This is a genomic window from Paenibacillus caui (genome assembly GCF_019904135.1).
GTDB classification, from domain to species: Bacteria; Bacillota; Bacilli; order Paenibacillales; family Paenibacillaceae; genus Fontibacillus; species Fontibacillus caui.
On the sequence record NZ_JAIOGQ010000023.1, the window covers coordinates 1 to 57,671 of the forward strand.

54 protein-coding genes, 3 tRNA genes and 3 pseudogenes (1 of these 60 running past the window's edge) are annotated in these 57,671 nt (G+C 49.4%); 42 read left to right on the forward strand and 18 right to left on the reverse strand.

Features of this window, described 5'->3' with window-relative positions:
- Positions 1-173: 173 nt before the first annotated feature.
- Entirely contained in the window at positions 174-1,490 is a 1,317-nt protein-coding gene (locus tag K7397_RS14090) for an MFS transporter (RefSeq protein ID WP_223068586.1), read from the forward strand.
- Positions 1,468-2,379: a polysaccharide deacetylase family protein gene (locus K7397_RS14095; protein ID WP_223068587.1), complete on the forward strand. Its 912-nt coding sequence runs from the start codon at positions 1,468-1,470 to the stop codon at positions 2,377-2,379. Before K7397_RS14090 ends, K7397_RS14095 begins: the two co-directional genes overlap by 23 nt.
- Positions 2,380-2,568: 189 nt before the next feature.
- Here the strand turns inward: K7397_RS14095 and ytvI are convergent, their stop codons facing one another.
- Positions 2,569-3,687 (reverse strand): sporulation integral membrane protein YtvI, encoded by a 1,119-nt coding sequence (ytvI, locus tag K7397_RS14100; RefSeq protein ID WP_223068588.1) that lies wholly within the window; start codon positions 3,685-3,687, stop codon positions 2,569-2,571.
- A gap of 351 nt (positions 3,688-4,038) precedes the next feature.
- On the opposite strand from ytvI, the gene K7397_RS14105 reads away from it, so the two are divergent.
- From K7397_RS14105 to K7397_RS14175, 15 genes are all read left to right on the forward strand, one after another.
- The gene (locus K7397_RS14105) at positions 4,039-5,172 is read left to right on the forward strand and encodes a citrate/2-methylcitrate synthase (protein ID WP_223068589.1); all 1,134 of its coding nucleotides are present in this window, start codon (positions 4,039-4,041) and stop codon (positions 5,170-5,172) included.
- Positions 5,173-5,331: 159 nt separating this feature from the next.
- Entirely contained in the window at positions 5,332-6,627 is a 1,296-nt protein-coding gene (gene icd, locus K7397_RS14110) for an NADP-dependent isocitrate dehydrogenase (protein ID WP_223068590.1), read from the forward strand.
- Positions 6,628-6,641: 14 nt separating this feature from the next.
- The gene (mdh, locus tag K7397_RS14115) at positions 6,642-7,583 is read left to right on the forward strand and encodes a malate dehydrogenase (protein ID WP_223068591.1); all 942 of its coding nucleotides are present in this window, start codon (positions 6,642-6,644) and stop codon (positions 7,581-7,583) included.
- Positions 7,584-7,799: 216 nt separating this feature from the next.
- Positions 7,800-8,222 (forward strand): hypothetical protein, encoded by a 423-nt coding sequence (locus tag K7397_RS14120; protein WP_223068592.1) that lies wholly within the window; start codon positions 7,800-7,802, stop codon positions 8,220-8,222.
- A gap of 247 nt (positions 8,223-8,469) precedes the next feature.
- Positions 8,470-9,336, forward strand: a complete 867-nt coding sequence (locus K7397_RS14125; protein ID WP_223068593.1) for an SDR family oxidoreductase — start codon at positions 8,470-8,472, stop codon at positions 9,334-9,336.
- Positions 9,337-9,662: 326 nt separating this feature from the next.
- Positions 9,663-11,213, forward strand: coding sequence for a fumarate hydratase (locus K7397_RS14130; protein WP_223068594.1), 1,551 nt, complete (start codon positions 9,663-9,665; stop codon positions 11,211-11,213).
- Between the two features lie 18 nt (positions 11,214-11,231).
- A complete protein-coding gene (gene pnpS / locus K7397_RS14135) occupies positions 11,232-13,037 on the forward strand; it encodes a two-component system histidine kinase PnpS (protein ID WP_223068595.1) in 1,806 nt (601 codons plus the stop codon).
- A 134-nt stretch (positions 13,038-13,171) separates the two neighbouring features.
- A complete protein-coding gene (locus tag K7397_RS14140) occupies positions 13,172-13,903 on the forward strand; it encodes a response regulator transcription factor (protein WP_223068596.1) in 732 nt (243 codons plus the stop codon).
- Positions 13,904-14,054: 151 nt separating this feature from the next.
- Positions 14,055-15,143 (forward strand): methyl-accepting chemotaxis protein, encoded by a 1,089-nt coding sequence (locus K7397_RS14145; protein WP_223068597.1) that lies wholly within the window; start codon positions 14,055-14,057, stop codon positions 15,141-15,143.
- A gap of 210 nt (positions 15,144-15,353) precedes the next feature.
- A complete protein-coding gene (gene pstB / locus K7397_RS14150; protein ID WP_223068598.1) occupies positions 15,354-16,109 on the forward strand; it encodes a phosphate ABC transporter ATP-binding protein PstB in 756 nt (251 codons plus the stop codon).
- Between the two features lie 19 nt (positions 16,110-16,128).
- A complete protein-coding gene (phoU, locus tag K7397_RS14155) occupies positions 16,129-16,788 on the forward strand; it encodes a phosphate signaling complex protein PhoU (protein WP_223068599.1) in 660 nt (219 codons plus the stop codon).
- Between the two features lie 123 nt (positions 16,789-16,911).
- A complete protein-coding gene (gene polA, locus K7397_RS14160) occupies positions 16,912-19,581 on the forward strand; it encodes a DNA polymerase I (RefSeq protein WP_223068600.1) in 2,670 nt (889 codons plus the stop codon).
- Positions 19,582-19,632: 51 nt separating this feature from the next.
- On the forward strand, positions 19,633-20,460 hold the full coding sequence (mutM, locus tag K7397_RS14165; RefSeq protein WP_223068601.1) for a DNA-formamidopyrimidine glycosylase: 828 nt from the start codon (positions 19,633-19,635) through the stop codon (positions 20,458-20,460).
- A gap of 29 nt (positions 20,461-20,489) precedes the next feature.
- Positions 20,490-21,086, forward strand: a complete 597-nt coding sequence (coaE, locus tag K7397_RS14170) for a dephospho-CoA kinase (protein WP_223068602.1) — start codon at positions 20,490-20,492, stop codon at positions 21,084-21,086.
- On the forward strand, positions 21,083-21,646 hold the full coding sequence (locus tag K7397_RS14175) for a lytic transglycosylase domain-containing protein (protein WP_223068603.1): 564 nt from the start codon (positions 21,083-21,085) through the stop codon (positions 21,644-21,646). Before coaE ends, K7397_RS14175 begins: the two co-directional genes overlap by 4 nt.
- 72 nt (positions 21,647-21,718) lie before the next feature.
- Here the strand turns inward: K7397_RS14175 and K7397_RS14180 are convergent, their stop codons facing one another.
- The gene (locus K7397_RS14180; protein WP_223068604.1) at positions 21,719-21,946 is read right to left on the reverse strand and encodes an alpha/beta-type small acid-soluble spore protein; all 228 of its coding nucleotides are present in this window, start codon (positions 21,944-21,946) and stop codon (positions 21,719-21,721) included.
- Positions 21,947-22,105: 159 nt separating this feature from the next.
- On the opposite strand from K7397_RS14180, the gene nrdR reads away from it, so the two are divergent.
- The 7 genes and pseudogenes from nrdR to K7397_RS14215 all read left to right on the forward strand — a co-directional run bounded on the left by nrdR (position 22,106) and on the right by K7397_RS14215 (position 24,692).
- Complete coding sequence (gene nrdR / locus K7397_RS14185; protein WP_223068605.1) at positions 22,106-22,576, forward strand: transcriptional regulator NrdR; 471 nt, start codon at positions 22,106-22,108, stop codon at positions 22,574-22,576.
- A 150-nt stretch (positions 22,577-22,726) separates the two neighbouring features.
- Positions 22,727-23,047: pseudogene (locus K7397_RS14190) on the forward strand (YnfA family protein).
- A gap of 34 nt (positions 23,048-23,081) precedes the next feature.
- Positions 23,082-23,609 carry a GrpB family protein gene (locus K7397_RS14195; RefSeq protein WP_223068606.1) on the forward strand — a complete coding sequence of 176 codons (528 nt, stop codon included), beginning with the start codon at positions 23,082-23,084 and terminating at the stop codon, positions 23,607-23,609.
- A 59-nt stretch (positions 23,610-23,668) separates the two neighbouring features.
- Positions 23,669-23,899 carry an EamA family transporter gene (locus K7397_RS14200; RefSeq protein WP_223068607.1) on the forward strand — a complete coding sequence of 77 codons (231 nt, stop codon included), beginning with the start codon at positions 23,669-23,671 and terminating at the stop codon, positions 23,897-23,899.
- Positions 23,900-24,218: 319 nt separating this feature from the next.
- A complete protein-coding gene (locus tag K7397_RS14205; RefSeq protein WP_223068608.1) occupies positions 24,219-24,323 on the forward strand; it encodes a YjcZ family sporulation protein in 105 nt (34 codons plus the stop codon).
- A 193-nt stretch (positions 24,324-24,516) separates the two neighbouring features.
- Positions 24,517-24,601 (forward strand) — tRNA-Leu (locus tag K7397_RS14210).
- A 15-nt stretch (positions 24,602-24,616) separates the two neighbouring features.
- A tRNA-Ala gene (locus K7397_RS14215) sits at positions 24,617-24,692 on the forward strand.
- Between the two features lie 65 nt (positions 24,693-24,757).
- Here K7397_RS14215 and K7397_RS14220 read toward each other — a convergent pair.
- From K7397_RS14220 to K7397_RS14230, 3 genes are all read right to left on the reverse strand, one after another.
- The gene (locus tag K7397_RS14220; protein WP_273545628.1) at positions 24,758-25,603 is read right to left on the reverse strand and encodes an SDR family oxidoreductase; all 846 of its coding nucleotides are present in this window, start codon (positions 25,601-25,603) and stop codon (positions 24,758-24,760) included.
- Between the two features lie 17 nt (positions 25,604-25,620).
- Positions 25,621-26,268 carry a TetR/AcrR family transcriptional regulator gene (locus tag K7397_RS14225; protein WP_223068609.1) on the reverse strand — a complete coding sequence of 216 codons (648 nt, stop codon included), beginning with the start codon at positions 26,266-26,268 and terminating at the stop codon, positions 25,621-25,623.
- 175 nt (positions 26,269-26,443) lie between these two features.
- Positions 26,444-27,022, reverse strand: a complete 579-nt coding sequence (locus K7397_RS14230; protein ID WP_223068610.1) for a TetR/AcrR family transcriptional regulator — start codon at positions 27,020-27,022, stop codon at positions 26,444-26,446.
- Between the two features lie 216 nt (positions 27,023-27,238).
- Between K7397_RS14230 and K7397_RS14235 the strand changes: the two genes are divergently transcribed.
- Positions 27,239-28,477, forward strand: a complete 1,239-nt coding sequence (locus tag K7397_RS14235) for an MFS transporter (protein WP_223068611.1) — start codon at positions 27,239-27,241, stop codon at positions 28,475-28,477.
- A 280-nt stretch (positions 28,478-28,757) separates the two neighbouring features.
- On the opposite strand, the gene K7397_RS14240 is transcribed toward K7397_RS14235, so the two are convergent.
- Positions 28,758-29,714 carry a DMT family transporter gene (locus K7397_RS14240; protein WP_223068612.1) on the reverse strand — a complete coding sequence of 319 codons (957 nt, stop codon included), beginning with the start codon at positions 29,712-29,714 and terminating at the stop codon, positions 28,758-28,760.
- A gap of 168 nt (positions 29,715-29,882) precedes the next feature.
- Here K7397_RS14240 and K7397_RS14245 point away from each other — a divergent pair, with 168 nt between their 5' ends.
- From K7397_RS14245 to K7397_RS14275, 7 genes are all read left to right on the forward strand, one after another.
- Positions 29,883-31,232, forward strand: coding sequence for an aminotransferase-like domain-containing protein (locus tag K7397_RS14245; protein WP_223068613.1), 1,350 nt, complete (start codon positions 29,883-29,885; stop codon positions 31,230-31,232).
- A 357-nt stretch (positions 31,233-31,589) separates the two neighbouring features.
- A tRNA-Lys gene (locus K7397_RS14250) sits at positions 31,590-31,662 on the forward strand.
- A 238-nt stretch (positions 31,663-31,900) separates the two neighbouring features.
- Positions 31,901-32,557 (forward strand): TetR/AcrR family transcriptional regulator, encoded by a 657-nt coding sequence (locus tag K7397_RS14255; protein ID WP_273545629.1) that lies wholly within the window; start codon positions 31,901-31,903, stop codon positions 32,555-32,557.
- Positions 32,554-32,886: a hypothetical protein gene (locus tag K7397_RS14260; protein ID WP_223068615.1), complete on the forward strand. Its 333-nt coding sequence runs from the start codon at positions 32,554-32,556 to the stop codon at positions 32,884-32,886. The genes K7397_RS14255 and K7397_RS14260 overlap by 4 nt, the downstream gene beginning before the upstream one ends.
- A gap of 179 nt (positions 32,887-33,065) precedes the next feature.
- Positions 33,066-34,001 carry a Zn-dependent exopeptidase M28 gene (locus K7397_RS14265; RefSeq protein WP_223068616.1) on the forward strand — a complete coding sequence of 312 codons (936 nt, stop codon included), beginning with the start codon at positions 33,066-33,068 and terminating at the stop codon, positions 33,999-34,001.
- A gap of 449 nt (positions 34,002-34,450) precedes the next feature.
- Positions 34,451-34,690 carry a hypothetical protein gene (locus K7397_RS14270; protein ID WP_223068657.1) on the forward strand — a complete coding sequence of 80 codons (240 nt, stop codon included), beginning with the start codon at positions 34,451-34,453 and terminating at the stop codon, positions 34,688-34,690.
- Between the two features lie 27 nt (positions 34,691-34,717).
- A complete protein-coding gene (locus tag K7397_RS14275; protein WP_223068617.1) occupies positions 34,718-34,876 on the forward strand; it encodes a hypothetical protein in 159 nt (52 codons plus the stop codon).
- Positions 34,877-35,029: 153 nt separating this feature from the next.
- Here K7397_RS14275 and K7397_RS14280 read toward each other — a convergent pair whose 3' ends face one another.
- The 4 genes and pseudogenes from K7397_RS14280 to K7397_RS14290 form a co-directional block, all read right to left on the reverse strand.
- Positions 35,030-36,133: a hypothetical protein gene (locus K7397_RS14280; protein ID WP_223068618.1), complete on the reverse strand. Its 1,104-nt coding sequence runs from the start codon at positions 36,131-36,133 to the stop codon at positions 35,030-35,032.
- Between the two features lie 477 nt (positions 36,134-36,610).
- Positions 36,611-37,120 carry an SRPBCC domain-containing protein gene (locus K7397_RS14285; protein ID WP_237690938.1) on the reverse strand — a complete coding sequence of 170 codons (510 nt, stop codon included), beginning with the start codon at positions 37,118-37,120 and terminating at the stop codon, positions 36,611-36,613.
- Between the two features lie 15 nt (positions 37,121-37,135).
- Positions 37,136-37,570: pseudogene (locus K7397_RS21595) on the reverse strand (SRPBCC family protein); the annotation flags it as partial.
- Positions 37,571-37,626: 56 nt separating this feature from the next.
- Entirely contained in the window at positions 37,627-37,965 is a 339-nt protein-coding gene (locus K7397_RS14290) for an ArsR/SmtB family transcription factor (RefSeq protein ID WP_223068652.1), read from the reverse strand.
- Positions 37,966-38,620: 655 nt separating this feature from the next.
- Between K7397_RS14290 and K7397_RS14295 the strand changes: the two genes are divergently transcribed.
- Positions 38,621-39,427, forward strand: a complete 807-nt coding sequence (locus tag K7397_RS14295) for a TetR/AcrR family transcriptional regulator (RefSeq protein ID WP_223068619.1) — start codon at positions 38,621-38,623, stop codon at positions 39,425-39,427.
- A 108-nt stretch (positions 39,428-39,535) separates the two neighbouring features.
- On the opposite strand, the gene K7397_RS14300 is transcribed toward K7397_RS14295, so the two are convergent.
- Together K7397_RS14300 and K7397_RS14305 are read right to left on the reverse strand one after the other, a co-directional pair.
- On the reverse strand, positions 39,536-40,324 hold the full coding sequence (locus tag K7397_RS14300) for an ABC transporter permease (RefSeq protein ID WP_223068620.1): 789 nt from the start codon (positions 40,322-40,324) through the stop codon (positions 39,536-39,538).
- Positions 40,321-41,208 (reverse strand): ATP-binding cassette domain-containing protein, encoded by an 888-nt coding sequence (locus K7397_RS14305; protein WP_223068621.1) that lies wholly within the window; start codon positions 41,206-41,208, stop codon positions 40,321-40,323. Before K7397_RS14305 ends, K7397_RS14300 begins: the two co-directional genes overlap by 4 nt.
- A 177-nt stretch (positions 41,209-41,385) precedes the next feature.
- Here K7397_RS14305 and K7397_RS14310 point away from each other — a divergent pair, with 177 nt between their 5' ends.
- Positions 41,386-42,138 (forward strand): glycerophosphodiester phosphodiesterase, encoded by a 753-nt coding sequence (locus K7397_RS14310; RefSeq protein WP_223068622.1) that lies wholly within the window; start codon positions 41,386-41,388, stop codon positions 42,136-42,138.
- A 5-nt stretch (positions 42,139-42,143) separates the two neighbouring features.
- Complete coding sequence (locus tag K7397_RS14315; protein WP_223068623.1) at positions 42,144-43,352, forward strand: SLC45 family MFS transporter; 1,209 nt, start codon at positions 42,144-42,146, stop codon at positions 43,350-43,352.
- Positions 43,353-43,411: 59 nt separating this feature from the next.
- Here the strand turns inward: K7397_RS14315 and K7397_RS14320 are convergent, their stop codons facing one another.
- Both K7397_RS14320 and K7397_RS14325 read right to left on the reverse strand, forming a co-directional pair.
- Positions 43,412-45,055: a response regulator transcription factor gene (locus K7397_RS14320; RefSeq protein ID WP_223068624.1), complete on the reverse strand. Its 1,644-nt coding sequence runs from the start codon at positions 45,053-45,055 to the stop codon at positions 43,412-43,414.
- A 16-nt stretch (positions 45,056-45,071) separates the two neighbouring features.
- Entirely contained in the window at positions 45,072-46,796 is a 1,725-nt protein-coding gene (locus K7397_RS14325) for a sensor histidine kinase (protein WP_223068625.1), read from the reverse strand.
- Between the two features lie 434 nt (positions 46,797-47,230).
- Here K7397_RS14325 and K7397_RS14330 point away from each other — a divergent pair, with 434 nt between their 5' ends.
- The 3 genes from K7397_RS14330 to K7397_RS14340 are packed head-to-tail and all read left to right on the forward strand — an operon-like array spanning position 47,231 to position 50,682.
- Positions 47,231-48,085, forward strand: coding sequence for an ABC transporter permease (locus K7397_RS14330; protein ID WP_223068653.1), 855 nt, complete (start codon positions 47,231-47,233; stop codon positions 48,083-48,085).
- Between the two features lie 17 nt (positions 48,086-48,102).
- Positions 48,103-49,023 carry a carbohydrate ABC transporter permease gene (locus tag K7397_RS14335; RefSeq protein ID WP_420488786.1) on the forward strand — a complete coding sequence of 307 codons (921 nt, stop codon included), beginning with the start codon at positions 48,103-48,105 and terminating at the stop codon, positions 49,021-49,023.
- A gap of 45 nt (positions 49,024-49,068) precedes the next feature.
- Positions 49,069-50,682, forward strand: a complete 1,614-nt coding sequence (locus K7397_RS14340; protein ID WP_223068626.1) for an extracellular solute-binding protein — start codon at positions 49,069-49,071, stop codon at positions 50,680-50,682.
- Positions 50,683-50,827: 145 nt separating this feature from the next.
- Here K7397_RS14340 and K7397_RS14345 read toward each other — a convergent pair whose 3' ends face one another.
- From K7397_RS14345 to pdxR, 4 genes and pseudogenes are all read right to left on the reverse strand, one after another.
- Positions 50,828-51,298: a ferritin-like domain-containing protein gene (locus K7397_RS14345; RefSeq protein WP_223068655.1), complete on the reverse strand. Its 471-nt coding sequence runs from the start codon at positions 51,296-51,298 to the stop codon at positions 50,828-50,830.
- A gap of 180 nt (positions 51,299-51,478) precedes the next feature.
- Positions 51,479-51,718: pseudogene (locus tag K7397_RS22225) on the reverse strand (LysR substrate-binding domain-containing protein); the annotation flags it as partial.
- Positions 51,690-51,848, reverse strand: coding sequence for a LysR family transcriptional regulator (locus K7397_RS22230; protein WP_237690934.1), 159 nt, complete (start codon positions 51,846-51,848; stop codon positions 51,690-51,692). The pseudogene K7397_RS22225 and the gene K7397_RS22230, both read right to left, overlap by 29 nt.
- 30 nt (positions 51,849-51,878) lie before the next feature.
- Positions 51,879-53,357: a MocR-like pyridoxine biosynthesis transcription factor PdxR gene (pdxR, locus tag K7397_RS14355; protein WP_223068627.1), complete on the reverse strand. Its 1,479-nt coding sequence runs from the start codon at positions 53,355-53,357 to the stop codon at positions 51,879-51,881.
- A 98-nt stretch (positions 53,358-53,455) separates the two neighbouring features.
- Here pdxR and K7397_RS14360 point away from each other — a divergent pair, with 98 nt between their 5' ends.
- From K7397_RS14360 to K7397_RS14375, 4 genes are all read left to right on the forward strand, one after another.
- Positions 53,456-54,670 carry an aminotransferase-like domain-containing protein gene (locus K7397_RS14360; RefSeq protein ID WP_223068628.1) on the forward strand — a complete coding sequence of 405 codons (1,215 nt, stop codon included), beginning with the start codon at positions 53,456-53,458 and terminating at the stop codon, positions 54,668-54,670.
- A gap of 47 nt (positions 54,671-54,717) precedes the next feature.
- Positions 54,718-55,647: a DMT family transporter gene (locus K7397_RS14365; protein WP_223068629.1), complete on the forward strand. Its 930-nt coding sequence runs from the start codon at positions 54,718-54,720 to the stop codon at positions 55,645-55,647.
- 85 nt (positions 55,648-55,732) lie between these two features.
- Positions 55,733-56,395: a TetR/AcrR family transcriptional regulator gene (locus K7397_RS14370; RefSeq protein ID WP_223068630.1), complete on the forward strand. Its 663-nt coding sequence runs from the start codon at positions 55,733-55,735 to the stop codon at positions 56,393-56,395.
- 70 nt (positions 56,396-56,465) lie between these two features.
- Positions 56,466-57,671, forward strand: partial view of a DHA2 family efflux MFS transporter permease subunit gene (locus tag K7397_RS14375; protein WP_223068631.1) — the 5' portion only. Its footprint extends 324 nt past the window's final position; 1,206 of the gene's 1,530 nt are visible here — the first part of the coding sequence; its start codon is at positions 56,466-56,468; its stop codon lies beyond the right edge, outside the window.

The following is a 57,671-nucleotide window of genomic DNA, read 5'->3' on the forward strand; positions in this document are numbered from 1 at the left end:
AACTTGGGCTAAAGACACTCTTGTGATCTGCATGCACATGAATGACGAACATCGGAAAGCCGTATGAGGGAAAACCTCACGTACGGTTTGATGAGGAGGGGCAGAATTTTCTGCCCTTTACTCTAGCAGGAATAGAATGAGGAAAAAATGTCTTCCGTACGGGAGGGATGCGCATGGAGCGCAAATGGATCAATTCGCCGTATACGTACGCGCTCGGCATGTTTGCCATGATGGTTCCGAGTCAGGCCTTCAGTTCGTTCTACAGTTATTTTTATGTGGAAAAGCTTGGCCTCGGGATCGGGCTCGCCACGATTGCACGCACGATTTTTCTAATTTGGGATGCCGTCAACAATCCGCTGTTCGGTTACTGGTCGGACCGTACAAGCTCGCGTTACGGAAGGCGCAGGCCCTGGGTATTTGGTTCAATACCGCTGTTTATGCTCGCGTTCGTGTTCGTCTTTTCCCCTCCCGGCGGATTATTGGATAATGGATTGTTTATATGGTTCCTCACCTCGCTTATTGTCTTCGAAGCGGTCGCGACCGTGATCTGGGTCAACTATGGCGCGCTGTTCCCGGAGCTGTTCCGGGGAGACCGCATTCGCGCGAAGGCGTCCGCTATACAACAGGGTTTTCAGGTGGTGGCGCTGCTCATCGGTACCGCCCTTACTCCTCTCATTTTCGCAGCCGTGGGCTTTTCTAACATGTCCATCATTTACGGCTGTGTGTTCGGGGTCTGCATGGTGCTTTGCATGAAGAGTGTCAGGGAGAAGAAGGAGACTCATCCCGCGGAGCCGCTGAAGTTTGCGGCCTCATTCCGCGAAACGCTCAGGAACAAAAAATTTTGGGTGTTCAACATCGCCAACTCTTTTGCGCAGACTGTAAACGGGCTTGTTAGCTCAATCATCCCTTTTTACGCCAAATATGTGCTCCATATTTCAGAGCGGCAGGTAACGATCCTGCTGGCATCGGTCTTCGTTTCGGTTATTCCGCTCGTGTTCCTATGGTACCTGATGATCCGCAGGATGGACGGAGTCAAGGCTTGGCGTCTGTCCCTGATCCTGTATGGCCTTTCTGTCATTCCACTCTGGTTCGGCTCGGGTCTGATCAGCGGCGTTGCCGCCGGAATCGTGGTAGGCTTTGGACTCGCGGGTTTTCTAGTAACACCTCTGGTTGTAAGCGGCAAAATCATTGATGAGGATGCCCTGCTGACCGGGCAGCGCAGAGAGGGCATCTACACGTCGGTAAGCGGTTTTATTACGCGTTCGAGCGGTCTGATTTCGGCCTTGGCTTTTTATTGTGTCGGCCTTATATTCGGTTATGAGAGCGGGGATCAGCCCGGTGCCGATCCGGAAGCTACGTTCCGCTATCTGATCAGCTTCGTACCGTTCTGTCTGCTGGCCATTTCGGTCGTATTATCCTACACCATAAAATTTCAATTTATTGAAGCCCCCAAAGGAGGGCTGGACCATGGCGAAAAAACTGATTATTAATTGTGACGATTTCGGACAAAGTCCGGCCATGAACCGGGCGATTATGCATTTGCTCGAGGAGGAGCGGGTTTCGTCGGCTACGATCATGACGGTGGCTCCCGGTTTTGAGGAAGCCGCAGCCTGGAGTGCGCGCAGGAATCAGCCGAATATCGGACTGCACCTGACGATGACGAGCGAGTTCGAAGCGCTGCGCTGGAGCAGCCTGACGGGTCTATCGTCGCTGCATGACGCAGAGGGCAGGCAGTACAGGACGGTCAGAGAGTTTGAGCTTGGTGCGCGGACGCAGGAGGTAGTAAAGGAGATGGATGCGCAGTACGAACAGGCTATGAAAGCGGGGGTTCGAGTCAGCCATGTCGATAATCACATGGGCAGCCTCTACGGGATGGAAACGGGCCGCAGTCTCCTGCCGCAGATGCTGTGGAGGATTTCGCGCTGGAAGCTGCCAGCAAGACTGTTTCGATATATCCATCCTGAGGATCCGCTGCTTGGCTCGCTCGGAGACATCGAACGTTCGGTTGCCCGGGCAGCGTTGCTGGCGGACGCGCTTGGCGTGCCGATTCCCGATTATTTGCTGTCCCACCCGTTCGCCGTTCAGGAAGGGGAGACCTATGACAGCTTCAAACAGTCGATCCTGAGCAAGCTCTACAGCCTGCCGGAGGGCGTTAGCGAGACTTATTTCCACCCGGGAGCGGAGGACCCATGGATGCGGGCGCATATCCCGAATTGGAAGAAGCGCGTGTGGGAGTACAATCTTCTTCGGGACGATGATTTCGCCTATGCCATGCGGGATGCCTGTGTCGAACTGATCCGGTACCGGTATGTCCAGGACAACCTCCGGCGCCCGCGGCTGAAGTCGGCCTTTCGGCTGCTGCGCCGCGAGCTGGATTAGGCAAAGAGGAGTACGAGTCCAAGCTGCGAAGCAGCTATGTCGATCTGAGGAAGGCATTCACAAAGTGCGATGGCTCAAGCGATTTCGGTGGAACAGATCGGGGCGGCAGCCTTGTTTCATAGATAGAGTGAAAGTCTGGCGGAAGCGTAAGTGGCGCCAGACCTCTTTTTCTATCAGCAGTGGATCCTACTATCGCAGTCTTCCGTTCATGATGTAGTTTCGCAATTGTCCGAACACGCCGGTCTTATAAATCGCCGAGATGACAACAAATGTAACCGGACCAATGATCAGACCAAGCACGCCAAACAGCTTTAGTCCGACAAACATGCCGATCAGGGTTGACAGCGGGTCAAGGCCGACGCTTGTTGCAAGCACTTTCGGTTCAATCAGATGTCTGGCGACGGTTATAATTCCGTACAAAATGAGAAGACCGATGCCCAGTCTCAAATCGCCGATCATAAATTGATAGATGATCCAGGGAACCATGACGGTGCCGACTCCGAGATAAGGCAGAAGATCGACCAGCCCGATCAAAATCGCAAGCGTGAATGCCGAGTCTACCCTTAGAATCAGCAGCCCGATCAGCACGATAAAAGCGGTTATGGAAACCATGATAAACAAGGAGCGGAGATAGCCGAACAATGCTTTCTTAAGGCTGCTCCAGATTTCCACAGCGGTATTGCGAAGCGGAGCAGGGGCCCAATCGCTTAACCTCTGCATATGCTTCTCCCAGTTTTTGCCGATGAAAAAGGTGGCCAGGATCGTTACGATCAGAATCAGCAAAAAATGAGGCAGCGACGTCAGGACGTTAACGATGGCGTTTAGAAAGTCCGAGACAAAATGAGTGACCACCGCGCTGAGGGTATCCGTCGTTTTGTTAATATTTTTATTGATCGTATCTTCGTATTTGGGATTGTTCTGAATGAACTTGTTGATTTCATGGACAAAATTCTGGATTCCGTCGCTGTTGGCCCAATTGATGAAGATGTCCCTCACCCGATTTACATAAGTGTCGAAGGATTGCGTCAGGTGAATCACTTCCTTGACCATCCGGGTTACCGCGGCCGATAGGACAAGCACGGCGCCTCCGAAATAGACCAGCAAGCCTAACGTGACAGACAGCCATCTGGGAAGCTTCAGCCGGTTCTGCAAAAAGGCGACGAACGGCTTCATCGCATAGGCGATTAACCATGCAATCAGAAACGGATAAAGCAGCGGGAACAGCAAGTAGATCCCAAGTATGACAAGTGCAATAGCGATTAGAACTCCTAAGCCGCGCAGTATGCGTTTTAAAATTATATTTTCCACAGAGTACCCTTCTTTCTATGGCTCCCAATCTATATATTATAGTATGAGGAAAAGCCTAAAAAAAGACAAACTGTGAGGAAAATCATTGACTTGTAACCGATTACAAAAAATTGTTTATGGTTATGATAAAACAATTTGATGCTGTTCTAAGCCCCCAAGTTGTTCCCATGCTTGAAAAAATCCAGTATGATGATAGAAGGTTTCACCGCATGTTAATTTTGTCTGACAATTTCATGAACAAAAGCTGAACAAACAGGCCTGTTTTGCTTATCAAACTCTTGAAATCTTAAAAAATGTAAATGTTTTCATTTTGCTTGGGAACCCATTTCGTTAACAAAGGAGAGATGTATTATGACAGCTACCAAGGGCCTTGAGGGCATTGTAGCGGCTGCTTCTTCTATCAGTTCGATTGACGATGGCGTACTTGCTTATCGCGGAATTAATATCGACGACATGGCGGAACATGCTACTTTTGAAGAAACTGCGTTTCTGCTGTGGTACGGCCACTTGCCGACTGCAGAAGAACTGGCAAAACTGAAGGAACAACTTAACCAGCATACGGCTGTTCCCGAAATCTTGCTTGAACAGCTGAAGCTTTATCCCAAGGATGCGAATACGATGGCGGCTTTGCGAACTGCCGTATCAGCTCTTGCTTTGTACGATGAAACAACGAATGTCAATACCAGAGAAGCCAACCAACTTAAGGCGATCAAGCTTCAGGCCAAGCTGCCCACTTTGATCGCGGCTTTCTCCCGCATCCGTGAAGGCAAAGAGCCTGTGGCTCCGCTTAAAGGCGTTTCCATTGCTCATAATTTCTTGTATATGCTTACCGGAGTGGAACCGGATCCTGCGGCTGCAAAGGCTTTGGATAAAGCACTTGTGCTGCATGCCGACCATGAGCTGAACGCGTCGACTTTTTCGGCACGGGTCACGGTGGCAACGCTCTCGGATATTTATTCGGCGGTAACTTCCGCGATCGGGACTTTAAAGGGGCCTCTTCACGGCGGAGCCAACGAAGCGGTTATGGATATGCTCATGGAAATCGGCACGGTTGAAAACGTGGAGCCTTATATTCAGCAGAAAATGAATAATAAAGACAAAATTATGGGGTTTGGCCACCGGGTATACAAGAACGGCGACCCCCGGGCGAAACATCTTCAGAAGATGTCGCGCCAGCTGAGTCTTCTGAAAGCGGACACGACGTTGTACGACATTTCCGTGAAAGTGGAGAATCTAGTCTCTTCGCAGAAAGGCCTGAAGCCCAATGTCGATTTCTACTCGGCTTCGGTCTATACGCTTCTTGGGATCCCGAAGGACTTGTTCACGCCGATCTTTGCCGTAAGCCGCATGTCGGGGTGGACGGCCCACATTCTGGAGCAGCTTGACAACAATCGTATCATCCGTCCGCGTGCGGAATATACAGGGCCTTACAACCAGACATACATTCCGATTGATTTAAGGGCTAAGGATCAAATAACACAATGATTTATGTTACACTAATTTCAGCAATGGTGAAGAGGCGGCCTATGGCAAAAGCGCTTGCCTTTGGGCGCTTCTTCGCCGAACATTATATAGCTCGGAGCAGAGAGGGAATAAGCGCTTTGTCTTCTAGCAATAACCCATTACGAGGAGGAACTTGCAATCATGCCAAAGCTGGAGAAATTCGACCTGCCTACAGAAGGGGACAAAATTGAAATCAAAGACGGTAAGCTTGTAGTGCCCAACCATCCTATCGTTCCGTTTATCGAAGGGGACGGGACGGGGCGCGATATTTGGAAAGCTTCCAAACGCGTGCTCGATGCAGCTGTTGAGAAAGCCTACGGCGGCGAGAAGAAAATTGCCTGGTACGAAGTATTTGCTGGTGAAAAAGCCTTCAATACATACGGGGAGTGGCTGCCGGGCGATACGCTGACCGCGATTCGTGAGTATATCGTGGCCATCAAGGGGCCGCTTACGACGCCGATCGGCGGAGGGATCCGTTCCCTGAACGTCGCTCTGCGCCAGGAGCTGGACCTTTACGTTTGCCTGCGCCCTGTACGTTATTTCAACGGTGTGCCTTCGCCGGTAAAACGTCCTGAGGATGTCGATATGGTCATTTTCCGCGAGAACACGGAAGATATTTATGCCGGTATTGAGTACAAGGAAGGCTCCGAGGAAGTGAAGAAGGTGCTGGCCTTCCTGCAGAACGAGATGTGCGTGAAGAAGATCCGCTTCCCGGAAACTTCCGGCATCGGGATCAAGCCTGTGTCCGAGGAAGGCTCCAAACGCCTCGTCCGGGCTGCCGTTGAATATGCGATCAAGCATGGCCGCAAGAGTGTAACGCTTGTTCACAAAGGCAACATTATGAAATTTACAGAAGGTGCCTTCAAGAACTGGGGCTATGAAGTCGCGGAGCAGGAGTTCGGCGATAAAGTATTTACCTGGGCCCAGTATGACCGGATCAAGGAAGAGTCCGGCGCGGATGCTGCGGATGCTGCGCAGGAAGCGGCTGAGAAGGAAGGCAAGATCATCATTAAAGATGCGATTGCCGATATTGCCCTTCAGCAGGTGCTGACCCGTCCGAAAGACTTCGACGTTATTGCTACCCTGAACCTGAACGGCGACTATCTGTCCGACGCCCTGGCAGCGCAGGTGGGCGGGATCGGTATTGCACCGGGAGCCAATATCAACTATGTCACCGGTCATGCGATCTTTGAAGCAACGCACGGCACCGCTCCGAAATATGCGGACAAGGATGTCGTGAATCCGGGTTCGGTGATTCTGTCCGGCGTCATGATGCTGGAGCATCTCGGCTGGCAGGAAGCGGCTGATCTCATCTATAGAGGTTTGGAAACTTCCATTAACAACAAGACCGTTACCTATGACTTCGCTCGTCTTATGGAAGGCGCTAGCCAAGTTAAGTGTTCTGAATTCGCTGATGAAGTGATCAAAAACATGTAGGAGGTTTTGATACCGTGGCAATTAAGCGTAGAAAAATTACAGTTGTTGGCGCCGGATTTACCGGCGCAACAACGGCCTATATGCTGGCGCAAAAAGAGCTTGGCGATGTTGTTCTGCTGGATATCCCTAGCCTGGAGAATCCGACCAAAGGGAAAGCGTTGGATATGATTGAAGCAAGTCCGGTTCAGGGCTTCGACAGCAGCATCACGGGAACTTCCAGTTATGAAGATGCTGCGGGATCGGACCTGGTCATCATTACAGCCGGTATTGCGCGGAAGCCCGGCATGAGCCGTGATGATCTGGTAAACACGAATGCCGGTATTGTCCGCTCGGTTTGTGAAAATGTGAAGAAATATTGTCCTGACTCGATTGTCATTATTCTCAGTAATCCGGTTGATGCCATGACCTATGCGGCGTTTCACGCGCTCGGTTTTCCGAAAAATCGTGTCATCGGTCAATCCGGCGTGCTGGACACGGCACGTTACTGCACGTTTATTTCCCAGGAATTGAACGTTTCCGTAGAAGATGTTCGAGGCTTCGTCCTCGGCGGACATGGCGACGATATGGTGCCGCTTGTCCGTTACTCCAGCGTCGGCGGTATTCCGATCGAAACGCTGATTCCCAAGGATCGTATTGACGCAATCGTGCAGCGTACACGGGTTGGGGGCGGGGAGATTGTGAATCTGCTTGGTAATGGAAGCGCTTATTATGCTCCGGCCGCATCTTTGCTGCAAATGGCCGAAGCCATTTTGAAAGACAAGAAGCGCATCCTTCCGGTTATCGCCTTCCTAGAGGGTGAGTATGGTTACAATGACCTGTTTATGGGTGTCCCTGTAATTCTCGGCGGAGACGGTATTGAGAAAGTATTCGAGCTTGAACTGACCGCCGAGGAGAAAGCGGCTCTGGACAGATCGGCCGATTCCGTAAGAAATATTACCGCAGTTATTCAGGCTTGACCTTAGGAACTTTTATTTGAAAAGTAGAGGGAAAGACTTATGCTATCAGCATCTGTGTCTTTCCCTTTTTTCACGGATGATCCCGCTGTAATCGTATCGTATAAGCTACAGTGCAACCGTTGCCTGCTGTTGTTTGCGCCTCGGCAGCTTGGCAGGAGGACAAGGTTATCGTTATAATGAATGGGAATGATTGATTTGAAAGGGAGAAGGTAAATCATGTACAAATTTATTCTGTTTCTGCATATTCTGGGCGCATTGTCGCTTGGCTTCTATCTGGTTCTGCCTTTTGTAGCCGGCGGTATTGCCCGTCTGTCTGCGGCTGCCCGCGAAGGAATGCTGTCTGCGGTTGGTTCGCTTAACCGGTATGCTCAATACGGTCTTGTTTTGCAGCTGCTGACAGGAATATATCTGGTTATAAAAGGGGAATATACGGTTCTCTGGACGATTGTCGTAACCGTCCTTTTCCTGCTGGCTGGCGCACTTAGCGGCATGCTTGGCAAACCGCTCCGTCTGGCGAAAGAGGCAAGCGGGAAATCCGATTCGGGTGCTCCTTTAAGCAAAATCCGCAGCTACAGCTCATTGCTTGCCCTTACAGTACTTGTACTGACGTTCTTTATGATTTACCGTCACATCATTTAACAGGCCAGCTCCCACACCAATCGTATGCTGCGGGCCAGTTACAGCTTAAGCGGCAAAATATCAAAATCTCCGCTAGGCCAGCGCTCTCCCCCGAGTCTGCGACGCGGAGATTTTTTGCGTCTGCGGGGCATGTGGCAAGTGATATAGGGGCTTTCAATCAGGGGGAAATTAGCATAAGTGGCGTGGTTTAGGTCATCCTAAGCGTGATAAACATTCCATCTTTGATTGAAAGGAAGGAGTTTGCCTTATGCAGCAAAACCAACAACCCAAACAAACATTGCCACCGCAGCATCAGAATACCCAGCCTGGTATCGAAAGCCAAATGAACCCGCTGCCGAAATATGAAGGATCCTATAAGGCGGCGGGTAAGCTGAAAGGCAAAGTGGCGCTGATCACAGGAGGAGACAGCGGAATTGGACGGGCAGTTGCGGTTGCTTATGCCAAAGAAGGCGCTAACGTCGCAATCGTATATTTAAATGAACACAAGGATGCGGAAAAAACGAAGCAGGAAGTTGAACAGGAAGGCGTCAAAGCCCTGCTTATTCCAGGGGATGTTGGCGATGAAACGTTCGCCAAAAATGCCGTCAAGCAAACGGTCGATACTTTTGGCGGGCTGGATATCCTCGTTAACAATGCCGCTGAGCAGCATCCGCAGCCGGGCATTGAATATATTACCGCACAGCAGCTTGAGAAGACGTTCCGTACGAACATTTTCGGCATGTTCTATTTCGCCAAGGCGGCCATGCCGCATCTCAAGAAGGGCAGCGCAATTATAAACACGGCCTCGATAACGGCTTACGAAGGGAACCCCCAACTGATCGACTATTCCTCAACCAAAGGGGCGATTGTGACCTTTACCCGGGCATTGTCCAACAATGTGGTGGGCAAGGGAATCCGGGTCAATGCCGTAGCGCCGGGGCCGATCTGGACGCCGCTTATTCCGTCCACTTTCGATGAGCAAAAAGTCAAGCAATTCGGCGCGGATACGCCGATGAAACGCCCCGGTCAGCCTGAAGAACTGGCGCCGGCCTTTGTATTCCTCGGCTGCGACGATTCTTCCTACATGAGCGGACAAACTCTCCATATCAACGGCGGCACTGTCGTTAATGGATAAGCGACGCTTCTAATCGAGAGCTCCCCGGGGGACAAGAGCGAACTGATCTTGCTCCCTTTGGGGAGCTTTTTTAACTAATCAAGGATATGAAGACATCCATTCCCTCCCCCCACGCACAAACGTATCACATTAGCACAGAAAAGGACCGTCCGGAAAATTTCCTGACGGTTTTTCTTATTGTTGTATGCGCTTTATTCATTTTGCTGAAACGGGAGAAATCGCGGCCGCAGCTGTGTTATGATAAATGTAACAGACCGCTTCATCAGATTTCGGCACATTTCATAGAATCAAAGAATCATGCTGAAGAGAGAGGGGAAACTTGCGTTATGGAATCTTTTGAACAAAGCGTATATGAACTGATTATGGAAACTTCAACTAATCTGCCGGGGGACGTCCGCCGTGCGGTAAACCGCGGCAAAGCGGCGGAAAATCAGGCAACCCGCGCCGGACTTGCTCTATCCACGATTGCATGCAACATCGAGATGGCTGAAGAGCAGGTTTCCCCTATATGCCAGGATACGGGCATGCCGACGTTTATCGTCCATACGCCGGTAGGTGCCAATCAGATTGAAATGAAGAAAGCGATCCGCTCGGCGATGGTGAGGGCGACGAAGGAAGGCAAGCTGCGTCCCAATTCGGTCGATTCATTAACTGGAGAGAACAGCGGGAACAATCTGGGACCAGGAACGCCGGTCATTCATTTTGAACAGTGGGAGAAGGACGAAATCGATCTGAGATTGATCCTGAAAGGCGGAGGCTGCGAGAATAAAAATATCCAGTACAGTCTGCCTGCCGAGCTGGAGGGACTGGGCAAGGCCGGAAGAGATTTGGACGGCATCCGGAAATGTATCCTGCACGCCGTCTATCAAGCGCAGGGACAGGGCTGCAGCGCCGGATTTATCGGTGTAGGCATCGGCGGAGACCGAACGACGGGTTATGAGCTTGCCAAGCATCAATTGTTCCGTCATCTGGATGATGTCAATGATCAGCCGGAACTCGCGGAGCTTGAAGCCTACATTATGGATAATGCCAACAAGCTCGGGATCGGGACGATGGGCTTTGGCGGCGAGGTGACGCTGCTCGGCTGTAAAATAGGAGCGATGAACCGCCTGCCGGCAAGCTTTTACGTTTCGGTCGCATACAACTGCTGGGCATTCCGCCGCCAGGGTGTACTGATCGACCCTGCCACAGGACGAATCGACAGCTGGATTTATGAGAACGGTTCAAATGTAGCGATGTCGATGTCTGAACAGGCCAAGCAGCAGGAGCTTCAGGAGCAGTCAGCCGCGTCCTCAGCCAGGGAGGTCGTGCTGCATACGCCGATCACGGAAGAGCAGATCCGAAATCTTCATGTGGGCGATGTTGTTGTCATCAAGGGCGAAATGCATACCGGACGGGATGCCCTTCACAAATATTTAATGGATCATGATGCGCCGGTAGACCTAAGCGGAGCCGTGATTTATCACTGCGGTCCTGTTATGCTTAAGGATGAGGAAGGCTGGCATGTGAAAGCGGCCGGACCGACTACAAGCATCCGCGAAGAGCCTTATCAAGGCGATATTCTCAAGAAGTTCGGCATCAGAGCCGTTATCGGCAAAGGCGGCATGGGCGCGGGGACACTTGCGGCTCTGCGGGAACACGGCGGGGTTTATTTGAACGCGATCGGAGGAGCAGCCCAATATTATGCCGAATGTATCAAGAAGGTGAACGGCGTAGACTTTATGGAATTCGGCATTCCGGAAGCAATGTGGCATCTTGAAGTCGACGGCTTTGCGGCCATTGTGACCATGGATTCGCATGGCAACAGTCTTCATGCGGATGTAGAGAAGGATTCGCTTGCCAAGCTGGCTGCTTTTAAAGAGCCTGTTTTTAAATAACACCAATAGGAGTAGCTTATGAAATCGTTCCGAATAAGATTGACCTGGGTTCTGATGGGGCTGGTGGGCATATCCATGTTTGCCGCCGGCCTTACCATGGCCAACGTATTTAAAGATTCGCATATTTCCGCTCTGAGAGAAAATATGGCCCGGGAAATAAACCTGCTCTCCAGAACCTTTGCTTTTCAACCCGTAGAAGGAAATCCGGATGCGATGGCTTATTATTCTTCCAAAGCGGCGGAGCTTGAGAAGTTGACCGATTCGAGGGTAACGTTTATCGACCTTAACGGAAAAGTGATTGGCGATTCCGAGAGCAATGCCGCCGAAATGGACAATCATTTAAGCCGTGAAGAGATCAGGACGGCCGGACAAGCCGAAACGGGAAAACCGGGCACCTCGATCCGGTTCAGTGATACAATCAAGGAAAATATGCTTTATGTTGCGGAGCGGGTTACATCCGATCAAGGATTTGACGGGTACATCCGCTTGTCCATGAGTCTTCATACCGTCCGTGAGGGATTGTGGAAGGCCTGGACACTGATGATCATAGGACTGCTGATCCTGTTCATAGCGGCGGGCCTGGTCAGTTACCGTCTGGCTCATGGAATTACCAAACCGCTGGATCAAATTACGCAGGTTGCCAACCGGATCTCCAGGCTGGATTATGATGCCAGAGTTCATATGCGGAAGCGTTCAGATGAAATCGGACAGCTTGGAAATGCCATTAACGGCATGGCAGACAGCCTTCAGCAGCAGCTTAAAGTGATCCGGGACAATGAGGATCTGCTGCAGAGCGTGCTGGCCAATATGAACGGCGGCATCATGATCGTGGATATGGAGGGACGAATTGCTTTGGTCAATAAAGCGGCTTGCCAGATTTTGCGGGTTAAGGAGCAGGAGGTGCTGGGCCGCCCTTACCAGGAAATCAAGCGAAGCTATGAGCTGATGAAATTTATTGAAGAGGGCGTGACGGCCAAGCAGTATATGTCCGAAGAGCGGACAGTCTACGATCCGGAGGAAAAAATACTGCATTTTGACGTTGTACCGATGAATGAGAAGGATAACGCTTACCGCGGAATGCTGTTCCATATCCAGGATGTTACGGAAATCCGCAAGCTGGAGGTCATGCGAAGCGAATTTGTCGCCAATGTGTCCCATGAACTGAAAACGCCGATTGCTGCCGTAAAGGGCTTTGCCGAAACGCTGCTGACTGGAGAAGTAAAGGATGAGGAAACGGCTCGCTCCTTCCTGAAAATCATCTATGATGAAGGGGATCGCCTGAACCGGCTGATTGGCGATATTCTGGAGCTGTCCAAAATCGAATCACGGCGTGTGCCTTTAGCGTTCGTACCGATCGAACTGCGGCCATGGTTTGAAAGTCTCTTTGAGGTGCTGAAGGCATCTGCCGACAAGAAGTCCATTTCCTTGAAGCTGGACGTACCGGAAGGCTTGTTTATGGAAGGGGATGAAGATCGCCTGCGGCAAATTTTTATGAATTTGCTCTCCAATGCGATCAACTATACGTTGGAAGGAGGCAGGGTGAAGGTAAACGCAAGTATTTTGGGCGACGGGGAAGAGGAGCGAATACGTTTTGTAGTCTCGGATACCGGTATCGGCATCCCGAAGAAAGACCTGCCGCGCATCTTTGAACGTTTTTACAGAGTGGATAAAGCGAGATCCAGAAGCTCCGGAGGAACCGGCCTGGGCTTGTCCATTGTCAAACACCTTGTAGACCTGAACCATGGAACGATCAAGGTGGAGAGCCGGGTTGGCGAAGGTTCTTCCTTTATACTGGATATGCCGATCGTACAGCATGTCGACTGACGGAGCCGCTTTGGGATGAACGGAAGAAAAGCGTGATTTTACACCCGGTTAACATTGTTGTGTTATGCTGATAATAAATGATCCCTATAAAGGCATAACAGGGGATAACTCAGAACAGGAAAATGGGGGTTCCTATGGCTAAGCGATTGCTGGTTATCGAGGATGAGCCGACATTGTCGCGATTGTTGTCTTATAATTTGAAAAGCGAAGGCTATGAAGTCACGGTAGAAGAGCACGGACAGAGCGGTTACGAGACTGCTCTCCGTTCAGGTTTTGATCTTATTTTGCTCGATCTGATGCTTCCCGGGCTAAATGGCTTTGAAATTATGTCCAAGCTAAGGAGCGAAGGCGTTGGGACGCCTATCATCATTTTGACAGCGAAAAATGCGGAAGAAGAAGTGGTGCAAGGTCTTAAATCCGGAGCGGACGACTATATTACGAAACCGTTCGGGGTAGCCGAATTGCTTGCGCGGGTCGCCGCTGTAATCAGAAGATCTTCGGGCGAAGAAGAAGTGATCAAGCCTGTGGTGGGGGACGAGTCTCAAATCGTACTCGGCGAGCTTGTTATTTATCCCGAAAAATACGAGGTCACCCTGGGAGGAGAGTCGATCACGCTTCGGCCCAAGGAATTCGAAGTGCTGCTGTATCTGGCCCGCAAGCCGGGAATCGTCATGACCCGGGACGATTTGATGAATGCGGTTTGGGGATTTGATTACATCGGAGGACAACGCACGGTCGATGTGCACGTCAGCTCGCTTCGCAAAAAGCTTGAGCTGGATCCCGATTCCGTCCATATTGATTCGATCCGCGGCGTAGGGTACAAGCTTGTGGTCAATAAGAAAAAAGGGCTATCCCAGAAGGTCTGAACGACCCGGGATAGCCCTTTCGGTTTTCTGCTTCGGCCTGATCGGATCAATCGTTAGGCAGGTCAATTTTACATTCCCAAAACACAGCATTAATCTTTCTGGTTTATGATTGCTCTATATACAGAGGTTATGTCAAACCGGGGGTAGAATTATGAGTCATGCGTCAGCTTTGCTTGAACGAAAGGAGTCCCTTTCGGACGAGTGGAAAATACAGGTTCCGATCATCGCACATGATGAAACGTGCAAAAACGTGCTGGAACGGTTTCTTAAGGAAGATCACCCGCCCTGCATCGTTGTTTGCGATCATGAAGGTATCGTAATAGGACTTGTGATGCGGGAACAATTTTACCCTCATTTGACAGGACGATTTGCGGCAGAGCTGTTCTATGACCGTGCCGTATGGGGCTTTGCGGACCGGCAGCCGCTGATCGTTGATGCAAGCCGGCAACCCGTTGAAGTGATTGACGCTGCGCTGGCGCGTGAGCAGGAACGTTTCTACGACTGTGTGATCCTGACCCGTGACGGCCGGTTTGATGGCGTGCTGACCGTTCAGCATTTGATGATGATGTCCAGACAGCTCCAGCAGGATGCGGACGACTCCCGTCACCAGGTACTTGCTTCCAGCCGGGAGCAAATTCATGAGATCGGCGGCTCGGCGGGGGAGGTAGCCTCGGCGGCGGAGCGAAGCCTGAAGCTGACCGGCCATATGATGGAGCTCACCGAAGACGGACGAATGGAGATGCACAAGATCAGGCAGTCTTTCGAACGTGTACTGTCCATCGCTGCATTGCAGACGGAGCAAATGAACAATATGCTGCATATGGCAAATGACATTTTACGCATCGCAGGCGCGATTCGGGGGCTGGCCGACCGCAGCGGCATGCTGGCGATGAACGCAGCGATCGAAGCATCCCATGCCGGGGAGCACGGGCGGGGCTTCAGTGTTGTAGCCCGTGAGGTCAAAAGTCTGGCTGCGCAAACCAAAAGCTTTTCCGATGAAATCGGCGTGACGCTTGAACAAGTAAGCGAGCTTGTAAGTCATGCCGCAAGCTTGTCATCGGACTCGGCAGCCGAAATGCAGCAAAGCCAGGCGTGCGTCAAGTCGGCAGATGATACGTTCCAGGCCTTGATCGAAGCGGTTCGGGCAGTGGACGGGGCGGAGCAGGAAATGTCCGGAATGGCCGCCAAAGCCCGCAGTCAGGCAGCAAGTATTTTCGAGGAATTAAGAAGTTTGATTTAAGCATAGTCAAGCATAGTTAGATATACTAGCAGTTAGATCTATTATTTGAATGGGGCAAACGAAAAGCAGGCTCCGAACTTGACCCCGAAGACGGAAGCTGAAGTGCAGATTTTACACTGCGTTAACAATTCAGTCCATTCCGTTTTACATTAAAATTGTAAAATCAACATGTTTACATTTTATCTATAGGGGTCTATGAAGGAGATATCTATGAAACCCATTGTTCGCATCAATCAATTGAACTTGTACTACGGCTCATTTCACGCGCTGAAGAACGTGTCCATGGATATTCCGGAGAAAGAGATTACCGCGTTTATTGGACCGTCGGGCTGCGGAAAGTCAACGCTGCTGCGTACGCTGAACCGTATGAACGATATGATTCCCGGCACACGCATTGAAGGCTCGGTTGAAATTGACGGTCAAGATATATATGGCGATCATGTAGAGGTTGAAGCGCTTAGGCGCAAAGTCGGCATGGTCTTTCAGCAGCCGAATCCGTTTCCGAAAAGCATTTACGACAATATTGCTTACGGTCCGAGGCTTCATGGGATTCACAGCCGCTCCAAGCTTGATGGTATTGTCGAGAAAAGTTTGCGGCAAGCCGCGCTGTGGGATGAGGTCAAAGATTATTTGAAGCGTTCGGCGCTCGGCCTGTCCGGCGGACAGCAGCAGCGTCTGTGCATCGCAAGAGCGCTTGCGGTGCAGCCGGATGTATTGCTAATGGACGAAGCGACGTCGGCGCTCGACCCTATTTCCACGCTCAAGATCGAAGAGCTTGTTCAGGAACTCAAAAGCAGTTACACCATCATCATGGTCACGCATAATATGCATCAGGCCGCGCGGATTTCCGGCAATACCGTATTTTTTCTGAACGGAGAGGTTATTGAAGCAGAAAATACGCAAAAGCTGTTCTCCAACCCAAGGGATTCCCGGACCGAAGATTATATCTCGGGACGTTTTGGATAAATGAAAGGAGCATGACCCGATGATTCAAAGAAAAGAATTCGATTTGCATTTGGAAGGCCTGCGTCATTTGCTCCGGGAGATGGGCGAGCATGTGCAGGAAGCGTTAAAAACCGCGGTACAATCGCTCCAGAATATGGACCTTGAGAAAGCCCAGCTTGTTGTTGAGAAGGATGCGGAGCTGAACCGGATGGAAGAGCAGATCATGGATACCGGCTCCAGATTGATCGTCACCCAGCAGCCGGTTGCCAAAGATTTGCGCAAAATTATTGTAGCCTTCAAAATTTCAAGCGATCTGGAACGGATGGGCGATTTGGCGCTGGATGTGGCCAAAGTGACGCTTCGCCTCGAAAGCCAGCAGCTGATCAAGCCGCTCGTGGACATTCCGAGAATGGCCGAACTTGTTGATAAAATGATCGAAGAGTCGCTGACTTCCTATCTGGACGAAAATACGGATCTCGCTTATAAAATGGCGCAGGATGACGATGAAGTGGATCAGCTGTACAGCCAGATTCTTCAGGATTTGTATGCCATCATCAATCAAAGTCCGGAGAAAGTCCATCAAGCTCTGCTGCTTACGCTTGTTGGCCGCTATATCGAACGGATTGCGGACCATGCCACGAACATCGGGGAAAGTACCGTTTATCTCGTGACGGGCAAACGCCCTGATTTGAATCAGTAATCCTAAGTTTTGACGAAAAGATCTGAGAATGCGAATCTCAGGTCTTTTTCTTGTTTTTGCTGGCGTGCCGCGCTGTGTTATCATAAGGGACAGGAAGCCAAACATGAGGACGAGGTGCCATTGATGGACAAATTGATCTTGATTGACGGAAACAGCATTATATACAGGGCGTTCTTCGCCATGCCGCCGCTGTCCAATTCCAGCGGACAGCACACCAATGCGGTGTATGGGTTTACGAATATGCTGCTGCGGCTGATCCAGGAGCAGCAGCCGAGCCATATTCTGGTTGCCTTCGATGCCGGCAAGCAGACCTTCCGGCATGAAGGCTATAAAGATTACAAGGGCGGGCGGGAGAAGACGCCTCCCGAGCTGTCCGAGCAATTCCCTTTGCTGCGCGAGCTGCTCGACGGATTCGGCATTTCCCATTACGAATCCGAAGGGTTCGAAGCGGACGATATTATCGGCGCGGTCAGCAAAAGGGCTGAAGAAGAAGGACGTCAGGTTCTGGTGGTAACTGGCGACAAGGACATGCTCCAGCTTGTATCGGACCATGTCCGTGTGGTGCTTACCCGCAAGGGCGTTACCGAGTTGGAGCCGTACGGTTATGCGGAAATTATGGAGCGGTACGGCCTGAAGCCGGAGCAGATCATGGACCTGAAAGGGCTGATGGGCGATGCGTCTGACAACATACCGGGGGTGCCCGGCATCGGCGAGAAAACGGCGCTCAAGCTGCTCCATCAGTTTGGCAGCGTGGAAGAGGTACTGGCCAAAACCGATGAATTAAAGGGCAAGATGAAGGAAAATCTGGTGAACCATGCGGAAGATGCGAGAATGAGCAAGCGTCTCGCCACGATTTACAGGGATATGCCGGTAGAGCGGAATTGGGATGACATGACTTTCGGCGGGCTTGCCGAGGAGAAAGCGGCTCCTGTCCTCCGCAAGCTCGAATTCAAGTCGCTGCTTGAACGACTTTCTTTCACCGCCGCGGCAACATCGGGACAAGACTCCGAAGCGCCGGGTGCGCTGCCGGAGGAAGAACTGGACTTCGTGATTTGCAATGAGAACAGTATAGATCGTTTGGCCGAGGCTCTCCCGCAGGTAGAGGTCGTTCATATCGAGACGAACGGGGATAACCCGCACCACGCGAAGGTAGTCGGGCTCGTTCTGTCTGCGGGGGACGAGCATTTTGTTGTTCCGTTCGAATTGCTAAAATCCGAAAGCGGAGCCAAAGTTGTATCCTGGCTTGGCGATGACAGCGTGCCAAAGAACGGATACGATCTGCATCGGGCCGATCTGGCTCTGCATTGGCACGGCATTTCGTTCGCAGGCGCCGCATTTGATGTCAGCCTTGCCGCTTATCTGCTCGACCCGACAGGCGGCGATCAAAGCATCAGCGCGCTGGCGGACAAGTACGGACTGCCGCCCGTCCCTTCGGATGAAGCCGTGTTTGGCAAAGGGGCCAAATATAAAGTTCCCGAGCAAGAGGTGCTGGGCAAAAATTTGGCCCAGAAGGCCGCGGCCTTGTCCCGGCTTGTCCTTCTTCAGCGGAAGGAGCTGGAGGAGAATGATATGGGGCGTTTATTCTTCGATCTGGAAATGCCGCTGTCCCGGATTTTGGCTGATATGGAGAAGCAGGGCATTTCCGTGCACCGGGAAGATTTGCAGGAGCTCGGCAGCGAATTCCAAGAGCAGATTGACAAGCTGGTTTCCCGCATCTATGAAATTGCCGGAACCGAATTCAATCTGAACTCGCCTAAGCAGCTTGGCGAGATTCTGTTCGACAAACTGCAGCTGCCGGTGATCAAAAAGACAAAGACCGGATATTCCACGGATGCGGATGTCCTTGAGAAGCTGGCGCCTTACCACGATATCGTCCAGTATATTCTGGATTACCGCCAGCTCGCGAAGCTCCAATCCACCTATGTGGAAGGTTTGCTGAAGGAAATCCGCCCGGAGACCGGCAAAGTGCATACCTATTTCCGCCAGACTATTGCGGCTACGGGGCGGCTCAGCAGCCAGTTCCCGAATTTGCAGAACATTCCGATCCGGCTTGAGGAAGGCCGGAAAATACGCAAGGTGTTTGTGCCGTCCGAGCCTGGATGGCATATCCTGGCCGCCGACTATTCGCAGATTGAGCTTAGGGTGCTTGCCCATATTTCAGGTGATGAACGTCTGAAGGAAGCCTTTCTGCACGATATGGACATTCATACCAAAACCGCAAGCGATGTCTTCGGCGTGCCGCAGGATCAGGTGGATTCGAACATGCGCCGCTCGGCTAAAGCCGTCAATTTCGGCATCGTGTACGGCATCAGCGATTACGGCTTGTCCCAGAATCTGAATATTACCCGCAAAGAGGCGGCATCCTTTATTGAGCAGTATTTTGCGGTATTCCAGGGCGTCCGGAGGTATATGGACAATATCGTCAAGGAAGCCAAGCGGGATGGCTATGTCACGACTTTGCTGGAACGCCGCAGATATTTGCCGGAGATCAACGCTAGCAATTTTAATCTCCGTTCGTTCGCGGAACGGACAGCGATGAATACGCCGATTCAGGGTACGGCTGCCGACATTATCAAGCTGGCGATGGTCCGGATGGACGAGGCTCTAAAGGAGCATCAGCTGAAGAGCCGCATGCTTCTTCAGGTGCATGACGAGCTTGTATTTGAAGTGCCGGAGCAGGAACTGGAGCTGATGAAGAAGCTTGTTCCCGAAACGATGGAAAAAGCGCTGGACCTTTCGGTTCCTTTGAAGGCCGAAGTGAGCAGCGGCAGCAACTGGTATGAAGCCAAATAAAGGCCCACGCCCTGCCTTTTTCCGGTATAATGAGTTTGAGGTGAAAGAAAAATGCCGGAATTGCCGGAAGTGGAAACTGTACGAAGAACGTTAACGAAGCTGATTACAGGCAAAACGATAGAGAAAGTAACCGTCTCGCTGGCGCGAATCATTCAGCGGCCGGACGATGCCCGGCTTTTCAGTCAGGAATTGTCCGGACATACTATTACTGGAGTTGGCCGCAGAGGAAAGTTCCTGCGGATTGAAATGGACAACCTCGTGCTGGTGTCCCATCTGCGGATGGAAGGACGCTACGGTCTTTACCAAAAGGGGGAGCCGGTCGAAAAGCATACACATGTTATTTTCCATTTTACAGATGGAACCGAGCTTCGCTATCGCGATGTCCGGCAATTTGGAACGATGCATCTGTTCGCTCCAGGGGAGGAGTTTGCAAGCAAGCCGCTGCTGAAGCTTGGACTTGAGCCGCTTGACGAAAGCTTCACGCTTCAGGCGTTCAGAAAGGTTCTCGCCGGACGCAAGACGAAGATCAAGGTTGCGCTGCTCAATCAGGAATATATCGTAGGGCTTGGCAATATTTATGTAGACGAGGCGTTGTTTCGCGCCGGAATTCATCCGGAGCGCAAGGCTGAATCTCTGACAGCGGATGAATTCGGGAAGCTATACGAAAGCATCATTGCCACGCTGTCTGAAGCGGTGGAAGCCGGAGGATCGTCAATCAAATCATATGTAAATGGACAAGGCGAGATGGGCATGTTCCAGCACCGCCTGCAAATCTACGGCCGCAAGAACGAAGCCTGTGTCCGCTGTGGAAGCGTCATAGAGAAATCGGTTGTAGGCGGGCGGGGAACCCATTATTGTCCGAAATGCCAGCCGAAATAAGAAGCTAATGCATTAACGGGGTGACTCTATTGAACATCGGCCTGACGGGCGGAATAGCCACTGGAAAAAGCACCGTGTCCCGAATGCTGACAAGCCGGGGGGCACTGTTGATTGACGCCGATATCCTTGCCCGCGAAGTTATGGAACCCGGGCATCCGGTATTGGCGGCTGTAGTAGAACGTTTTGGAAAGCAAATGCTGTTGCCGGACGGAACGCTGAGCCGCAAAAAGCTCGGTGAGCATGTGTTTGCCCATCCTGGGGAACGGCAGGCGCTTAATGAAATTACGCATCCGGCCATCCGAACGGAAATACGGCGGAGAATGGCCGAATATGAAGAGCGGTACCCGGACCGGCTTGTTGTTGCCGACATTCCGCTTCTCTTTGAATCGGGGCAGCAATCGATGTACGAGCAGATTATGGTCGTGTACGTTCCTAGAGAAATCCAGCTTGCAAGATTAATATCCCGCGACGGCCTTGATGCCGTTCAGGCGGAATCTAGGCTAGCCTCTCAAATGGACATCGAGCGAAAAAAGGAGCTGGCTGATATCGTCATTGACAACAGCCGGGGCATCGCCGAAACGGAGCGTCAAGTTGATGCGTTCTGGACAAGCCGGGGATTATCATGAAGTGGCTGCGCAAAAAAAGAGTGCTACTGCTGCTGTTTTTTGGCTTTACGCTGCTTCTGTTCCTGAACAGCCAGTGGCTTGTCCTGTTCTATCCCATTTATTATAAAGATGAAATCAGGCATCATGCTGAGAAGAACGAGCTTGATCCGTTCATGGTTGCCGCCATTATCCGGGTCGAAACCAATTATAAACCGAGCAAGCAATCGAAAAAGGGAGCGCTCGGACTCATGCAGATCATGCCGGATACGGCGAAGTGGGTGCTTGAAACGGCCAAGCTGCCGAATGTTTCGTTTGATCAAATCAATCAGCAGCCCGAAGCTAATATCGAAATCGGAACCTGGTATTTGAAAAGCCTGTCTGATCAGTTTGACGGGAACATGATTGCCGTGATCGCGGCCTATAATGCAGGACCGACAAGGGTAAAGAACTGGTTGAAGGGCGGTACCTGGGATGGAACCGTAGATACGGCGAAAAATATTCCTTTGGGCGAGACCAGACATTATGTACAGCGGGTAGTTCATTATTACGAGCAGTATACGAGCATCTACAAAGATTTTTAACCTGAAAAAGGAGCATAGAAGAGAACCTTGGAATTCTCTCCCTATGCCCCTTGGTTACCTGATCTTGAATGATTATCGAACTTGGCCGAATTGGCCAGCCAGTTGTTGTTCAGCCAGGGTTACAAGACGTTTAGTGATATAACCACCGATCGAACCATTTTCGTAAGAAGTCAGGTTACCAGCGTATCCATCTTGAGGAAAAGAAATGCCGAGTTCTTGAGCAATTTCATATTTCATTTGCTCGAGGGCTCCGGAAGCTTGTTTAACTACCAGATCGTTTGTGCTGTTGTTTTGAGCCATTGCTTTTTCACCTCCTTGGGTTGGTAACTGTATTATGTGCTGTTCTTCGAAATCTCATTACGAAAGAGAACGATTTTTGACTGGTATTGTTATCCAACCATGCCAAAGCCCAATCTGAAGATTGATCAGGAATAACGACAAGAAAGGAGTTGTGAAGCTTTGAAGTGCCCGTACTGCGACTACCAGGGGACAAAAGTGCTGGATTCCCGCCCTGCGAATGACAACCGCTCCATTCGGAGAAGGCGGGAGTGCGAGAAATGCAGCCGCCGGTTCACCACATTTGAAATGGTGGAGGAGACACCCCTTATTGTCATCAAGAAGGACGGAAGCCGCGAGGAATTCAGCCGGGAGAAGATGCTTCGCGGATTAATCCGCGCCTGCGAGAAGAGGCCTGTTTCCGTGGAGCAGCTGGAGTCTATAGTGACCAAGGTGGAAAGCTCACTTCGGAATACGGCAGTAGCCGAGGTTGAAAGCATGAACATCGGAGAGCTTGTCATGGAGCATCTGTACCCGGTGGATGAGGTGGCTTATGTACGTTTTGCCTCCGTTTACCGTCAGTTCAAAGACATCGATATGTTTATGCGCGAGCTGAAAAGCCTCTTGTCCAAGGATTCCGATGCTGTCGAATAAAAAATGTTTCCCCTGTGACCTGGTTAGCTGCCGGGTCTTTTATTTGTGCAGCATGGCTGATTCAGGACAAAACAAATCTGTACAAACGAATAGGAAATGCAGTACGATGTGGTAGTATGATTCAGGTGTCCAATGAGGGAGGACAATGAGATGAAAGCAGCGTTACTATTCGTACTTGCCGGCCTGGCTGAAATTGGCGGTGGTTATTTAATATGGCTTTGGCTTCGCGACAGCAAAAGCTGGGTGTACGGCGCATTTGGTGCAGTACTGCTGATCTCTTATGGCATGATTGCCACGATGCAGTCCTTCTCATCCTTCGGACGCGTTTATGCGGCTTAAGGCGGCATTTTTAGCGTGCTATCCGTGCTGTGGGGATGGTGGATTGACCGCAAAACTCCGGATGCTTATGATTGGGCCGGAATGGCGATTTGTCTGATCGGCGCTCTTGTCATGCTGGCACCACGAAGATAAGAATTAGGGAAGGAAACAAAAGGGGTGTATGTAAATGCAATTAGGACTAAAACGAGATGAAGTAAGATTAGAAGCACATACCGTTGAATGGCAGAAAGCGTTTCATAGGATGAAACAGGATATTCTAAATTCAACCCCTATTCAGGAAAATCGAATTGAACATATTGGAAGCACAGCTATTAAGGATATGGTTGCCAAACCAATATTGGATTTAGTTGTGGGTCTAGATGATATTGAAAATGTTGATAAGGCTATTTTTCAGGGGCTAAAGGAGGCTGGTTTTTTAAGACTTCGGGTTCAACGTCCTAATGAAATCGTGCTTGCCAAGTTTACAGATGAAACCTTCGAAGAAAAGACCCACTTTATTCATTTAGTTGAGTATAATAAAGAACTCTGGAAAAATTTAATCTTTTTTAGGGATTACTTAAATGCAAACGAAACAGTACGGGACCAATACAGTAATCTGAAAAAGAAATTTATAGAAGAAAATAATGGTGGAATTGATGAATATACTGACTATAAGGAACAATTCGTAAGAGAAATTTATGGGAAAAGAATATAAGTCCATGTCATATGGTCCGAGGCGTTCCCTTGCTCGCTTAGGATGCGGAAGAATGGATCTTGTTCCGGCTGCTTGGATCGCTCGGAGCCACTACCGTTTCGATGGTTATTATCGCTGAGCCGGCTGTCGCTATTATTCTGGCCGCTTTTTTGCTGCATGAGAAGGTCCAGCCGCTTCAAGCCATTGGAGGCATGGTCACACTGGTGGGGATCGGGCTTTTCTTCTGGTTCAAGCAAATGATGATTAAGCGGAGCGCCAAAAAGTTTAAGCTAATTTTCAGGTTATCATAAGGTTGCGTTAAGCTGCCCATTGTATATTGAATATACCCTCTTATCGATAGATTGGCTGACGGGGTTTCGCTGGGTGGGGCCGGCGGGATCCTGATCAGTCGCAAATTTCTTTTGAAACATGTGCAAGGTTGAAAACAGTTCTTCGTCATAGCATATTTGACACGGTCTTCCGCAGCTGAGGGAGGCCTTTTTTGAATATATAAATGAAACTGGACATCATGGGTATCGGTTGAAATCTGAAAGCTCGGGCATCGGCCCACAGCAACAGTTGCCTGTGTGCATATGGTATATTGTATCCCATAAAGAGGAGGTAGAAATCATGGGTGAAGTTGCAGGTGTTGGCTTCGGCGGCTGGACATCGACTGGCGCAATTCTCGTATTGTTTATCCTCTTGGTGATCGTTTCCCGCGCTTGGTTGGTGTAATGTAGCTACCAGAGACCCATTTTCCAAAGAAAGCTTCGCCGTTAAGGCGGAGCTTTCTTTAATCACTAAAAAATAACCGTTGCAACAGGGTGTCTAATGAAAAAATGTGATAAAGCTATTGACATAGTATTCCCTCACATGGTATTATCTATCTTGTCGCTGTTAAGTTATCTAGTAAGCAGCTGCAACATATGCGGTCGTGGCGGAATTGGCAGACGCGCACGGTTCAGGTCCGTGTGGGCTAACCCCCCGTGGAGGTTCGAGTCCTCTCGACCGCATCTTTATAATCATACGGGGCCATAGCTCAGCTGGGAGAGCGCATCGCTGGCAGCGATGAGGTCAGGGGTTCGATCCCCCTTGGCTCCACCATACATAAACGTAAAACTCGCCGCAAGGCGAGTTTTTTTGCTTTTTGCGGCATTTCATCCATTCGATCATGTAGTGCGAAGTCCAACTTCCCGTTCGCTCCACTCCCACAGTTGGGAAGCCAATCTTTTGTCACGAGCCGCTACCGAGGGCTTGGAGATTTTTTGTTTATGAAAGTATTGGCCGGTAACTCTATCCACTTCAGGGCTGGTGGCCAGGTATATCGCCGTTTGTGCGCCTTTAATTGGACTCGAGACAAACGGCTTCATGATGGCGTGAAACAGCTCCCCCCAGAACCTATTGCTCCGGCTGATGCCTATGTTGGTGGATACAGGCCCGGGATCGAGACAGTTTGCTGTAACGTTGGAACCTTTTAAGCGCTCGCTTATCTCCAAGGTAAACAGGATGTTTGCCAGCTTAGACTGTGCGTAACCTTTTACGATCGAATATTTTCGAATGAGATGCGGGTCTTCGAAGTTGATCGACCCCGACTTGTGAGCACTGGAGGAGATGGTTACGATTCGCCCCTGTTGAGCGCTGCGAAGGGGTTCTAACAGCAAATTTGTAAGCAGAAAATGACCTAAATGGTTTACGCCCATCATGCTTTCGAATCCATCCGTCGTGACCATTCGTTTAACGGCAAGTACCCCGGCGTTATTGATCAGTACATCAAGACTATTAAATGAATTACTAAATTGCGTGGCAAAATTACGAATGCTCTCAAGCGAAGCGAGATCAAGTCTTCTTAGTTCAAGGTGAGTGGAACCGCTTTGCTTCCGGGCTTCTTCAAGGGCTTTCTGCCCGCGTTCAGCGTCTCGGCAAGCCATAACGACGTAAAACCCCCTCTTCGCCATTTCAATCGATGTCACCAATCCCATTCCCGAGTTCGCTCCTGTAACCAGAACCGTTTTCAAATTGGAAACCTCCTGATTTATTCGTCCACATTTTTTCGATCCACTAATCGGAGCAAATGCAAGTGAATATTGTCAAGCCCGAGCGTACGCTCGGTCATTTCTTCGACGGCGCTTACGTATTTCCGAAAAGCCTCGGTATCGTCGAGAACCTGAGGCAAGCGGTCTTTTATATACGAGAATACGACCAACAACAGTTCGACAGTTTGTTCCGGAGAAGCAACTCGCATCGATCCTTCGTCAATTCCCTGGTTGACGATGGCTAAAATATGAGGTTTGTAATTTTTCCAAAAAGTGCCTTTCCGGGATAGTTGCTGCGAGTGCGATAATTTCTGCTCCGAGAAATAGGCTAACAGCTTGACTTTCGGTTTTTTGAATTCAACGTGTTTTTGAAAAAAGAGTTCCAGCTTGGTGATCGCGTTCAATCCTTGATTGGCGACTATAGGTTCGACTTCCCGGATCACCTGATCCATCATCAGATCGATCAGACCGAGCAATACATCCTCCTTGGACTGGAAATGGTGGTAAAATCCGCCTTTAGACAAGCCGACCTTACGCAAAATGTCCTCTACGGTAGTCTTCTCGTAACCGTTGCTTAAAAACAGTTGTTCCGCTGCCTGCAAGATTTCCTGTTTCCGCTGTTGCGGATCTTTTACTGTTCTGGGCATTGCATCCCCTCCATGATTTACAGACCGACGTCGGTCTGTATTAATTGTAAATCAGGTATCCACTTTTTGTCAAACCTTTGCCATGGCTCTGTATTTATGGTAGTTAAAACTGTTGGGCTATTCAAAAGCTGGATAAACCGCTTTTGGATAGCCCCATTTTTCATTTTCCGTAAATTCAATCTGAATTGATTCCTGTAAATGAATATGTAACTAAATTTTTAACATAAACATCATCCAAACCTTCACCTATTACTAGCAATCTATAGAAAATCGGCCCGTAAATGAGGTCAATGCATAATTCGATGTCGAGATTTTCCTTCAATTCCCCGCGCTGAACTCCCCGTTCTATAAGATGCTTAGCCTCAAGCCGGCGAGGATGGAAGTATCTGGTCCGGTATGCATCTGCCAGTCCTAAATCAAATTGCCCTTCACCAATCAGTTCCTTAATGATTTTACCCTCCCGACTAGTCAAAAACCGAGCTAAATTAGTGGCATGAATGAGTATATCATTTAATACTGAGCCCGTGTCGGGGACAGGCAGTCTAGTTGCAGCAGCAGACAGGAAGCCGTCCATAACAACAGCAGCCTTATTGGGCCACCATTTATAAATGGTGGCTTTACTAACCCCAGCACGTTCAGCAATTTTCTCTACAGTGACCGCTCCAAAGCCAATTTCCAACAACAAATCATATGAAGCGGAAAGGATAGACTTTTGCGTTTCAACATTACGTGGGCGCCCTCTTTTGGCATTCACACGAATCCTCCCCTTTACAATAAAAACTATACGTTCATTATACTAAGCATTCAACAATAAAGTAAAAATAAAATTAGCTATTTACAAAACCGTACGTTCAGTATATTATTTGATTATGAATTACTAAACTAAACGTTCATTATTTTATTTGTGATGGCAGTACTGAATATTGTTAGCCTGCCGCACACTCAGATAATGAAAATGAGGAGGATTACAATGCAAACGAAACAAGACACCCAGGGTAAACGAATTCCAAGTTGGATTATGTTTCTGTTAGCGTCCGCATGCGGTCTTATCGTTGCCAATCTTTACTATGCTCAAACTCTGGTAGGACCTATCAGTGTAGCTACGGGGCTTTCTTCGGCAGCGGCAGGATTAATTGTCACTTTAACGCAAATCGGTTATGTTGCAGGGCTGCTGTTAATCGTACCGCTAAGTGACATTATTGAAAATCGGCGCCTCGCGGTAGTATCGCTAATTGTTGTGGTATGTGCATTGCTTGCGGCAACATTCGCCTCCAATGCGCCGTTGTTCTTGATTGCGTCCCTGTTTATTGGACTGGGATCTGTGGTAGCCCAAATACTGGTTCCCTATGCTGCCTATTTAGCGTCTGAAGAGCATCGCGGCCGCGCGGTAGGAAACGTGATGAGTGGCCTCTTACTCGGAATTATGTTTGCCCGTCCAGTGGCAAGCTTTATAACCAGCATTTGGGGATGGCAAGCAGTATTTGCTTTGTCGTCGATTGTTATCGCTCTATTGACGGTTCTGTTGTCACGTATTCTCCCTGAACGTAAGCCTTCACCTACGATAAACTATGGGAGATTAATAGTCTCTTTAGGCGCCCTTTTAAAACAAACGCCTGTATTGCGCCGCCGTGCCATTTATCAAGCTTGTTTATTTGGGGTCTTCAGCCTCTTTTGGACTGTGGTTCCTTTACGATTGGCGGATGATTTCGGAATGTCCCAGCAAGGCATCGCATTATTTGCGTTAGCAGGTGTGGGAGGAGCAATAGCAGCGCCGATTTCTGGAAGACTGGCGGATAAGGGCTGGACCGGATTTTTGACCGGACTGGCAATGATTATTGCCTCCTTGTCTTTTTTGCTGACCTATCTTTTTCAAGGGAATTCAACAACGGTTCTTGCACTGCTCGTTCTTTCCGCTATTACGCTGGATATGGCCGTTTCGGGAAATCTTGTGCTGGGACAGCGTGCGATTTATTCATTGGGAAGTGAAGCAAGAGGCCGTCTGAACGGACTTTTCATGTCCATATTCTTCATTGGCGGAGCAATTGGCTCATCTTTAGGCGGTTGGTCTTATGCCCGTGGCGGCTGGAGTTTTACTTCTCTAATTGGAGTTGTAATCCCGATTTTAGCTTTACTTTACTTTCTTACTGAAAAAAGAACCTGGGCAAAGAACATTGAAACCCTTGCAGATGGTTCGGGGCAGTGTAACTAACCAGCGCAGTAGAGCCCATCGCTGGCAACGATGAGTCAGGGGCTTCCGTCCGCGCCGAGGAGCGAATGCTCAGGAGCACGGCGTCTGAATCTACCGCTAAAAAGGCTTCATCGAATAAGCTTCGTCAGTCTGTGATCAGGATTCGGACATTCCCCTTGGCGTAGGCTCGGATCAGAACCCATTTCAGACGATCGTATGTTTCAACGGGAAGCGAACAGATGGACGAGCAGGGTACTCCTTACTAAAATCATGATTCTCGTGGGTGACTCGAGCCCGCCCTTCAGGTATCCGCGCTGTTAGAATGGGGGGCTGAGTCTTCACTTTTTTTTAACCCGAAACGATTGGTTCCCCATACACCTGCGATAATCAACACCGAGCCGATGATATGGTACACCTTGATATCTTCGCCGAAAACCATAGCCCCGGCTGCGATAGAGACAACCGTTGACAGATTGGAGAACGCACTTATTTTAGAGGCTTCTATTTTGGATAAGGCGTAGTTTGCCGTGAGCGTTGTGACTAGCGAGGACATCACGCCAAGGTAGAGAACCGACGCGATGAACTTGCCTTTTGCTAGCGGTGAGAGCAAACGATAGAGCGTTCCGGCGGCTGCATGATCGGATAACGACATGACCAGAAAAGAGAAGAAGCCTATTCCGAGCATCAAATAGCTGATCTCCATCGGTCTATATGTTCTCAGCAGCGATCGGGCCAAGACGCTGTACCCCGCGAAGGCGAGGCACGATATAACCAATAGGAAAATCCCCGTCAGGTTTGATATATCGATACCTTTTCCTTTCATGAAAAAGATGAATATAACGCCAATGACCGATAGACAAATAGATAGCCGCTGCAGAACGGTAGTCGATTCCTTCAAAAATAAGGAGCCCATCAGCATCGTCAAAACTGGTACAAAAGCATATAGAATGCCTCCTTCGGAAGAAGTTGCAAACCTTAGTCCATACGTTTGAAAAATGAAGAAGCCAAGCGGGTACATCGTCGCCAGCAGAAGTGCTTTATACAGCAGTTTGCCGTAATAGTTCAATCGAATACGGCCGAGGATCACGGGAATCGTCAGGGCCGCGAACGAAACGGCAAAACGGTAGGTTAGCGTGTCAATAGGCCCGGCGTATTCAAGCGCTATTTTGACAAACAAAAACGAAAACCCGATAATCGCCGCGTTTACCACCGCACATAAATAAGCAAGCCAAATTCCGTTCTTGTTGATATCAGGCATCCTCCTCAGTGCAAAATCGGGATCGTGTTCGCAAAGCGTATACCCGTCTGCTTGAATGGTACGGTGAAATACGATCTTGAACAATGCCAAATCATTGAAAGTGTATTGATACAGTTGGACCGGTATCATACAATTACTTGTAAGAGGCAACTTGAAGGAGGAGCGGACATGAAGAAATATTTGTCAATCCTTTCAGATTTGGAACAAAAAATAAATGATGGACGTTACCGCTCGGGTCAAAAGCTTCCTTCCGTCCGCGATGCCTCGAAGTCGTACGGCTGCAGTACCGGCACGATCGTGCGGGCTTACGCGGAATTGGAGAAGCGCCATGCGATCTATTCGATTGCCCAAAGCGGTTATTACGTAGTCGAGAAGCCCGATGTGCGGTTTGACAACAAGGAAAGCCAAGTGATTGATTTTTCGTCGCCATCGCCAGATTCAAGTGTGTTTCCTTATTTGGATTTCCAGCATTGCCTGAACAAGGCGATTGATACATACAAGTACCAATTGTTTACATACGGTGATTCCAAAGGGCTGGATAAGCTTCGCGATACGCTTGTTTCCCATCTGGCCGGAAGTCAAGTGTTTGCCAAAGCGGAGCGAATCGTGGTGACCTCGGGGGTACAGCAAGCGTTGGAAATTTTGGCGAAAATGCCGTTCCCGAACGGGAAGCCGGTTATTTTGGTCGAACAGCCAAGCTACGATATTTATTTGCGGTTTCTTGAGGCAGAGGGCTTGCCGGTTTGCGGAATTGCCCGAACGGCGAAAGGTATTGATTTGCGACAGTTGGAGGAGAAGTTCAAAACCGGCGGGATCAAATATTTTTACACGATGTCGAGATTTCACAATCCGCTTGGCACATCGCTTAGCGCCGAGGAGAGGAAAGTGATCGCGGGTTTGGCCAGCAAATACGATGTATACGTAGTAGAAGACGATTATATGGCCGACCTGGGCGAAGAGCGGGGGTTTGACCCCATCTACGCCTATAACAGAACGTCGCACGTCATTTATTTGAAAAGCTTCTCTAAAATCATCTTTCCGGGCTTGCGCCTTGGCGCAGCCGTTCTTCCGGAACGGCTGCTGGAGACGTTTCGCGGGTATAAAAGATACACCGATACCTCGCTTTTGTCCCAGGCGGCTCTCGAGGTTTATATCAAAAATGGCATGTATGAGCGTCATAAGCGCAAAATGTGCAATCAATACGCGGAGCGAATCCGCGCTTTGAATGAGGCCTTGCAAAAGTACAATGATGCAGATCTGATCGAAGCATCGTGCGTCAACTCGGGGATTTTCATGCAATTGAAGCTGCCGCAGACGGTCAACTTAGAGCGACTGTCGAAACGGCTTCTAGCTACGAACGTCATCGTTGTGCCTGGCAAACGATTTTATTTATCTGATTACATGGCAAAGGAGAAGTTTTTGAGGATCAGCGTTTCACGTGCGCTGCCGGACCGAATCGAGGAGGGGGTAAAGGCGATCGTCGAGGAAGTGAGACGTGAAATCAAGGAGCCGTTCTGAGACACGTTATAGGCAGTCACCATGATCCATTCATGCGGTATCGATATTTAAGGCACACCGCTTACGCAAAGAAGATCGATATAGGGATGAGTTTTGGAAGTCGATCCGGAACAGCTGGCATTCACGGTCAAAATTGGTTCCGATCAGCGCTGCGCAAGTATCAATTAACGAATCGGCGACGGACGGCAATTTTTTGCACAATAAGTATTGACGAAATTTATTAACATCTGTATAATATATCTTTGGAATCGGAAATAATTATTTTGTAGGTTATAGCTCAGCTAGGAGAGCAAATCGGTGGCAGTAATGCGATCAGTTGCAGATCCTGTGGCTTTTGCCTAGGCAATTTAATAATGCGGATCGTTAGCTCAGTTGGTAGAGCACGTGACTCTTAATCATGTGGTCCAGGGTTCGAGCCCCTGACGATCCATACTGGAAAAACGGCAGAAATGCCGTTTTTTTGTTATGTTCAGCATATGATTGATATGAGACCTCTAAAAAGCCACGAGCCGCGTCCAATGACGCGGCTTTTTCTATATTGGTGAGCCAGCATACTGACGATCCTTATCCTGAAAAGGTTTTGAAGCGGAATTGAAATCAAATCATAAAATGAATATAATCATTTATGAACGTGTTCATTTTTTGGGGAGTATAAACGATATGGAGTGATGTTGTTGACTGGCCGCAGAGAACGCAAAAAACAAGTGATTCGGGAGCGTATATTAGAAGAAGCGCGGAGGTTATTTTTTAGCAGGAGCTTTTCGATGGTATCCATTAGCGACGTTGCGGATGCCGCTGATATTGGGGTAGGAACGATATACAACTATTTTTCATCTAAGACCGCTCTTTTGCTGACGCTGCTTAGGGAAGATATACAGCAAACAAAGCAAGGGAATGAAGCTGTGCATCAGTACGAAAAGATGACGCCGGAAGAGGTCGCCATGCAAATTGCTGAAGACGTGTTGATCTTGTTTGACCGATACGGGAGACCTTTCTGGAAGGAAGTGTTTGGCGGAGCGCTGAGTCCGGAGGGGCCTGAGCTTCACATTATGGAAAGCTTCATCAACTATAACCCTGCTATATATGCGGTCTTGGTAGAGCTTTTGGAGAAAAGAGGGGAGAAGCCGGAGGACGCGAAGCTGCTGGCTGAGTCCGTATATTGCATTATTATTGTCCACTCCGTGACCCACTTGTTCCAGGAAGGATCCGATAGCTCCGATGTATTGGCGGTTCTTCAGCGTCATTTGAGCTTTATTCTTCGCCGGGTCCAGACATCCAAGACATCCAACACTGGGCTGGATGCTAAAAAGGAGCTGCATCCATGATAGATCGTCGTATTTTTCCAAACAAACAGGAAGTATGGGAATGGCAGCAGGTGGTAGGCAGCTATGGGCCTAGACTTACGGGAAATTTGGCACATGAGAACCTTATCAACTATTTTCAGACGGAACTTGCGAAAATGGGTCTGGAGGTACATAGAGATCATCATCTATTCAAGAAGTGGGAAGCCAAAAGCTGGGGACTTTCCGTGCTCCAAGAGGACGGAAGCTTCGAACAAATTCCGGTTGCCTTTTATTATCCCTATTCTGGAGAAACACCGACAGACGGTATTACGGGCGAAATGTCTATCTGCGGAAAGGGTCCCGCCATTTAAAGAAAGCTGCCGGCAAGATTGCGATCGTTGATGTAGCCGTACCCAAGGTTCCTTCCAGACTATTTTTCAAAAAAAGATCCAATTATCCTGAAACGGCCGCGTTGCCTTTAACCTTTTACCACCCTTTATTTGGTTCTGTGCTGGGGGGACCGAATCTTAAAGCAGCAGAGGAAGCAGGAGTGCTTGGGGTTATCTGTATATGGAACCATATTTCCGCAGACAACGCCAAAGGACAATACTTGCCGTTTACAACGGATCATAGGCAATGTCCGGCATTGTGGGTTGGACAAGAGGATGGGGAAGCTTTAAAGCAAGCAGCGATGAGAAAAGCGAAAGCCAGGCTAATCTTGCAAGCGGACGTTGATCATACAGCGGGGAGCGATACGATATACGCTATGCTGCCGGGCAGGAATGATGCGGAGACGATCATTGTAAATACCCATACGGATGGACCCAACGCTTGTGAGGAAAATGGGGGAGTTGCTCTGCTCGCCATGGCAAAATATTTTTCGCAAATCCGTGAGGAACAGCGCAATCGAAGCATCGTTTTTGTGTTTGTAACCGGTCATTTTCAGATTCCCCAATTTGGAATTAAAGGACAGGCAACAACCCGATGGCTTAAGGACCATCCCGAGCTGTGGAACGGAGAAGGAACGAACAAGCAGGCAGTTGCAGGAATTACGATTGAGCATTTGGGGTGTACGGAATGGAAAGATGATCAGAAGCATGCTCATTATCAGTTTACTGGGGAGATTGATAATGAATTGGTATTTACCGCAAATCGGGCCATGGACAGCATCTATTTGAACTGCATTCAGGGACGAACGAAAGTGAGAACCATCACTTTGAAGCCGAAAGGTAAATTTTATTTTGGAGAAGGCCAGCCGCTATACGAAGCGAACATCCCCACGATATCGCTTGTGCCAGGTCCCGATTACCTGTGTGCAGTTGGAGATAACGGGCATATTGACAAAATCGATCCCGACCTTATGTATGAGCAGATTGAAACCTTTACAAAGGTAGTATCCGTTATTGATCATATGAAATCTGAGGAACTGGGAAAACCCGAGCCTGCCAGCTTCAGCTTCTTGGGATGGCTTGGTAAAGGGGAGTAATTCGCCGAAGCTTAAGCGTTTGTCACGCTTCTCTATTGTATTTAAAACCACTTCATGAAGTGGTTTTTGTTTGGACTGAAAAACTCTATTACCAGTAAATACATGACATGGGGGTATCCGGACTTTAAGTTTGTAACCTTTACGAATGGAAAAGTCACGGAAATCTATGTAAATTAACAAAAGGAAATCCGCTGCAGCTACGAAATAACTATAGCCTGAGACAGATGAAGCCAAGGAGCAGTCGCCCTTGGCTTTTTCAAAGTGCAAACCAAGCCATTTCAGCGTCTATAAGCATAAGGGCTAACTCTTTATTGGCGGGATCTCTTTTTTGGGGGAGGAATTTTGAAGATCTGTTTGTATAAATTAGCCCTTATTTATGCAAATTAATCCTATGCATGAAAGGATCATGAGATCGTACATGATGAGAATGTAAGGAGGCAGTATTCCGAGTGAATGCATTTGATGATAACGGTCGGGGACGGAATAAAGAGGAGGGATCTCTTACCGGGGAGATGGAAGTGGACTCTGATGTTTATGAGGATCAGAACAGAGAGAAGCAACTGGACGATTCGTTTGAGGATTGGTATCGCAATATTGGGCATTGGGTAGAGCAAAAGGAGGATATGACCCAAGTGCCGAAGGATAATGTGTTCGAGGCAGCCACTGAGTTAGACGCCGAACAAGAATAAATTCGAAGTTGGGAAGGTGAGAATATAATGGCAGAATCGAAAGCCAAAGGGAATAAAGATCAACTACAGGATGTCCATAGAAAATTTAGTGAAGTGACCGAGTTCAACCATAAACGGAACCAAGTAGCACAAGCGCAAAAACAAATGGCATCCCAAGAGACGACGGGAGTATTGGATCAGGAATAAACTCTCCTAACTACAAACGAATAAATTACGCAGAAAAGAAATTCGTTTAGTAAACCGTCCTTCTGATTATGCCTACAAGGAGGACTAAAGGAGCTGCATCATGATAGAACGTCGTATTTTTCCGAACAAACAGCACATCTTTCTTTTGCTCCGTTAATTCTTGCTCCTGAGCAAACGGACAACACCAAAGACGATATACAGCAAAATTATCAGGTTAACATTATCCATCACGATGGATTTAATGGGAAGAGTATCTGTGCTCCCGATCAGGACAGCCATCGAAAATCCGACCAGTTGAACGGCAGCTACAACACCAACCTGGAGAAGAGGGCGATGCCAGCGGATTTGCTCGCGCCAGTAAGTGCCCTCTAGTAGAAGTAAAATTAAGTTTACTACCCTAACATATAAAAAAGGAGAGCTCTCGGCAAATGAGCTATCTTCTATAGTCCATACCGGCATCCAGAGCAGCGCGCACAGAAAGTTCAAGATTGCAATCACGAAAGATAACGGGCGGCGATATTTATTGTCGTACTTTGCCTGTTGTTTTTCTTTCTTCTTTCGCATCGCCGTGCTTTCCCATCTCGGCAATGCTCTGTCCGACAGCTCCCCGATACCCAGATCGGGAGGGCTGTTTGTTCCATAAAGGACTTTTGGAATTTCTTCGTAAGCGGCGGGATAATCTTCAGTTTTTATGCCACCGATATTCACATGCGTCGAGTAAATGGTTACTCCGCCAGCCTGGAACTTTTGAATCCACAAGTTGAGATTGTCGCTGTCGACTTCGGTGAACAGGGAAAATTGCAGGTTTCCCTCTTCATCCTCGAAGCGCATGACAAGCCGGGCAGCAATGATATAGTAGCCGGATTCGTCGGCACCTCTTGATACATATTGTGAGATTCGACCAACCGTTACATCCTTCATCCTGCTAAACGGAATAAACTGCTCTTGCCTGACTCCCGTTACTGTGTTTGTCATAGAGATGAAGTATCCGTTATCGCGCAGTTCGGCTTCAATAAGATTTTCCCGGTTTAGCTTCCTGCTGATCCGGATGAACCAGGCTGACCAGCCGATGCCCGCCCCTACCAATATGGAGAGAATACCGCCAAGCCAATCCCGTTTCATGAACATATAGACCGCTAAAAGCATTGCCCCGATACCAAGGAACACAACCATAATGTAAATAATTCTCTCGACCCAAACCACCCACTCTGCAGTCCGGTTTGAATATTTAAGATCTTGTCCTTGCCATTTAATCATTCTAGTTCCTCCTGAAAGCCATTAACTGCTTATTACGCGAAGCTGGCCGTTAGTTAATCTCCCGGCAACCTGCAAATTGTAAATGGATGTTCTGGATTCGTCGTTCGGACAATCTACTCTATTTTTCCATTATAGCATGATGGATTTCTGTTATTCAGGGGCTGTAGGATTAAAATTCCAGTATTGGAAATCTAGCGGCGAAAGCCGAAAAATGGCCAATAGATGTACATTATTGTAGAAGAAAGGTAAATTTTTCTGTTTCTATTTGCAAAGGAATGGAGCGGTGCGCTCTTCGTCTCAATATTTAGATTATAATTCGATCGTTCAATTAACCAGTACGGCTTAATCGCTGACAACGATGAGGTCAAGGGGGAGTGCTCCTTGACTGCATAATCAACAAAAGAGACTAATCCATTGGATCAGCCTCTTTTCTTCATAGGTAAATGGGCGATTCTATCATGTGACGAACATTTTCAGTTATTGAAGAGACTCCAGATGCTCGGCGAGACGATCCCAAGTTTCGGTAATTCCTTGCTCCATTCCCATATCGATGACGGACTTCAAAGCCTCTGCAGAACCGAATTGAGCATGGCTTACGACTTTCGTCTTGCCTTCGTACTCTTCAAAGAGCAGCGTAATCTCGCTCGGAGGCAATCCGTCCGATTCGTTGCCCTCGGCATCGGAGAAGTAATCGGTATAGACGATTTTTTCTTCAGGAACAATCTCCCGGTACACGGCTTTACCCCATGATTCGTAACCGTAGAAATCTCCCTGGCTCTTGTCGATGCATTTCATGCAGTAATGCCAGGTGCCGCCCGGGCGAAAATCTATGTTGCAAACGGTGAGCGTCCATCCCCGAGGCCCCCACCATTTCTTCAGATGCTCGGGTTCCGTGAAAGCTTTGAAAACAAGCTCCCGCGGCGCATCGAAGATACGCGCCAGCTTAAAAGTATGCCCTTGTACGCTCGTTAATGTGATTTTTGGCAGTTGATCCTCAAGTCTTTCAAGCGTGGATTGTGCTCCTTCTATAGCTCCATATTCTTTGACGGTTTGCTCCAATTCTTCGGCTGACTTGAACACCATTCGCATTGTAAGGAGGGTCGTTTCGTCTTGTTGATCGAACGTCACGCTTACCCGAAATAGTTCATCTTCTGCGCCATCACCATGAGCGTATACGAGACGTTCGGGATCATCGATCTGGGTGAAGGTAATCTTGTTGTCATAATCGGTGCCGTCAGGCCCGTGCATGACGTAACGCCATACACCTCCGGGTCTGACATCGATTTTTTGCACGGAGGTAGTAAATCCATTGGGTCCCCACCACGCTGGCAAGTGCTTTGGGTCCGTCCATGCTTTAAACACAATCTCCCGCGGCGCATGGAACTTACGGGTAACGATCAATTCCCGCCCTTCAACCGCTGCGGTGGTCTTGCTCATAGCGTTAATGTCCGTCAACTTGTATCCCTCCAAATATACTTATTTTCTTAGCGGGTTTATTCTTCGGAGTCATCGGTTTCGTTCTTACTTTGCAGTTCCTTCAAGTAATCGTCCAGGCGGTCGAACCTTTCATTCCAAACACGCAGGCAGGATTCCAGCCAAGCCTCCATTTCCTGGAACGGCTCCGGGCGCAGCTTGTAAAATCGCCTGTTGGCTTCGGCTTGAGCTTCGACAAGCCCTGCCTCGTTCAATGTACGAAGATGTTTGGAGGCTTGCGGTTGCCGCAGTCGAGCTTGGTCGGCGATGTCTCCGACAGTGAGAGGTCCATCGCGCAATAGCTCGACAATGCGAAGCCGGTTAGGCTCGGCAAGTGCTGCAAAAACCGTAATATCCATTCTTTCAATCATCTCACTCTTTGTTTTAAGCATTAAATTATGAGATGAATATACCATTTCGAGAATATTCCTGTCAAGGAATATATAGTTTAGCATTATGCGTAGCTTCGCAGCCGATATGGGCTGCGTTTTTTAAACAATTTAGAGTTTCCGGGGTCCGAAGCAAAGTACCTGAATCCGCCTGAAAGTAAAAGCCTCACTTTGTGGGGTTATTTTATATAGTGGGGGAAATGGATCCTCATTTTATACCTTTTAATATTCTGTTAAAATATACGTACAGCTTATTGACAGGAATGCTAAATTAAGGAGGAATTGATTATATGGGATGGGTAATTCTTATAATTATCGGATATTTGCCAATTTTATATCGAATACATAAACGGTTATCTTTTTTAGAACAAGAAGTAAAGAGATTGAAAGCAGAGAAAGAGAATTAGGTGAAGAAGGCAGGTTTCTGCAGGGGGAGAATTCTAGGGAGTTCGTCTAACGCGGACCTTTGTGATTTGTGGCAGAGATCCATTGGAAACGCGTTTTAATTCAGGCTCCAATGTGTGATATACTGTATATGATGTAAACATTTTTGCAAACATTACAGTTAACGAGTGCCTATAGCGGATATTTCATTCGTGGAAATAACGATGGAGGACCTGAATTTATGAAAAAAAGCGATCACACCGATACCGATGCAGTAACCACCTTGCCTCACGGCGTGGCGCTCAGTTGGGGTTTGGTCAAAAAACCGAAGAGAGGCCCAAAAGGTGAACTCAGCATCGATAAAATAGTCGCGGCAGCGATCGAAATCGCCGATCAGGAAGGCCTATCGGCCGTTTCTTTGAGCCGGGTTGCCGCGTCGTTGGGATTTACAGCCATGTCCCTCTACCGGTACATTTCGAGCAAGGACGATCTTTTGCTGCTCATGCAGGACGCAGTGTGCGATGTTCCCATTCCGCCGGAGGAGAAGGACATCGACTGGCGTGAAAGCATGCGTGAGTACGTACGGATTTGCATTCAGGCCTTCCGGGATCATCCGTGGTATTGCGACATTCCGATCTCCGGTGTCCCTGTTACGCCAAACAACTTGAAAATTATTGACTGGGCGCTTCGGTCCATGCGTACTTTTCCGCTTAGCGACTATGAAAAATTGTCGCTCGTTCTTTTGCTAAGCGGTTACGCGAGAACGTTCGGGATCCTTGAGCGGGATTTGAACCGGGCCATGAAGGCAGGGGTCGCTCCCGATGCCTTCAGCGGTGCGGACTATAGCACGGTGCTCAAGCAAATGGTTGACCCACAGCGCTTTCCCTACCTGCATCCGGTCGTCATGTCAGGCACGTATACCGGCGAGAACGACGCCGAAAACGAAAAAATCTACGGCAATGATATCGATTTTGGACTGGAACGGATACTGGACGGTATTGAGCACTATCTAGCCGGAAAGAGGCTGAAAGACGAAGCACATCAATAAGAAGCAAGTCTCGAAGACAGAAAAATAAACAAACAAAAGGAACAGCGACCCTAGGCGCATGCCGAGCCGCTGTTCTTTTTGTTTGTAATCTTTGTTGCCGGGTCTTCGCTAGCGGCGTCCAGCCTTCCGGCGAAACGACCAAAGGCTCCATACGAGTGAAACAAGGAGGATGAGCAAGCACCATCCGATGGCCCACCATGCGCGATCATGAACCGGTGTTCCGGTGAGCAGTCCGCGAATTGTCTCGATCACAGGAGTGATCGGCTGATGGTTCGCTACCCCTTGCAGCCATTTCGGCATCGTATCCGTCGAGACGAAGGCGTTGGAGAGGTAAGGGAGGAACAGCAGTACGAACCCGTAGCCGGCTGCAGCGGACGGGCTGCCCGCAACCAGGCCGATGGCAGCGAATAGCCAGGTGAAGGTCAGAATAAACAGGGTGATGGTACCGACCGCCCCAAGCCATTCCACTACACCTGCAGAGGGACGAAATCCTACGAGCAGCGCGACGCCAATCACAACCCCCGTTGCGATCAGGTTGCGGACAAGGCTTGCGACAACATGCCCGGTGACAACGCTCAGGCTTCGGATGGGCATCGTTCGAAACCGGTCAATAATGCCGCTCGTCATGTCTTGAGCTACGTCAACGGCTGTTTGGGAAGAGCCGAATCCTGCGCAGAGCAGAATGATTCCAGGAACGACATAGTCTACATAGTTGCCGGTAGGATCGAGTGCGCCGCCGAACACATAAGTAAACAGCAGCATGAGCAAGATCGGAAGCATAATTGCCATGATCAGCGCCTCGGTGTTGCGAAGGCTGAGGCGAATGCTGCGGCCGATAAAGACGGCGTTCGTTACTACGAATGAAGCCGGCTTGGCCATAGAATGGGTCGTTGTCATGATCTGGTTCCCTCCAAATTTTTGGTTGTCAGCGCAAGAAACACATCATCCATGCTCGGTTTGCGAATGCTCACCCTGGCCTCCTGCGGGACCGTATGAGCCAGCTCATTCAGCGTTTGCCTCACGTCATGAATGCTCCCGTTGGTGGAGATCATTCGAATCACTTCTTCTTTCTCGTTGCGCAGTTCAATGACTTCTCCCCCCACGCGCGACTTCAGCTCCTCGGCCGTCCCGGTTGCAACGACGTGTCCGTCAGCAATGACGGAAATCGTGTCCGCAAGTTGATCCGCTTCCTCCAAATACTGAGTCGTCAGGAAAATGGTAATGCCCTGCTCCTTAAGCTGAAGGATGATATCCCACAGCGAACGTCGGCTAATCGTATCGAGCCCCGTCGTCGGTTCATCCAGAAACAGCACCGGACGACTGGCTGCCAGGCTAATGGCGAGATCCAGCCTGCGCCGCATGCCGCCCGAGTATGTTTTGACGCGCTTGCCCATGGCCGAACTGAGGCCAAACTGCTTGAGCAGTTCGGCGGTTCTGGCGCCGGACTCCGCAGACGTAAGCCCGCTCAGCCTGCAAATCATGCGCAGATTCTCCTCTGCGGTCAGCATTTCGTCGACTGCTGCGAATTGCCCGGTAAGGCTGATGGAGCGTTTCACCTCGTTTTTTTCAGTCACCACATCGTACCCGGCTACGCGTACGGAACCTTGATCCGGAGCCGTAAGTGTAGACAAGATATGGATCAGCGTCGTTTTGCCCGCCCCATTCGGACCCAGCAGCGCAAAGACAGTACCCGCCGGTACCGCAAGGTCAATCCCGTCAAGCACTATCTGGCTGCCGAAACTTTTTCGCAAGCCTTTTACTTCAATCGCAAAGTTGCTCATGATAAATCTCAATCCTTTCTGTATATTGTGTAAACTGTTAATTTAATAAACAGTATATTGTATAAACAGTTAATGCGCAACCCTAAATTTTTCAGATATAGATAGCGTGAAATTTTACAAAAGAATGGATTTTCTCGAATTATTTTGTAGTATGATTTAAATTAAAAAAGTCCTTAAATGGAGGTATACGAGTTGAAAAGTGTCCTGAATATAGCCCACAGAGGAGCGTCCGGCTATTGTCCGGAGAATACAATGGCGGCATTTAAACGCAGCATGGAGCTTGGCGCAACCGCAATCGAGACGGATGTTCAGATGACGGCGGACGGACATCTGGTTCTGATCCATGACGAATTGCTGAAAAGAACGACCGGTTCACCAAAGGCTGTAAAAGACGTCACTCTCGAAGAGCTGCAGCAGCTGGATGCGGGCTCATGGTTTGATCCTGCGTTCCGGGAAGAGTACATTCCGACCCTTCGCGAGCTGTTCGAGCTGGTGAAGCCTTCTTCGCTGCAGATCAACCTGGAGCTGAAAAATGGCGTCGTGCTGTACCCGGGCTTGGAGGAAGCGGTGATGGAAGAGATTAACCGCTTCGGGATGAGCGATCGCGTCATCATCTCAAGCTTCAACCACTATTCGCTGGTGAAGTGCAAGCAGTTAGCCCCCGAAATACGGACAGGAATTCTGTACATGGAGGGTCTGTACGAGGCATGGGAGTATGCGTCGCGGATCGGGGCGAATGCGCTCCACGCCTATCGCTTTGCGGTTACTCCGGAATGGGTGGCTAAAGCGGCCGAGAAGGAAATCGCCTATCATCCGTTTACCGTCAACGATCCCGAAGAAATGCGCAGGTTGCTGGATGCGGGCGTGTCCGGCATTATTACGGATTATCCCGACCGGCTTGCGGAGCTGCTTAAGGTCGCAGAGGTATAACGCTGATGAAAAAGACGTGGCTTCTCGGCTTCGGATTTTTCAGCATCAGCATTACATGGTCGCTTTATAACGCCTTTGTCCCGCTGTTTCTGGATTCATTCCTGGGCAGCGCCGCATGGATCGGATTTATGATGACGATTGACAATTATTTCGCCATGTTTCTGCAGCCGTGGATCGGCCATCGCAGCGATAGGACGAACTCCCGCTTCGGCAAGCGGATGCCCTATCTGATGGCCGGAATGCCGCTTGCCGCCTTGTTTGTCATCCTGATTCCTTTCCATACGAATTTTATGACGCTGGTTCTGTTCATGGTGCTTATGAACCTTGCAATGAGCATTTACCGGTCGCCGACGATCGCGCTGATGCCGGATATTACGCCGGAGGCAGAGCGGACGAAAGCCAACGGCATTATCAACTTTATGGGCGGTGTCGGAGGCATCGCCGCGTTCGGCGCCGGATCTGCTCTATACGGCGTAAATCCGTCTTTTCCTTTTATCGCGGCAGCGGGCGTTACTTTGATTTCGCTTCTTATCCTGTACCGGTCGATCAAAGAAAATCGCACTTCGGCTGTTCCGATCACGCGGGAGCCGGGCTGGCACGGTATCCGGGCGCGGGGAGGGCTGGACTTTACTACTGTGATGCTGCTTGCGGCGATCTTTTTCTGGTTCGTATCGTATCAAGGCGTCGAGTCCCTGTTTACGTTATACGGCAAGCATCATCTTGGGCTCGAGGAGGGGGAAGCCGCTTTCTCGTTGACATTCTTCTCTCTGTTCTTCGTGCTGTTTGCGATTCCCAGCGGCTGGCTAGGAAACCGGTTCGGCAAGAAAAAGACAATTATCCTCGGCATATGCGGGTTATTTCTCGTATTTGCGGTCGTTCCGCTGGTTAAGACGATGATCTTGCTGCGCATTTTACTGGCGGTTGGCGGCATATTTTGGGCGTGTATCAACATCAACTCTTATCCGTTTATCATATCGACCGGAAGCGAGCAAAACATTGGTACACGTACCGGTTTGTATTACCTTGCCTCGTCGCTGGCGGCTGTCTCGTCGCCCCCGCTGCTCGGCTTGATGATCGACAATTTCGGCTACGGGGCACTGTTTGTCTGCGCCGCCGGCGGCATGCTGGTAGCGCTCGTTTTCCTGCTCCTTGTGGGCAATGACGGTAAAATCGCTAAGACGCCGTCCGAATTCATAAACAGGCAGCAAGCATAGAGAAGCCGGGCATTGGCCCGGCTTTTTGTGCGCTTCCGCGCTGGTTTTGCTTCGGGTTATTAAGAGAAGCCGGAAATGGCCCCGTCACGCCCTGCGCTCGTGGCGGGTTTTGCTATTTGCCGGTTTTTCCTGTATTCAATGGGGGTACAGCCGATGTCCTGTTTGAACAGCTTGGAAAAGTAAGAATAGTTCGTATATCCAACTTTTCTTGCGATCGTATTTACGGACAGATGGGTTGTTTCGAGCAGCTGTTTTGCCACCCGAATACGGGCCTGAATGATATAGGTCCCCAGCGGAACGCCCGTTTCTTTTTTAAACAGCCGTGCCAGATAATCGGGGTTAAGATAGACCGTTTCCGCCAGACTCGTTCTTGTCAGATCATCCCCGTAATGGGTGCTGATGCGGTGCTTGATTTCTTCCACAACAGACTTGGGCTGTTCGATAAACTCCCGGTGTTCCGTCGCGGTGTTCACCAAGTACCTAAGGTATTTTTCCATATCCTCAATAGAGTTCAGGGACTGCATAAACAGTTGATCATTGGTTTTTCCCGCATACAGCTTATGGGCCTCAATCTCCATGTCTTTAAGGAAAGAGTAGACAAGCTGCACAAGATCCAAACGGAACAGGCGCAGGGCGGACGCATTCACTTTGTTGCTCTTTACAAGACCGTGCAAGTAACGGGACGTTTCTTCAAGAAAAGCGGCGGGATCGCACCGGTTCAGCAGCTCTTCCAAATACGCCAGATTGGGTGGTGTATAGGCCGCTGCATTTTGACGATAGCTTTCCAGGAAGAAGATTTGATTGCGGCACTTGATCATTTCCTCGTTCATTTGGATCAAATGTCTGAGCACTGGATGGATGTCCAGCAATCTGCTGGAAATGGCGATATTGCAGCATGCGTCGCATTTGAGAAACTGGTTCGCCTTTTGAATAAAAGAGGAACAGATGCTTTCGACGAAACGGGAATCGGGCGCATGGTTCCATTTCAGGACGGCAATCCAGTTGAAATCTTTGTATTCCAATATCGTCTCGATCGTATAAAGAGGGTCCTGAAACGACTCGTAGAGCACATTTAGAAGCGCGTAATCAAAAAGGTCCTTGTCTTTCTTGGCCAAGCTTTCGTCATATGGGAAAAAATTGACCAAAACGGGCAGGAACATATCCGTCATCTGATAAGCAAGGTTTTGCTCTGCAATCGATTGGCTGATGGAAGAGGAGTTTGACAGGGACGTTTTACAGTTGATCACTCTGCGCCAGAAATGCTCTACAAGTTTGTTCTGGTTTTTCTCCCAAAAGTAACCTTCGCGTATCGCTTTCTCGTTATTTTGCACTTCATTTGCCTTCGCTACAGCCTTTTGGATAATAAGCCCGAGCTTGTCGAATTCGATCGGCTTCAGAAAGTAATCAAAGCTCTGCAATACAATCGCTTTTTGCGCATAGTTGAAATCGGCGTAGTTGGTCAGAAATATCGCCTGAACGCTGTAATGTTCCTGTCTGATCCAAGCCAGGAGCTCCAAACCGCTTCCCTGCGGCATTTCGATATCACAGATCAGAATTTGAATAGGGTGCTGTTTCAGGATATCCTGGGCCTGTGCCACATTATAGGCGGTGTAGACGTTTTCGATAGAAAGCGCTTTCCAGTTCATTTTCTTTTCCAGCGCAGCCACGACAAAATAATCGTCATCGACAAGCAATGCATTCATCGTTGATACTCCTCTCCTATTTTTCCGGCGGATGAGATGGCAGAGTCAGCGTGACGCAAGCGCCGCCGTTTTCCGGATTGGAAAATCGGACATTCGCTTGTTTGCGGTAGAGGAAATCCAGCCTTTGAAGGGTATTCATTATGCCGATACGAGTGCCGTTTGTTTGATCCAAAGGCTGTTCGCTCTTCAGCTTTTCCAATATACCTTTAGGGAACCCGGGGCCGGTATCGGATATCCGGATCACCGTCATATCTTCCTCCTCTTTAGGCCAGCGGTAGACCGCCAGCAGGATTTGCACCTCGCTCGCTCTCGAAACGGCGTATTTGACCGCATTTTCGATGAAAGTTTGCAGCACAAGGGGCGGAATTCTTACGTCTTTCGTATGGTCCGTTTGCTCGATTCGGTAAGTAAACGCGTTCCGATAGCGGTGCTTTTGAATGTCCAAATAAATTCGGACATGCTCTATTTCATCTTCAAGCCTGACAAAATCCTGACCGTGCTGGAAAATATACCGAAAATACTTTGAAGTGGACATAGCCATATTTTCAATTTCTTCGTACATCTGCATCTGGGCCATGCTGTAAATGTTCGTCAGGCAATTCAGGAAAAAATGAGGCTTGATTTGCAATTTCATATAGTCCAGCTGGATTCTCTGCTTCTCCAGTTCCCGTTCATACAGGTCGATTTTGAATTTCTTAACTTGTTCGATCAGGTATTTGAACTGCTCGTTGGCTTGTTCCAGCTCGATCATTTTGCTGCTTTTGAAATCCACAGGCTCGCTGTCCGTATGCAGACGGGCCAGATTATCCGAAAAAGTCTGAATGGGCTTCAGCACCATTTGCTTGAATAACAGTAAAACCGTACTCAGCGTACAGGTGATGATCAGGAACAGGAGCAGAATCAGCAGTTGAGCGATCATGATTTTTTCAAACGTCCCGAATTTGATGACCATTTTTACGCTGAACGAGGCGTGGGAAAACTCTCGGATCACCGTGGTTCTGGATTGTACGAGGCTCAGAAGGGATGGCGCCGCCGAATCTTTCCCCAACATTTTGCCGCTGACCGAGAACGGACTGGATATGCTTTTCCCGCTTTCGTCCACCAAGGAGACGTAGCCGTTCTCCCCGAGGTTGATCTGGCGCAGCGGGCGGATCAGGTTATCCGCGGAAATCAGGCAGATCAGGTAACGGTCATAATAAGGAACGATATTAATGACGTAATATTTGTCATTTACGAGTATCGGCGTCCAGTTCGAATAAAATCGCTCGTACACATTTTTATCTTCAACATAGGAAGCAATTTGTCTTTTTAACTCCAGGTAATCGGGATACGAGATGCTCAAAGGCGCGTAATTTAAAAAGAAATCCTGGTTTCTTAAATAGAAAAAGAAATTGTACGCCCCTCCGTAATTTTTCTGAAGCTCGGAGAAACGTTGATGCAGCTTTGCATTTGACAGTAAAAACTCGGCGGAATCGGTGCCTTGCTTATCCATGATCTTCACGCTTTCATCGTTGGCGAGCGTCCAGCCCATATAGTGGTTGATGTATGCGAAATCATGGTTGATCCGGTTGATGTACAGATTGGCCGTATCCTGCAAATACCTCGTAGATTGCTGTTTGACAATGACAATGGAGGCGATGCTGATTATAAAATCGAGAATCAGTGCGAAGAAGGCAATAAACAGCATCATTCTAACGTAGTGCCTGATCGGATAAGGCTTGCTTCCTGTTGTTGTCGCCATATGCCAAGTGACAGGTCCTTTCTGCGCTTCGCTTCCGAAAAATGAATGCGTTTTTATGGTTATAAAAATATTATAGAACCAATGGAATAAAAAGCCACAAAGAACCTTTACTTTTTTATCGCAAAGTCCGGAAAGTACAATAAAAAGTCTGAATATTATCATGGCTGCCGGCTTGAAAAATGGATCAGATCATCGCTCTGACCACAATATGTACCCGAAATGTCCGAATAACAACTTGATGAAGTCCAAAAAACAACAGAAACGCGGACTATAATAAAGTTGTTTAAACGACACAGCAAGATCATGATCTTGAAAGCGCTATCTCTTGAAAAAGGGAAACAAGGACGGGGGGATCTCATTTGAAAACCAGCCAGCCAAGCATCAATATCCAGCGAACGTTCGGGCAGATCAGAAAGAACTGGGGCTTGTATGTGCTGCTGCTGCCCGCAGTGGTGCTGCTGCTTTGTTTTTCATACAAGCCGATGTATGGCGTGTTGATTGCGTTTAAGGATTACAGCCCGGCACTCGGGATTAGCGACAGTCCCTGGGCGGGATTCAAGTACTTTGAAAAATTTTTTAACTCCTATCAATTTTCCAGAACGATCAAAAATACGCTGATCATCAGCATTTACAGCATGGTTACATTCCCGATACCGATCCTGCTTGCGCTGATGGTGAATCAAATGAGAGCGAACCGGTTCAAGCGGGTCTTTCAGACCGTAACCTACATGCCCCATTTCATTTCGACCGTTGTTATGGTGGGCCTGCTGCTGATTTTGTTCTCTCCGAGCAATGGTCTGGTTGGAAATATTTATCAACTGTTTGGCGCAGAGGCTCCGAATCTGATGGGCTCCGCCAGCTTATTCAGCAGTGTGTATGTATGGTCGGACGTGTGGCAGCACGCCGGATGGGACAGCATCATCTATATCGCGGCACTCTCGTCGGTGGATCCGAGTCTGTACGAGGCGGCTACGGTGGATGGCGCAAGCAGGTGGCAGAAGATCCGGTACATCGATATTCCGATGCTCATGCCAACAGCGGTTACGCTGCTGATCCTGCGCGTTGGCGGTCTTTTGGGCGTAGGCTTTGAAAAAGTCTACCTGATGCAGAACAATTTGAATATTTCCTCAAGCGAGGTCATTTCTACCTATGTGTATAAAATCGGGCTGCTGAGCAACCAGTATAGTTTTTCCGCGGCTATCAACCTGTTTAACACCGTCATTAATTTCATCTTGTTGATCCTGGTTAATCAGATCTCGAAAAAGTTCAGCGACAGCAGTCTTTGGTAACGGAGAGGAAGGATAGCATGGAACTCATGAAAGCGACGACATCAGCTTCAGCGCGAACCGTAAACAATCAATCTTCTGACAAGCTGCTGGAAATTCTGCTGTACGTTTGTGCGGCAGTGATTCTGATCGTTCTGGTTTACCCGCTTTTCTTTATCGTAATCGCCTCTTTCAGTGATCCATCGGCGGTCGCGAATGGGCAGGTATGGTTTTTTCCCAAAGGATTTACACTGGACGGCTATAAGGAACTGCTAAGGCATGACAATATTTGGATCGGCTACAGAAATACCATTTTGTATACGGTTGTGGGGACGGCCATCGGTTTGACCGTCAATATTTCCGCAGCGTACGCGCTTTCGAGAAAAGACCTGGTCGGACGCAAATGGATCTCCTTGTTTTTTATCTTTACGATGTTTTTTAGCGGCGGCCTGATTCCGACTTTTCTCACGATTCAGGAATTTCATCTGTACAATACGTTTCTTGTCATGGTGCTCCCTTTTTCAGTGGTGGTGTTCGACATTATCGTGGCGAGGACCTTTTTCCAAACCAGTATCCCCGGTGATTTGTGGGAGGCTGCGCAGATCGACGGCTGCGGCAACCTGAGGTATTTCGTTCAAATTGTCCTGCCGCTCTCGAAAGCGGTGATATCGGTGCTGGGTCTATGGATCGCCGTTGGCTATTGGAACTCTTATTTCAATGCCTTGATTTATTTGAAAAATCAAAATTTGTATCCGCTGCAGCTGATTCTGCGGAATATCCTGATCACGAACCAGATGCAATCCAACATGGGAAGCGGCGAAGCCGCGGCTGTCGCGCTGCGCCTTGCCAATATGATGCGCTATTCCGTTATCATCATTTCTACTATACCGATCATGTGTATCTATCCGTTTGTGCAGAAATATTTTAACCAAGGGGTGATGATCGGCGCCGTGAAGGAATAGGCGGTTTTCATTTTGCGTTAAATCATGAATGAGGGGGAACCTGGGATGGGACAAAAATCCAAGACAGCGGCCAAAAGACTGCTCGCATCATTTGCCTTGCTTTCTATAATGCTATTAGCGATTACGGGCTGCAGCGGCGGCGGAAAAGGAAATGCGGCAGTCGATATGAAAGACAATTTTAACAAAGAGGGTCTGCCGCTTGTAAACAAGCCGGTTACGCTGAACGTACTGACCGTTCGCTGGGGCAACATGGGAGATACGTTTACGAAGAACAAATGGCTTCAGGATTTGGAGAAAAATACAAATGTGAAGATCAATTGGCAGGTTATGTCCTCCAATGACTGGAATGAGCAGAAATCGATCATGCTCGCCAGCGGAACGCTTCCCGACGTTATTTTTGGGAGCCTGGCCTTTTCGGATTCCGATATCGTCAACAACTTGACTTATTTCCGCCCGCTGGATGATTATATTGATCAGTACATGCCAAATCTTAAAGCGGCTATGAAGGAAACGCCGGAACTCAAGCAGATCAGCACTTTTCCGGACGGGAAAATTTATTCTTTGCCCGCAAGGCTGCCGTCGCGTCCCAAAACGACCTTCCTGCCTGTCATTAACAAGACTTGGCTGGACCGCCTGAACCTGAAGACTCCGGATAACATCAATGATCTTTACAATGTCTTTAAAGCCTTTAAAGAACAGGATCCGAACCAGAACGGGAAGGCGGATGAAATTCCTTACAGCGGATCGGGAGATATAAGCATTGATTTGCTCAGCCCCTTTGGCATTACGGATCAGAATGGCACCAGTATGATGGTCAAGAACGGCAAACCGGTATTCTATCCGGTGTCGGAGGAATACAAAGAGGCGATCAAGTGGGCGCACCAATTATATTCGGAAGGTTTGATCGATAAAGAGCTGTTCACCCAGGATAATACGATGCTGACGGCGAAGCAGCAAAATCCGGACAATGCGATTATAGGCTTCACCAATCAGTGGACGCCGGACGCTGTTTTTGGCAAATGGAAGGACGAATATGCGGCTATTACGCCGATTGCCGGCCCGGATGGAAAGCGTTATCAGGGTGGTGATCCTGCTGGTTTAAGCTTTAGACGCAACGAATTGTTGATCACAACCTCCTGCAAGTATCCGGAGCTCGTTGCTCGTTGGGCGGACCAGTTCTATACCGATGAAGCAAGCATCCAGAATTTCTGGGGTGCAATCGGCACTGTCGTCCAAAAGAACGACGACGGCACTTATGCGCTCATGACACCGCCGGAAGGGACCAGCGCGGATGCGTGGTACTGGGAGCAATCCGTTCGTGATTTCGGTCCCAAATATGTGAGTCCGAGCTTTGAGAAGAAGATTAAGCTGGATCCTACAACCGGCGACGGGCTGAAGCTCAGCATTGACAAGCTCGGCAGTGATTATGTGACGACGCCTTTCCCGAGCGTCATGTACACGGCGGAAGAATTCCAGGAGCTGCCTACGCTTACAACGGATATCGACACCTACATCAAAACGACCCGGGCTGAGTGGATCACAAAGGGCGGAATCGACGAACAATGGGATGGATATGTGAAAAAGCTCAACGATATGGGACTTGAGCAGCTGGTCAAGATCCGTACCGATGCTTTTGATCGTTACATGAATGTAAAATAAAGGCTCAACGTGAGCCTTACTGCTGCCCCGTAGGGCTGATGCGCTGCGGGGCAGGTTCGTTTCAGGTGCGGTTATATCGAAGAGGCAGGTTTCGCTTTTCTGATTGCAAAGTGGATTTCGTAAAGGCCATTTTACGCTAGACCAGCTACCCGGTTTGATTCAGCGTGTACAAATAATTATATTTGGTGGCGTGCTTTTGTTCGTCCATTATAATTCCGAGTACAGTATCGCGGTAGATGCCCGCCGGCAGACCGGACCATATTCTTCTGTATTTCTCTACTGCGGCGAGTTCGCCGAACAAAGCTGTCACCAGTCCTTCAATGTAAGAAGGAATTTTCTCATACGGCACATTTCCCCCTGCCGCAATTTCCTGCCCGGTTAAATCCTTATACATTGCCCGGAACATTTGATTGTGTCCGCGCTCGTCATCCCGAATCGAAGCTACGATGTTCTTCTGCTCTTGGGTTGGTGCCAGCCTGATTAATTCATCGTAAAATAATTCATCATTCCGCTCGCCTTGAACGGATTGTTTTATTAGCTCCAGCGCCTGCGGATAGCTAGTTGCCCAGACGGGCTGAAACGGTGCGCGATAGGAATAGGGGGGTGCCCAGTACATCATGAATTCCTTCCCTTCCATGATTTTTCAGAATTAGTCTATGCTCTGCGCATGGTTATGTGCGGATAGTATGATGCACCCGCGGCAGGAAGAGGCTTGCTGCAAGCAGCATTCGTTCCTAAATCACACCGGACAGGTAAATTCTGAACGAACATTAGGTAACGTTAATCTATTCGCCGGTCACGTGAACGGGTTGCTGCGGATCAGTTCGATAAGGTTCGCCGATGCTGCAGACAGCGGCTCGTTTTTCCGGGTGCATACGGCAATGGAATTTTTGAGATCGATTCCGTCCACGAACACCCTGCATAGCTCTCCGCGTTCGACATATTCCCTCACAACAAGGGAGGATACGAAATTGGCTCCATACCCGGCAATGACTGCAGCAATCGCCTCATGCAATCCGTTGAATTGCAGCGCGATTCTGCTCCTGTTCAAATTTTTTGATTTGCGCCGTAATGGCTGGCTGGCTGATGCGCAGCATCTCCGAGGCGCGGGTTACGCTTCCGGTGGAGGAGATGACATGAAACAAACGCAAAGCGTGCAGGTTCATAAGGAGTCCTCCTCTTTTCTAATTCACATTTCACATCGTAGGCCGCTGGTCCGCTTTATTATTTTCAGAGATAAATAGACGGAACAGCCGGCACAAGTGCAGCATTCCTTCATGCAAGAGTTGATCCTCCATCATGGAAAAGCTGATGCGGATGTGATGGTGTTCCGCTTCCGCCGGGTAACAAACGGATCCGGGAAGAAAACAGACGGACTCCCGTTGTCCAAGTATAAACAATTCGCTTGTGTTGTACTGGGCGGGCAGCGTGATCCAGATATTGAGCCCTCCTTCAGGTATCGTCCACTGAATCTCTGCCGGGGCATGCTCGGACAGCAGCTTTAAGGCTGTTTGGCAGCGGGAGGCAAGTACCTTCCGGAGCCGAAGAAGGTAGGAATCAAATTTTCGGGATTCGATGAGCGGCTGCAGTGCATGCTGGATGACAAGCGGACTGCCGAGATCCGTTGTCGTCTTCGCCGCGACAAGACGGCTCAGTATACTGCCGTCGGTCACGACACAGGCCGTTCGGCAGCCGGGGGACAGAAGCTTGCTGAAGCTTTTGATATAAATCACATGCCCGGCTGAATCCATGCTTTTGATGGGTGCAGGGGGCTCCACACCGAAGAAAATATCGCTTAACGGATCATCCTCCACGATTAAACAGGAATAGCTTTGGGCAAGCTCCAGCAATTGTCTGCGGCGAACTGCGCTCATGACAACGCCGGTTGGGTTGTGGAAGGTAGGAATCGTATAGATAATTTTGGGCGGGTGAGTATCGCAGAGCTTCGTCAGCAGATCTATCCGCATGCCTTCCTGATCCATCGGGACGCCAATGATCTTTGCGCCGCGGTTTATGAACACATCAATTGCGCCCGTATAAGTGGGAGCCTCCATATAAACGGTGTCTCCCGGCCCGACAAACGTGCGCGCGATCAGATCGATGGCCTGCTGTGAACCGCTGGTAATGAGAATTTGGTCCGGATGGTGAGTGATTTTACGCTTCTTCAGATGCTCCGCCAAGGTTTGTCTAAGCTGGGGATCGCCTTGAAATGGTCCGTAGTCCGTAAGAGCCTGCGGGCTCTTAAGCAGGCTTCGGGCCAAATTATTACTGATCTCCTCCGTTGGCAAAAGCTCAGGCTGGATGGTTGCCTTATGGAATTGGTAACGGGCCCGGCTTCCGTTGTAATGCCTCCACAGCTGCGCTCTGGGCAAGTAGTCGACTACCGCTAATTGCCAGCTGCGTGATTCCTGCGTTTCTCCGGCCACCGATTGGGATGCCTTGTCGCTTACATAACATCCTTTGCCCTGTGAACAATGGATCAGCCCCTGCTTTTCAAGCCGGGTGTACGCTTTGCTAACTGTAACCAGGCTGACCGCAAGCCCGGAAGCGAGTTCCCGGACGGAGGCGAGTTTTTCACCCGGCCTGATCAAGCCGGATTCGATGCGGCTCTCCAGGGAGTCGGCAATCTGGTCGGATAAGGTTTTGTCAAGCTTTCGATCCAATTGAATATGCAACGAAACGCACCTCCCAACTGTTATATTGACTATTATACTGTTATATTCCCAAGAAGCTATGATGTAAAGCAAGAAAAACTAGCCTGGGGGGAAAGAACATGAATTGGTCAAAGGCGGCCCAAAATTTGAAGCCATCCGTAGTAAGAATGATTTTGAAAGAATCGCAAGGCGAAGGCATGCTTTCGCTGGCAGGAGGACTGCCTTCACCGGCAATGTTTCCGGTCCAAGACGTTCGTGACGCTTATGAAAGAGCGTTAAACGGAGAACGCAATGTTCTCCAGTATGGGCTTACGGAGGGCTATGCCCCTTTACGGGACAAAATCCGGCAGCGCATGGAAAGCAAGAATGTCCATTGTGAAACCGAGGATATTTTACTGACAACCGGATCCCAACAGTCGATCGATCTCTTCTGCCGAATTTTTCTGGATCCAGGCGACCCGGTCCTGGTGGAATCGCCCACTTATCTAGCCGCCCTTCAGGTACTCGGCACATACCGGGCACAAATTCATGGCGTTGCCAGCGATGAGGAAGGGATGCTTCCGGACGATCTGGAGGCCAAGCTTCGTACAATCAAGCCAAAGTTCGTCTATGTCGGGCCTACCTTCTCGAACCCGACGGGGCGGGTATGGAGCATCAGCCGGCGGGAAGGTCTGGTAAGGCTGTGCAGACAGTACGGGACGCTGATTCTGGAGGACGATCCGTACGGCGAGCTCTCGTTTGAACCGACTGACCGTCCGCCTTTGTTATGCGAACTGGATGAGTCCTACGGTGGCAAGAGGCATGTTGTGTATACGAGCACATTTTCAAAAATCGTGGCTCCTGCGCTGCGAACCGGCTGGATTACGGGAGATAGGGACATCATCTCGATGCTGGCAAGGGCCAAACAGGCGGCCGACCTGCATTCCAGCTCTATTGACCAAAGGGCTCTCGACGCGCTGATGGAAGAATTTGATTTAAACGGCCACATTCGCTCTGTCTCCGATGAATATCATCGGCGGCTTACCCGGCTGGAAGAGAGCCTTGCGGCAAAATGGAAGGAAACCAGTTGGCATACGCCGCGCGGGGGCATGTTTATTTGGGTCCGGCTTCCCGAGACGGTCGATACGGGACAACTGCTTCCCTTTGCCATCAAGGAGAAAGTCACTTTTGTACCGGGAGAGCATTTTTATGAAGGGCGTCCGCACAAGAATACGATGCGTCTTAATTTTACCCACACGGAGCCGCAGTTGATCGGGGAGGCTGTCGACCGGCTGTGCAGGGCGTACCGGGCATTTTCCGAACAAAAGGAAGCGGCAAGGGAGAATGTGAAATAGACCGCTCATTCCCTTGCACATTTTTCGAAGGAGGGTCACTTTAAAAAATGGTAGCTGGGTTATATGCGCTAATGTGCTTGATCTTTGGAACCACATTTCTTGTCATTAAAATCGGCATCGAGGGCGGCGCTCCGCCCCTTTTATCCGCCGGTATCAGGTTCGTTGTCGCAGGACTTGTTATGCTGATGTTCCTTAAGGCCAAACACAAAAACACCCTTTCTCTTCTATGGAAAAAGGAAACGGCCATCGTCGGCGCGACTTTAACATTCGGTACATTTTCTGCGCTTTATTGGGCTGAACAATATATTTCCTCGGGCCTCGCGGCCATTTTGTCAGCGACCGGACCTCTGATGATCCTGATCATTCAATCGCTGATTCATCGAACGAAGCCCGCGAGACCGGCCATGCTGGGATGCATAACCGGACTGGCCGGCGTACTGGTGATCATGCTGCCCAGTGTCAAAACACAGGTAAGCTTAACATGGATGGCCGGCTGCCTCGTTATTCTAGCCGGCGAGATCAGCTACGCATCCGGGACCGTCTATGCGCGGAAATTGAGCGAGCGCTTCGCCAATGTGTCGCCGCTGGCGCTTAATGCCGCCCAAATGCTTTACGGAGGCCTGTTTCTCATTCTTTTATCCTCGGCGACGGAGTACTCGAAGTGGACATGGACAGCATTGGAAGCAAGCCTGAATACGGCCTCAATCAGCTCGATTCTTTATCTGATTGTGTTTGGCTCGATGGTTGGACACAGCATCTATTATTGGCTCGTGAGCAAAACGAATCCCATTTTTCCCTCAACGTGGCTCTATGTGTCGCCTTTGATTGCCATTATTCTTGGAGCGGTCTTTTACCAGGAAAACGTCACGTGGGAGCTAGGGCTTGGCGCCGTGGCCATTGTGGCAGGCATCGTTCTGATCAACTCGCAATCATGGCTGAAGCGAACCTCTAAAAATGCTTATCTCCGGCAGCGTTGACCCTTTTTTGGCGTGACACTTGACACTTGCGTGGTTTCATTTTAAAATCTAACCAGTTAGTTATAATTGAATGGTGGAGATTAGGATGGCAGCTGAGAAGAAGAAACGGACATACGACGCTGCGCGAACGAAGGAAATCATTCTGAATGCGGCGGAAGAACTGTTTGCGGAGCATGGCTATTCGGCCGCGCGAATCGATGCGATTGCCCAGAAATCGGGCTACAACAAAAGTCTGATTTACCAATATTTTCAGGATAAGCTGGGCCTTTATACGGAAGTCGTCAAACGGGCCGACCAACTGGGGGATTCAATCTTAAGGGAACTGATAGGCGATTTGTTGACAGATGAGTCCGTCCCCTCAGATCCGGTCAAATTCAGGCGTTTGCTGGAAATGCTTATTAGTATAGCCTATCAGTTCATGGTGGAGCATCCGCGCTACTTGAAGATATACGCTTGGGAAGCGGCGGAGGAATTCAAAACATGGAATCAAATTGCATACCGGCCGGATGATATTTCGGAATTTTACAAGCTGGCGAAGGCAGCCAAGGAAAATGGCATCATTCGCAAAGACATCGATGCGTTTCTGCTGCCGATCATGATGTGGAATTCGGTTTCTTCTTTCATTCAGTCGTATTCCCGTCTCAAGGATTTAATGGAAGAAATAGGGGAGCCGCTCCCGCAGGAACGCGCTAAAGAACAAATTGTGAAGTTGGTTATTTACGGGGTAATGGAGCCGTCTTTGCTGTAATGCAGGGCGGCAACCTTTATCCCTAAATATAAATAACTAGTTAGTTTTAAATTGGAAAGGTGGAAAACACATGAATGACGCTCAAATTCAAAGTAGTCCGAAAAGATGGTGGATTCTTGGCGCCCTGGCAATTAGCTTGTTTACGGTCGGTCTGGATATGACGGTATTAAATCTGGCCTTGCCAGCGCTGGCCTCCGATCTTCACGCCACGACGAGCCAACTGCAGTGGTTCGCCAATGCTTATAATCTGGTGCTGGCCGCGGCGCTGCTCCCGGCGGGCATGCTGGGCGACCGGCTTGGACGGAAAAAGCTCTTGCTGATGGCGTTGCTGCTGTTTGGCGGTGCGTCTCTCGTATGCGCCTACGCCGAGACTTCGGAAATCTTGATTGCCGCACGCGCAGCACTGGGCTTGGGAGCGGCTTTCCTGATGCCGCTCTCGATGTCGCTGCTGCCGATTTTGTTCTCAGGTGAGGAGCGGCCGAAGGCGATTCGCGTATGGGTAACCGCTACTGCCGTCGGGATGCCGCTCGGCCCGATCTTGGGCGGCTGGCTGCTCAAACATTACTGGTGGGGCTCGGTATTTTTGATTAATGTTCCGATCATTATTATCGCTCTTATCGCCATGATCTGGCTATTGCCCGAAACCCGCAGCGCGGAAAAAGCTCCCGCCGATCTACCGGGAATACTGACCTCCAGCCTTGGGCTTACGGCCATCACCTACGGTGTTACGGAAGCGGGGGAAAAAGGCTGGGGTGACGCCGTCACGCTGTCATGGATCATTGCCGGCTTGCTGCTGCTTGCGATTTTTGTCTTCTGGCAACGGAACGCGCGCCATCCGCTCGTTAATTTGTCTTTGTTCCGGGAGGCCCGGTTTACATGGGGCTCCATATTGGCTACACTGGTTAATTTTTCGCTGTTTGGCGTTTTGTTTGGACTTCCGCTTTTCTTTCAAGCGGTTAACGGAGTGGACGCCCAAGCAACCGGTCTGCGCATTCTTCCCATGATTGGGGGACTTATGGTCGGTGCTCAGCTGTCAGGAAAGCTGATCAAACTGACAGGAGATAAGATGATCATTGTCTTGGGATTTTTGCTGATGGCTGCCGGGCTGTTTCTTGGCGGATTTACCGAAGCATCCGGCAGTTATGGATATGCTGCGGTCTGGATTGCCATTATCGGCACCGGGCTCGGTTTTGCGCTGCCAAGTGCGATGGATGCGGCGCTGGGAGTTTTGGCGGTAGAGCGTAATGGTGTCGGCTCCGCCTTGATTATGGCGCTT

Excerpts from the sequence above, each read along its gene's own strand:
- K7397_RS22230 (WP_237690934.1), bottom strand. The coding sequence starts at position 51,848 with ATGAACCTGCACGCTTTGCGTTTGTTTCATGTCATCTCCTCCACCGGA.
- K7397_RS14225 (WP_223068609.1), bottom strand. The coding sequence starts at position 26,268 with ATGCCCAGAACAGTAAAAGATCCGCAACAGCGGAAACAGGAAATCTTG.
- K7397_RS14130 (WP_223068594.1), top strand. The coding sequence starts at position 9,663 with ATGGAATCTTTTGAACAAAGCGTATATGAACTGATTATGGAAACTTCA.
- K7397_RS14365 (WP_223068629.1), top strand. The coding sequence starts at position 54,718 with ATGGTAGCTGGGTTATATGCGCTAATGTGCTTGATCTTTGGAACCACA.
- phoU (WP_223068599.1), top strand. The coding sequence starts at position 16,129 with ATGATTCAAAGAAAAGAATTCGATTTGCATTTGGAAGGCCTGCGTCAT.
- K7397_RS14235 (WP_223068611.1), top strand. The coding sequence starts at position 27,239 with ATGCAAACGAAACAAGACACCCAGGGTAAACGAATTCCAAGTTGGATT.
- K7397_RS14325 (WP_223068625.1), bottom strand. The coding sequence starts at position 46,796 with ATGGCGACAACAACAGGAAGCAAGCCTTATCCGATCAGGCACTACGTT.
- pnpS (WP_223068595.1), top strand. The coding sequence starts at position 11,232 with ATGAAATCGTTCCGAATAAGATTGACCTGGGTTCTGATGGGGCTGGTG.
- K7397_RS14245 (WP_223068613.1), top strand. The coding sequence starts at position 29,883 with ATGAAGAAATATTTGTCAATCCTTTCAGATTTGGAACAAAAAATAAAT.
- K7397_RS14240 (WP_223068612.1), bottom strand. The coding sequence starts at position 29,714 with ATGCCTGATATCAACAAGAACGGAATTTGGCTTGCTTATTTATGTGCG.
- K7397_RS14280 (WP_223068618.1), bottom strand. The coding sequence starts at position 36,133 with ATGATTAAATGGCAAGGACAAGATCTTAAATATTCAAACCGGACTGCA.
- mutM (WP_223068601.1), top strand. The coding sequence starts at position 19,633 with ATGCCGGAATTGCCGGAAGTGGAAACTGTACGAAGAACGTTAACGAAG.
- K7397_RS14195 (WP_223068606.1), top strand. The coding sequence starts at position 23,082 with ATGCAATTAGGACTAAAACGAGATGAAGTAAGATTAGAAGCACATACC.
- K7397_RS14370 (WP_223068630.1), top strand. The coding sequence starts at position 55,733 with ATGGCAGCTGAGAAGAAGAAACGGACATACGACGCTGCGCGAACGAAG.
- K7397_RS14345 (WP_223068655.1), bottom strand. The coding sequence starts at position 51,298 with ATGTACTGGGCACCCCCCTATTCCTATCGCGCACCGTTTCAGCCCGTC.
- K7397_RS14090 (WP_223068586.1), top strand. The coding sequence starts at position 174 with ATGGAGCGCAAATGGATCAATTCGCCGTATACGTACGCGCTCGGCATG.
- K7397_RS14320 (WP_223068624.1), bottom strand. The coding sequence starts at position 45,055 with ATGAATGCATTGCTTGTCGATGACGATTATTTTGTCGTGGCTGCGCTG.
- K7397_RS14315 (WP_223068623.1), top strand. The coding sequence starts at position 42,144 with ATGAAAAAGACGTGGCTTCTCGGCTTCGGATTTTTCAGCATCAGCATT.
- K7397_RS14125 (WP_223068593.1), top strand. The coding sequence starts at position 8,470 with ATGCAGCAAAACCAACAACCCAAACAAACATTGCCACCGCAGCATCAG.
- K7397_RS14180 (WP_223068604.1), bottom strand. The coding sequence starts at position 21,946 with ATGGCTCAAAACAACAGCACAAACGATCTGGTAGTTAAACAAGCTTCC.
- K7397_RS14275 (WP_223068617.1), top strand. The coding sequence starts at position 34,718 with ATGGCAGAATCGAAAGCCAAAGGGAATAAAGATCAACTACAGGATGTC.
- K7397_RS14335 (WP_420488786.1), top strand. The coding sequence starts at position 48,103 with ATGGAACTCATGAAAGCGACGACATCAGCTTCAGCGCGAACCGTAAAC.
- K7397_RS14310 (WP_223068622.1), top strand. The coding sequence starts at position 41,386 with ATGGAGGTATACGAGTTGAAAAGTGTCCTGAATATAGCCCACAGAGGA.
- K7397_RS14255 (WP_273545629.1), top strand. The coding sequence starts at position 31,901 with ATGTTGTTGACTGGCCGCAGAGAACGCAAAAAACAAGTGATTCGGGAG.
- K7397_RS14290 (WP_223068652.1), bottom strand. The coding sequence starts at position 37,965 with ATGGATATTACGGTTTTTGCAGCACTTGCCGAGCCTAACCGGCTTCGC.
- icd (WP_223068590.1), top strand. The coding sequence starts at position 5,332 with ATGCCAAAGCTGGAGAAATTCGACCTGCCTACAGAAGGGGACAAAATT.
- pstB (WP_223068598.1), top strand. The coding sequence starts at position 15,354 with ATGAAACCCATTGTTCGCATCAATCAATTGAACTTGTACTACGGCTCA.
- K7397_RS14120 (WP_223068592.1), top strand. The coding sequence starts at position 7,800 with ATGTACAAATTTATTCTGTTTCTGCATATTCTGGGCGCATTGTCGCTT.
- K7397_RS14260 (WP_223068615.1), top strand. The coding sequence starts at position 32,554 with ATGATAGATCGTCGTATTTTTCCAAACAAACAGGAAGTATGGGAATGG.
- K7397_RS14305 (WP_223068621.1), bottom strand. The coding sequence starts at position 41,208 with ATGAGCAACTTTGCGATTGAAGTAAAAGGCTTGCGAAAAAGTTTCGGC.
- polA (WP_223068600.1), top strand. The coding sequence starts at position 16,912 with ATGGACAAATTGATCTTGATTGACGGAAACAGCATTATATACAGGGCG.
- K7397_RS14095 (WP_223068587.1), top strand. The coding sequence starts at position 1,468 with ATGGCGAAAAAACTGATTATTAATTGTGACGATTTCGGACAAAGTCCG.
- K7397_RS14300 (WP_223068620.1), bottom strand. The coding sequence starts at position 40,324 with ATGACAACGACCCATTCTATGGCCAAGCCGGCTTCATTCGTAGTAACG.
- K7397_RS14145 (WP_223068597.1), top strand. The coding sequence starts at position 14,055 with ATGAGTCATGCGTCAGCTTTGCTTGAACGAAAGGAGTCCCTTTCGGAC.
- K7397_RS14205 (WP_223068608.1), top strand. The coding sequence starts at position 24,219 with ATGGGTGAAGTTGCAGGTGTTGGCTTCGGCGGCTGGACATCGACTGGC.
- K7397_RS14140 (WP_223068596.1), top strand. The coding sequence starts at position 13,172 with ATGGCTAAGCGATTGCTGGTTATCGAGGATGAGCCGACATTGTCGCGA.
- K7397_RS14175 (WP_223068603.1), top strand. The coding sequence starts at position 21,083 with ATGAAGTGGCTGCGCAAAAAAAGAGTGCTACTGCTGCTGTTTTTTGGC.
- K7397_RS14360 (WP_223068628.1), top strand. The coding sequence starts at position 53,456 with ATGAATTGGTCAAAGGCGGCCCAAAATTTGAAGCCATCCGTAGTAAGA.
- K7397_RS14340 (WP_223068626.1), top strand. The coding sequence starts at position 49,069 with ATGGGACAAAAATCCAAGACAGCGGCCAAAAGACTGCTCGCATCATTT.
- K7397_RS14295 (WP_223068619.1), top strand. The coding sequence starts at position 38,621 with ATGAAAAAAAGCGATCACACCGATACCGATGCAGTAACCACCTTGCCT.
- K7397_RS14105 (WP_223068589.1), top strand. The coding sequence starts at position 4,039 with ATGACAGCTACCAAGGGCCTTGAGGGCATTGTAGCGGCTGCTTCTTCT.